General features: G+C 45.1%; 60 protein-coding genes and 1 pseudogene. 25 read left to right on the top strand and 36 right to left on the bottom strand.

Going from position 1 to position 44,641, the window contains the following annotated elements:
- The 3 genes from AAFP11_RS16440 to AAFP11_RS16430 all read right to left on the bottom strand — a co-directional run.
- Positions 1 to 92, bottom strand: a 92-nt coding sequence (locus AAFP11_RS16440; RefSeq protein WP_341738050.1) for a type II toxin-antitoxin system ParD family antitoxin, incomplete at its 3' end; no start/stop codon positions are given.
- A 253-nt stretch (positions 93 to 345) separates the two neighbouring features.
- Positions 346 to 678, bottom strand: a complete 333-nt coding sequence (locus tag AAFP11_RS16435; protein WP_341732430.1) for a type II toxin-antitoxin system PemK/MazF family toxin — start codon at positions 676 to 678, stop codon at positions 346 to 348.
- The gene (locus AAFP11_RS16430) at positions 663 to 857 is read right to left on the bottom strand and encodes a hypothetical protein (RefSeq protein WP_341738034.1); all 195 of its coding nucleotides are present in this window, start codon (positions 855 to 857) and stop codon (positions 663 to 665) included. Before AAFP11_RS16430 ends, AAFP11_RS16435 begins: the two co-directional genes overlap by 16 nt.
- A gap of 196 nt (positions 858 to 1,053) precedes the next feature.
- Here AAFP11_RS16430 and AAFP11_RS16425 point away from each other — a divergent pair, with 196 nt between their 5' ends.
- Positions 1,054 to 1,551, top strand: a complete 498-nt coding sequence (locus AAFP11_RS16425) for a hypothetical protein (protein WP_341738033.1) — start codon at positions 1,054 to 1,056, stop codon at positions 1,549 to 1,551.
- 261 nt (positions 1,552 to 1,812) lie between these two features.
- Here AAFP11_RS16425 and AAFP11_RS16420 read toward each other — a convergent pair whose 3' ends face one another.
- Both AAFP11_RS16420 and AAFP11_RS16415 read right to left on the bottom strand, forming a co-directional pair.
- Positions 1,813 to 1,962, bottom strand: coding sequence for a hypothetical protein (locus AAFP11_RS16420; protein ID WP_180274662.1), 150 nt, complete (start codon positions 1,960 to 1,962; stop codon positions 1,813 to 1,815).
- Positions 1,955 to 2,263 (bottom strand): hypothetical protein, encoded by a 309-nt coding sequence (locus AAFP11_RS16415; RefSeq protein ID WP_341738052.1) that lies wholly within the window; start codon positions 2,261 to 2,263, stop codon positions 1,955 to 1,957. Before AAFP11_RS16415 ends, AAFP11_RS16420 begins: the two co-directional genes overlap by 8 nt.
- Here AAFP11_RS16415 and AAFP11_RS16410 point away from each other — a divergent pair.
- A complete protein-coding gene (locus AAFP11_RS16410) occupies positions 2,169 to 2,612 on the top strand; it encodes an aspartyl protease (protein WP_341738032.1) in 444 nt (147 codons plus the stop codon). The two genes, AAFP11_RS16415 and AAFP11_RS16410, sit on opposite strands and share 95 nt — an antisense overlap.
- Here the strand turns inward: AAFP11_RS16410 and AAFP11_RS16405 are convergent.
- The 3 genes from AAFP11_RS16405 to AAFP11_RS16395 all read right to left on the bottom strand — a co-directional run bounded on the left by AAFP11_RS16405 (position 2,594) and on the right by AAFP11_RS16395 (position 3,969).
- Entirely contained in the window at positions 2,594 to 2,770 is a 177-nt protein-coding gene (locus AAFP11_RS16405) for a hypothetical protein (RefSeq protein WP_341738031.1), read from the bottom strand. The two genes, AAFP11_RS16410 and AAFP11_RS16405, sit on opposite strands and share 19 nt — an antisense overlap.
- A gap of 255 nt (positions 2,771 to 3,025) precedes the next feature.
- Positions 3,026 to 3,193: a hypothetical protein gene (locus AAFP11_RS16400; protein ID WP_341738030.1), complete on the bottom strand. Its 168-nt coding sequence runs from the start codon at positions 3,191 to 3,193 to the stop codon at positions 3,026 to 3,028.
- 521 nt (positions 3,194 to 3,714) lie between these two features.
- Entirely contained in the window at positions 3,715 to 3,969 is a 255-nt protein-coding gene (locus AAFP11_RS16395; RefSeq protein WP_341738029.1) for a type II toxin-antitoxin system ParD family antitoxin, read from the bottom strand.
- Between AAFP11_RS16395 and AAFP11_RS16390 the strand changes: the two genes are divergently transcribed.
- From AAFP11_RS16390 to AAFP11_RS16380, 3 genes are read left to right on the top strand one after another with little or no spacing between them, the layout of a single operon-like run.
- A complete protein-coding gene (locus AAFP11_RS16390; protein WP_341738028.1) occupies positions 3,968 to 4,234 on the top strand; it encodes a hypothetical protein in 267 nt (88 codons plus the stop codon). The genes AAFP11_RS16395 and AAFP11_RS16390 overlap by 2 nt on opposite strands.
- 30 nt (positions 4,235 to 4,264) lie before the next feature.
- Complete coding sequence (locus AAFP11_RS16385) at positions 4,265 to 4,633, top strand: GIY-YIG nuclease family protein (RefSeq protein WP_341738027.1); 369 nt, start codon at positions 4,265 to 4,267, stop codon at positions 4,631 to 4,633.
- Between the two features lie 4 nt (positions 4,634 to 4,637).
- The gene (locus AAFP11_RS16380; RefSeq protein ID WP_096831482.1) at positions 4,638 to 4,847 is read left to right on the top strand and encodes a hypothetical protein; all 210 of its coding nucleotides are present in this window, start codon (positions 4,638 to 4,640) and stop codon (positions 4,845 to 4,847) included.
- Positions 4,848 to 4,970: 123 nt separating this feature from the next.
- Here AAFP11_RS16380 and AAFP11_RS16375 read toward each other — a convergent pair whose 3' ends face one another.
- On the bottom strand, positions 4,971 to 5,351 hold the full coding sequence (locus tag AAFP11_RS16375) for an endonuclease domain-containing protein (RefSeq protein WP_341738026.1): 381 nt from the start codon (positions 5,349 to 5,351) through the stop codon (positions 4,971 to 4,973).
- Positions 5,352 to 5,611: 260 nt separating this feature from the next.
- Here AAFP11_RS16375 and AAFP11_RS16370 point away from each other — a divergent pair, with 260 nt between their 5' ends.
- The 3 genes from AAFP11_RS16370 to AAFP11_RS16360 all read left to right on the top strand — a co-directional run bounded on the left by AAFP11_RS16370 (position 5,612) and on the right by AAFP11_RS16360 (position 6,637).
- Positions 5,612 to 5,764, top strand: coding sequence for a hypothetical protein (locus AAFP11_RS16370; RefSeq protein WP_341738025.1), 153 nt, complete (start codon positions 5,612 to 5,614; stop codon positions 5,762 to 5,764).
- Between the two features lie 66 nt (positions 5,765 to 5,830).
- Entirely contained in the window at positions 5,831 to 6,238 is a 408-nt protein-coding gene (locus AAFP11_RS16365) for a hypothetical protein (protein WP_341738024.1), read from the top strand.
- Between the two features lie 21 nt (positions 6,239 to 6,259).
- Positions 6,260 to 6,637, top strand: coding sequence for a hypothetical protein (locus AAFP11_RS16360; protein WP_333103363.1), 378 nt, complete (start codon positions 6,260 to 6,262; stop codon positions 6,635 to 6,637).
- Positions 6,638 to 6,780: 143 nt separating this feature from the next.
- Here the strand turns inward: AAFP11_RS16360 and AAFP11_RS16355 are convergent, their stop codons facing one another.
- Together AAFP11_RS16355 and AAFP11_RS16350 are read right to left on the bottom strand one after the other, a co-directional pair.
- Complete coding sequence (locus AAFP11_RS16355; RefSeq protein ID WP_340526158.1) at positions 6,781 to 6,963, bottom strand: hypothetical protein; 183 nt, start codon at positions 6,961 to 6,963, stop codon at positions 6,781 to 6,783.
- A complete protein-coding gene (locus AAFP11_RS16350; RefSeq protein ID WP_341738023.1) occupies positions 6,960 to 7,304 on the bottom strand; it encodes a hypothetical protein in 345 nt (114 codons plus the stop codon). The genes AAFP11_RS16355 and AAFP11_RS16350 overlap by 4 nt, the downstream gene beginning before the upstream one ends.
- A 37-nt stretch (positions 7,305 to 7,341) precedes the next feature.
- Between AAFP11_RS16350 and AAFP11_RS16345 the strand changes: the two genes are divergently transcribed.
- A complete protein-coding gene (locus AAFP11_RS16345) occupies positions 7,342 to 7,476 on the top strand; it encodes a hypothetical protein (protein WP_341738022.1) in 135 nt (44 codons plus the stop codon).
- An 89-nt stretch (positions 7,477 to 7,565) separates the two neighbouring features.
- Here the strand turns inward: AAFP11_RS16345 and AAFP11_RS16340 are convergent, their stop codons facing one another.
- Both AAFP11_RS16340 and AAFP11_RS16335 read right to left on the bottom strand, forming a co-directional pair.
- On the bottom strand, positions 7,566 to 7,946 hold the full coding sequence (locus AAFP11_RS16340) for an endonuclease domain-containing protein (protein WP_341738021.1): 381 nt from the start codon (positions 7,944 to 7,946) through the stop codon (positions 7,566 to 7,568).
- Between the two features lie 85 nt (positions 7,947 to 8,031).
- Positions 8,032 to 8,286, bottom strand: coding sequence for a hypothetical protein (locus tag AAFP11_RS16335; protein WP_341738020.1), 255 nt, complete (start codon positions 8,284 to 8,286; stop codon positions 8,032 to 8,034).
- Between the two features lie 93 nt (positions 8,287 to 8,379).
- Here AAFP11_RS16335 and tumA point away from each other — a divergent pair, with 93 nt between their 5' ends.
- On the top strand, positions 8,380 to 8,610 hold the full coding sequence (gene tumA, locus AAFP11_RS16330; protein ID WP_341738019.1) for an antitoxin TumA: 231 nt from the start codon (positions 8,380 to 8,382) through the stop codon (positions 8,608 to 8,610).
- Here tumA and AAFP11_RS16325 read toward each other — a convergent pair.
- A complete protein-coding gene (locus AAFP11_RS16325) occupies positions 8,607 to 8,777 on the bottom strand; it encodes a type II toxin-antitoxin system ParD family antitoxin (protein WP_341738018.1) in 171 nt (56 codons plus the stop codon). The genes tumA and AAFP11_RS16325 overlap by 4 nt on opposite strands.
- 569 nt (positions 8,778 to 9,346) lie before the next feature.
- On the opposite strand from AAFP11_RS16325, the gene AAFP11_RS16320 reads away from it, so the two are divergent.
- Positions 9,347 to 9,676, top strand: coding sequence for a PEP-CTERM sorting domain-containing protein (locus tag AAFP11_RS16320; RefSeq protein ID WP_341738017.1), 330 nt, complete (start codon positions 9,347 to 9,349; stop codon positions 9,674 to 9,676).
- Between the two features lie 11 nt (positions 9,677 to 9,687).
- On the opposite strand, the gene AAFP11_RS16315 is transcribed toward AAFP11_RS16320, so the two are convergent.
- Positions 9,688 to 9,846, bottom strand: coding sequence for a hypothetical protein (locus tag AAFP11_RS16315; RefSeq protein ID WP_341738016.1), 159 nt, complete (start codon positions 9,844 to 9,846; stop codon positions 9,688 to 9,690).
- A 138-nt stretch (positions 9,847 to 9,984) separates the two neighbouring features.
- Between AAFP11_RS16315 and AAFP11_RS16310 the strand changes: the two genes are divergently transcribed.
- Entirely contained in the window at positions 9,985 to 10,659 is a 675-nt protein-coding gene (locus tag AAFP11_RS16310) for an SDR family oxidoreductase (protein WP_341738015.1), read from the top strand.
- Between the two features lie 105 nt (positions 10,660 to 10,764).
- Here the strand turns inward: AAFP11_RS16310 and AAFP11_RS16305 are convergent, their stop codons facing one another.
- Complete coding sequence (locus AAFP11_RS16305; RefSeq protein WP_341738014.1) at positions 10,765 to 11,244, bottom strand: hypothetical protein; 480 nt, start codon at positions 11,242 to 11,244, stop codon at positions 10,765 to 10,767.
- Between the two features lie 78 nt (positions 11,245 to 11,322).
- Here AAFP11_RS16305 and petN point away from each other — a divergent pair, with 78 nt between their 5' ends.
- A complete protein-coding gene (gene petN, locus AAFP11_RS16300; protein WP_071883976.1) occupies positions 11,323 to 11,412 on the top strand; it encodes a cytochrome b6-f complex subunit PetN in 90 nt (29 codons plus the stop codon).
- Between the two features lie 289 nt (positions 11,413 to 11,701).
- Here the strand turns inward: petN and AAFP11_RS16295 are convergent, their stop codons facing one another.
- A complete protein-coding gene (locus tag AAFP11_RS16295; protein ID WP_341738013.1) occupies positions 11,702 to 13,456 on the bottom strand; it encodes a serine/threonine-protein kinase in 1,755 nt (584 codons plus the stop codon).
- Between the two features lie 563 nt (positions 13,457 to 14,019).
- On the opposite strand from AAFP11_RS16295, the gene AAFP11_RS16290 reads away from it, so the two are divergent.
- The 3 genes from AAFP11_RS16290 (at position 14,020) to AAFP11_RS16280 (ending at position 16,383) form a co-directional block, all read left to right on the top strand.
- The gene (locus tag AAFP11_RS16290; protein WP_333271358.1) at positions 14,020 to 15,450 is read left to right on the top strand and encodes a form I ribulose bisphosphate carboxylase large subunit; all 1,431 of its coding nucleotides are present in this window, start codon (positions 14,020 to 14,022) and stop codon (positions 15,448 to 15,450) included.
- 137 nt (positions 15,451 to 15,587) lie between these two features.
- Positions 15,588 to 16,001 (top strand): chaperonin family protein RbcX, encoded by a 414-nt coding sequence (locus AAFP11_RS16285; protein ID WP_341738012.1) that lies wholly within the window; start codon positions 15,588 to 15,590, stop codon positions 15,999 to 16,001.
- Between the two features lie 46 nt (positions 16,002 to 16,047).
- The gene (locus AAFP11_RS16280) at positions 16,048 to 16,383 is read left to right on the top strand and encodes a ribulose bisphosphate carboxylase small subunit (RefSeq protein WP_340550038.1); all 336 of its coding nucleotides are present in this window, start codon (positions 16,048 to 16,050) and stop codon (positions 16,381 to 16,383) included.
- 129 nt (positions 16,384 to 16,512) lie between these two features.
- On the opposite strand, the gene AAFP11_RS16275 is transcribed toward AAFP11_RS16280, so the two are convergent.
- From AAFP11_RS16275 to AAFP11_RS16255, 5 genes are all read right to left on the bottom strand, one after another.
- Complete coding sequence (locus AAFP11_RS16275; protein WP_341738011.1) at positions 16,513 to 17,151, bottom strand: restriction endonuclease subunit R; 639 nt, start codon at positions 17,149 to 17,151, stop codon at positions 16,513 to 16,515.
- 113 nt (positions 17,152 to 17,264) lie between these two features.
- Positions 17,265 to 17,510 (bottom strand): hypothetical protein, encoded by a 246-nt coding sequence (locus tag AAFP11_RS16270; RefSeq protein WP_341738010.1) that lies wholly within the window; start codon positions 17,508 to 17,510, stop codon positions 17,265 to 17,267.
- A gap of 9 nt (positions 17,511 to 17,519) precedes the next feature.
- The gene (locus AAFP11_RS16265) at positions 17,520 to 18,740 is read right to left on the bottom strand and encodes a hypothetical protein (RefSeq protein WP_341738009.1); all 1,221 of its coding nucleotides are present in this window, start codon (positions 18,738 to 18,740) and stop codon (positions 17,520 to 17,522) included.
- Between the two features lie 341 nt (positions 18,741 to 19,081).
- On the bottom strand, positions 19,082 to 19,456 hold the full coding sequence (locus AAFP11_RS16260; RefSeq protein WP_340519102.1) for a hypothetical protein: 375 nt from the start codon (positions 19,454 to 19,456) through the stop codon (positions 19,082 to 19,084).
- 304 nt (positions 19,457 to 19,760) lie between these two features.
- Positions 19,761 to 19,970, bottom strand: coding sequence for a TatA/E family twin arginine-targeting protein translocase (locus AAFP11_RS16255; protein ID WP_341738008.1), 210 nt, complete (start codon positions 19,968 to 19,970; stop codon positions 19,761 to 19,763).
- Positions 19,971 to 20,102: 132 nt separating this feature from the next.
- On the opposite strand from AAFP11_RS16255, the gene AAFP11_RS16250 reads away from it, so the two are divergent.
- A complete protein-coding gene (locus AAFP11_RS16250) occupies positions 20,103 to 20,840 on the top strand; it encodes a phycocyanobilin:ferredoxin oxidoreductase (RefSeq protein ID WP_340519100.1) in 738 nt (245 codons plus the stop codon).
- 17 nt (positions 20,841 to 20,857) lie between these two features.
- Here AAFP11_RS16250 and AAFP11_RS16245 read toward each other — a convergent pair whose 3' ends face one another.
- Positions 20,858 to 21,754 (bottom strand): hypothetical protein, encoded by an 897-nt coding sequence (locus AAFP11_RS16245; RefSeq protein WP_340519099.1) that lies wholly within the window; start codon positions 21,752 to 21,754, stop codon positions 20,858 to 20,860.
- A 527-nt stretch (positions 21,755 to 22,281) separates the two neighbouring features.
- Here AAFP11_RS16245 and AAFP11_RS16240 point away from each other — a divergent pair.
- Positions 22,282 to 24,324: a DNA polymerase III subunit gamma/tau gene (locus tag AAFP11_RS16240; RefSeq protein ID WP_341738007.1), complete on the top strand. Its 2,043-nt coding sequence runs from the start codon at positions 22,282 to 22,284 to the stop codon at positions 24,322 to 24,324.
- A 133-nt stretch (positions 24,325 to 24,457) separates the two neighbouring features.
- Here AAFP11_RS16240 and clpX read toward each other — a convergent pair whose 3' ends face one another.
- From clpX to tig, 3 genes are all read right to left on the bottom strand, one after another.
- Complete coding sequence (clpX, locus tag AAFP11_RS16235; protein ID WP_340519097.1) at positions 24,458 to 25,804, bottom strand: ATP-dependent protease ATP-binding subunit ClpX; 1,347 nt, start codon at positions 25,802 to 25,804, stop codon at positions 24,458 to 24,460.
- A gap of 9 nt (positions 25,805 to 25,813) precedes the next feature.
- Positions 25,814 to 26,503, bottom strand: a complete 690-nt coding sequence (gene clpP, locus AAFP11_RS16230) for an ATP-dependent Clp endopeptidase proteolytic subunit ClpP (RefSeq protein ID WP_341738006.1) — start codon at positions 26,501 to 26,503, stop codon at positions 25,814 to 25,816.
- Positions 26,504 to 27,035: 532 nt separating this feature from the next.
- Positions 27,036 to 28,451: a trigger factor gene (tig, locus tag AAFP11_RS16225; protein ID WP_341738005.1), complete on the bottom strand. Its 1,416-nt coding sequence runs from the start codon at positions 28,449 to 28,451 to the stop codon at positions 27,036 to 27,038.
- Between the two features lie 494 nt (positions 28,452 to 28,945).
- Here tig and AAFP11_RS16220 point away from each other — a divergent pair, with 494 nt between their 5' ends.
- From AAFP11_RS16220 to AAFP11_RS16210, 3 genes are all read left to right on the top strand, one after another.
- On the top strand, positions 28,946 to 29,989 hold the full coding sequence (locus AAFP11_RS16220; protein ID WP_341738004.1) for an aspartate-semialdehyde dehydrogenase: 1,044 nt from the start codon (positions 28,946 to 28,948) through the stop codon (positions 29,987 to 29,989).
- A gap of 114 nt (positions 29,990 to 30,103) precedes the next feature.
- Positions 30,104 to 30,997 (top strand): 4-hydroxy-tetrahydrodipicolinate synthase, encoded by an 894-nt coding sequence (gene dapA, locus AAFP11_RS16215; protein ID WP_341738003.1) that lies wholly within the window; start codon positions 30,104 to 30,106, stop codon positions 30,995 to 30,997.
- A gap of 268 nt (positions 30,998 to 31,265) precedes the next feature.
- Positions 31,266 to 33,131, top strand: a complete 1,866-nt coding sequence (locus tag AAFP11_RS16210) for a ribonuclease J (RefSeq protein WP_341738002.1) — start codon at positions 31,266 to 31,268, stop codon at positions 33,129 to 33,131.
- A 193-nt stretch (positions 33,132 to 33,324) separates the two neighbouring features.
- On the opposite strand, the gene AAFP11_RS16205 is transcribed toward AAFP11_RS16210, so the two are convergent.
- From AAFP11_RS16205 to folK, 6 genes are all read right to left on the bottom strand, one after another.
- Positions 33,325 to 33,600: a MoaD/ThiS family protein gene (locus tag AAFP11_RS16205; RefSeq protein ID WP_341738001.1), complete on the bottom strand. Its 276-nt coding sequence runs from the start codon at positions 33,598 to 33,600 to the stop codon at positions 33,325 to 33,327.
- A 215-nt stretch (positions 33,601 to 33,815) separates the two neighbouring features.
- Positions 33,816 to 35,114: a threonine synthase gene (thrC, locus tag AAFP11_RS16200; RefSeq protein ID WP_341738000.1), complete on the bottom strand. Its 1,299-nt coding sequence runs from the start codon at positions 35,112 to 35,114 to the stop codon at positions 33,816 to 33,818.
- A gap of 86 nt (positions 35,115 to 35,200) precedes the next feature.
- Positions 35,201 to 35,428: a hypothetical protein gene (locus AAFP11_RS16195; RefSeq protein ID WP_341737999.1), complete on the bottom strand. Its 228-nt coding sequence runs from the start codon at positions 35,426 to 35,428 to the stop codon at positions 35,201 to 35,203.
- Positions 35,429 to 35,688: 260 nt separating this feature from the next.
- Positions 35,689 to 37,140 carry an FAD-binding domain-containing protein gene (locus tag AAFP11_RS16190; protein WP_341737998.1) on the bottom strand — a complete coding sequence of 484 codons (1,452 nt, stop codon included), beginning with the start codon at positions 37,138 to 37,140 and terminating at the stop codon, positions 35,689 to 35,691.
- 82 nt (positions 37,141 to 37,222) lie between these two features.
- Positions 37,223 to 37,771 (bottom strand): NUDIX hydrolase, encoded by a 549-nt coding sequence (locus AAFP11_RS16185; protein WP_341738049.1) that lies wholly within the window; start codon positions 37,769 to 37,771, stop codon positions 37,223 to 37,225.
- Positions 37,772 to 37,888: 117 nt separating this feature from the next.
- Positions 37,889 to 38,377, bottom strand: a complete 489-nt coding sequence (folK, locus tag AAFP11_RS16180) for a 2-amino-4-hydroxy-6-hydroxymethyldihydropteridine diphosphokinase (protein ID WP_341737997.1) — start codon at positions 38,375 to 38,377, stop codon at positions 37,889 to 37,891.
- A gap of 200 nt (positions 38,378 to 38,577) precedes the next feature.
- Between folK and AAFP11_RS16175 the strand changes: the two genes are divergently transcribed.
- The gene (locus AAFP11_RS16175; RefSeq protein WP_341737996.1) at positions 38,578 to 39,045 is read left to right on the top strand and encodes a hypothetical protein; all 468 of its coding nucleotides are present in this window, start codon (positions 38,578 to 38,580) and stop codon (positions 39,043 to 39,045) included.
- Between the two features lie 232 nt (positions 39,046 to 39,277).
- Positions 39,278 to 41,629: a PhoX family phosphatase gene (locus tag AAFP11_RS16170; protein ID WP_341737995.1), complete on the top strand. Its 2,352-nt coding sequence runs from the start codon at positions 39,278 to 39,280 to the stop codon at positions 41,627 to 41,629.
- A 431-nt stretch (positions 41,630 to 42,060) separates the two neighbouring features.
- On the opposite strand, the gene AAFP11_RS16165 is transcribed toward AAFP11_RS16170, so the two are convergent.
- The 4 genes from AAFP11_RS16165 to AAFP11_RS16150 form a co-directional block, all read right to left on the bottom strand.
- Positions 42,061 to 42,621, bottom strand: coding sequence for a Uma2 family endonuclease (locus tag AAFP11_RS16165; RefSeq protein ID WP_341737994.1), 561 nt, complete (start codon positions 42,619 to 42,621; stop codon positions 42,061 to 42,063).
- 105 nt (positions 42,622 to 42,726) lie between these two features.
- A complete protein-coding gene (locus AAFP11_RS16160; RefSeq protein ID WP_340524553.1) occupies positions 42,727 to 43,008 on the bottom strand; it encodes a CopG family antitoxin in 282 nt (93 codons plus the stop codon).
- Complete coding sequence (locus AAFP11_RS16155) at positions 42,977 to 43,261, bottom strand: BrnT family toxin (protein ID WP_341737993.1); 285 nt, start codon at positions 43,259 to 43,261, stop codon at positions 42,977 to 42,979. The genes AAFP11_RS16160 and AAFP11_RS16155 overlap by 32 nt, the downstream gene beginning before the upstream one ends.
- Before the next feature lie 68 nt (positions 43,262 to 43,329).
- Positions 43,330 to 43,509 (bottom strand): hypothetical protein, encoded by a 180-nt coding sequence (locus tag AAFP11_RS16150; protein WP_340542310.1) that lies wholly within the window; start codon positions 43,507 to 43,509, stop codon positions 43,330 to 43,332.
- A gap of 443 nt (positions 43,510 to 43,952) precedes the next feature.
- On the opposite strand from AAFP11_RS16150, the gene AAFP11_RS16145 reads away from it, so the two are divergent.
- Together AAFP11_RS16145 and AAFP11_RS16140 are read left to right on the top strand one after the other, a co-directional pair.
- Positions 43,953 to 44,333 (top strand): hypothetical protein, encoded by a 381-nt coding sequence (locus AAFP11_RS16145; protein WP_341737992.1) that lies wholly within the window; start codon positions 43,953 to 43,955, stop codon positions 44,331 to 44,333.
- Positions 44,330 to 44,641: pseudogene (locus tag AAFP11_RS16140) on the top strand (hypothetical protein); the annotation flags it as partial. The gene AAFP11_RS16145 and the pseudogene AAFP11_RS16140, both read left to right, overlap by 4 nt.

Raw genomic sequence — 44,641 nt, 5'->3', positions numbered from 1 at the left:
GCCAGAATCACTTCAGAAGCAGATGAGTACCTACCGTTTTTGACTGTTGACTGAACAAACTGCTCTAGTTCAGGAGTTAAGGATATATTCATGATGTTGAGTCACCTATTTGAGTCAACTACTACCCTCCATAATAACAAAAGTTATCAAATTTTGTTATTTAACATTTTTGGCTGCGGGAAGATGGCGCGATCGCCCTTCATCTATACCAGATGCCAAACCTGCGATCGCCCTTTTGGAATAAGTCAAAAAGTGCGATCGTCTTTTTGGTATGGAAAGGTCGATCGCACAACACAATCTAGTTAAACAGCATTTTGAGCAGAGGGAAAGCTTGACAATAGAGAATTACTGCTGAATAATTTCAACAATCTTAGCGATCGCCTCGTTTAACTTCTCAGTTTTAATCTGACCGGCTTTATAAAGTATAATTTCTCGATCTGCGGTAAACAAGCGATTAGGTCTAATGTTGCTAGTTTGGTTAAGTCCACCCTCACGAAAATCACTACTTTGAAGGGTGATAGCATAGCGATCGGCAATTCTCTGGCTAGTAATCTGACAAAGAATTAGATCGTCTCCTGCCAAAGTTGCTACTACTAGAGCGGGTCGGCGCTTGGCTTGTGTTAAATCGGAAAATGGGAATGGAACAACTACCACATCACCTTTTACAAATTCTGCCACGCTTCATCCTCTTCTAACTTTAACCAGTCTTTTTCTAAAGAAGATTCACTGAGCAGGCTTGCTTCTAACTTATCTTTATTGTATTTCAATTTGAGAAATTGCAGAAAAGTCCAAACTTCTTCTAAGATAAATTCTGGAATATTTTCTACTTCCTTAAGGAGTAATTCTTTAGCGTTCATCTCATTTACCTATAAAAACATACTAATTGATGTCATCCGTAACTCCTATCTATTATAGCATCGTTGAGATTAGCAGCTCATCGCACAGATTCCTCTGCCTTCTGTGGCTGAAAATCAGGAACTTTAGCCAATTATAGCAGGATCGCCTTACTTGTAAGCGCAGATAAGCGATCGCCCTTTTGGAATAAGTCAAAAAGTGCGATCGCTTTTTGGCTATTTTTGGCTATATGGAAAGGGCGATTGCTCTTTTGGGATGGAAAGGGCGATCGCTCTTTTGGGAATGGAAAAGTTGATCGCTTTTCTCGATCGAGGAAGTTCGCTTTTTGGTTCGAGGAGGGGCGATCGTTTTTCTAAGGAATGGAGCAAATTAATCGTAGAGAAACGGGTCAAAGCCTGTGTCCCTAGAACGTCAAAATATGATAAACTTAGTAAAAGCACTCGCCTTCAAGAGATCCAAGCCATGAAGCTTATTTCTTTGTCAGCACATTTTGATGGGCAATCTATTCAACTAGATGAACCCTATAAGCTTGAACCAAACATAAAACTAATTGTCACAGTCCTCCCGGAACAATTAGCAGAACGCGAAGCCTGGTTGTGGTTGTCAAGGCATCAACTAAACAATGCTTACAGTCAGGACGATGATTACCCGATCGATGCAATTAAAACACTAAATCCTGACTATGCAGGAAGCTGATGTTGTTCTCACCCCAATACCCCAAGCTGACGGGACAACTAAAAATCGTCCAGCCATTCTTCTGAGGGAACTCCCACCCTATAGAGATTTTTTAGTGTGTGGTGTTAGTACCCAACTAAATCAACAGGTTCCAGGTTTTGACGATATTATTTCCCCCTCTGACTCAGACTTTGCTACCAGCGGCGGTGCGGTCTCAATCGTTGATTCGGTTAGGTTTCCTTGCTGTATTGCCTCGCAATCAAATTATCGGTTCTATTGGAGCTATTTCATCAGAGCGACATCAACGCTTACTAAAAACTCTGAGTGATTATCTTGTGAATTAGGGAGAAGGGCTATCGCCCTTTTTTTCATGGAAAGGTCGATCGCTCTTTTTTTCATCGAAAGGTCGATCGCCCTTTTGGAATTAGTCAAAAAGTGCGATCGCTTTTTGGCTATTTTTGGCTATATGGAAAGGGCGATTCCCTACGGGATAGCTCCGCTTCACGGTCTTGTCGATGGACAGGGGCGATCGGTCTTTTGTAGGAAATACTTTTTCAGGCAAGCGATCGACTTTCACGAGCACTAAATGCCAAATGTGCGATAATTTAAGAGACAGAGAAGGAGGAGGCTCGATCGCAATGTACACAACTTCCGACAAATCAATGGGTAAAGTTTTAACAACACTGACCGTTACCAATCGTGCCGACCAGTCTGCTGCTGCACGAGGATTCATGAGTGCTGAGCAAATACGTTCCATCACCCTAGATAACGTTTTGGTAGACACGGGTGCAACTACATTATGCTTGCCAGCTTTTGCGATCGCACAACTGGGTCTTGAACTGCTTAAAGAAGTCGATGTCGCCACCGCCACAGGAATTAGCAAAGCCCGAATCTTTCAAGATGCCAAGATATCTTTATGTGGTCGAGAAGGCACTTTTGAATGTTTAGAATTACCAGGAGGCAGAGATGCTTTAATCGGCGTAATTCCCTTAGAAGCTCTGGGATTAGAACCGGACTTACGACACCAAACTTTAAAGGTTTTACCATCAGAATCAGTAGATACTTACTTGACAATTCTGTAGCTGTTATTCTCTCGTGTAGCGATCGCTTTTTGGGGATGGGAAGGGCGATCGCAGTTAGGGTAATTATTAGGATTTTCAACTATCAAACCTTCCCTAGCTGCTGCTGCATTCAACTCGTTATCAGCAGATACGAATGTGACATCGGATAATCGCAGCAATGATTTCAACACCTGTAATTGCAGCAATTAACACATCATTTGAATTATGCCGCCTAATATTTTATCCGATCGCCTCGATCGCATCAATCAACCCATTCAACTCCCCTGCCTTCATGTCCCCCCCTTCTTAAGATTGTTGAGCGATTTATTAATATTTATACAAACCACACTACAGGAGAAGAGGGTACAATAGATACAGAGCTTAGAGATTCACTGTTGCCAGGGAGAACCGGAAAATTCGCCCAAGTCCAAAGTTCAATTGTCGATCGGGCGCTGTCTCAAAACTCGAAAAGGGAAATTTCTCAGAAAATCCTGCCACAGTTTTTTTTCGGATGGAGTTGGATTTTTTCGCAGTTGTTTGGCGATGGGGATGAGTTTTGGGTTGTATGGTAGGTGGAAGTTTGAGTCGTTTAATAAAGGCATGGTTTTCCTGGTGCTCCTTATTAAGGGGGGGACTGGATGTTGGTTTAAATTTTGGGTTGAGTTGCTTAGTCTTGGATTGATCCCCCCTAGCCCCCCTTAAGAAGGGGGGGACATGATGTTGGTTGAAGTTTATGGTTGAGTTGTTTAGTCTTGGGTTGATCCCCCCTAGCCCCCCTTCTTAAGGGGGGGACAAGATGTTCATTGAAATTGTGGGGGGAAGGGGCGATATTTAGGGGATAGTTTCAGGATTAGTTTATCTCAAATCATGTCTACTTGACAACTAGGGATCTCGCTCTTTTGGAATAAGTCACAAAGTGCGATACTTCAAATTACAACCCACCAATCTCCCCTCCCTTCATGTCCCCCCCTTAAGAAGGGGGGCTAGGGGGGATCTGGCCTCAACAATCACGTTCAATTAAACCCAACAACCTCCCAAAAACCCTCTCAAAACTCTGCAACATCTTAACATTCATAAACCTGAAAACTTTCAATCTATCGCATTCGTATCCAACACATAGCGATTACCACTCATCGCGTAGATTCCTCTGCGTTGTTACTGCATCTCCCCGCCAAGTTAATCGCCCCACCAAATCCGAAAAATCATAGCTGGGTGTCTGCTTCCCGTCTGACGAAACCGGATTCAAAACAACTAAAATTTCCCGTTCTTTTAGCAATCGTAATCCAGCCAGAATCACTTCAGAAGCAGATGAGTACCTACCGTTTTTGACTGTTGACTGAACAAACTGCTCTAGTTCAGGAGTTAAGGATATATTCATGATGTTGAGTCACCTATTTGAGTCAACTACTACCCCCATAATAACAAAAATTATCCAATTTTGTTATTTAACATTTTTGGCTGCGGGAAGATGGCGCGATCGCCCTTCATCTATACCAGATGCCAAACCAGCGATCGCCCTTTTGGAATTAGTCAAAAAGTGCGATCGCTTTTTGGCTATTTTTGACTATATGGAAAGGGCGATTCCCTACGGGATAGCTCCGCTTCACGGTATGAGTGGATGGACAGGGGCGATCGTGCTGTAGGATGAAACAACTGCAAACTCTCCCACTGCTATGCCTGAATCCATCCAGCAAGAAGCCCAAGCCATACTAAATATTCTTGCATCCACTCCCTTTCAGGATTGTATTGCCCTTTCCAAAGAATTTCGCGAACTTCCGATGAGGGCTGGTATCTACGCTGTCAAACATCGCAGCCTTGGAATCCTCTACATTGGCAAAAGCAGAACACTGCGCGATCGTTTTCGCGGTGGCCACAAAGCTTTACTTTGGGCATTCATTGAAGAATTGAAAGCCACAGACATCCGAATTGCCTTTTACCAGCTAGATTTTACTCAATGGATTCAGCTATCATCAGAATTAGAAAGCCTCATCATTCAAGCTGTTAACCCACCCTATAACGTGAAAATTCCAGCGAGGGACTAATTCTATGCAAACTCAGCCTATTATCACCGAACATCTGTCACCGGAATTAGCACAAATCTTTCTAGAAGGATTACCCAAAACCATTCGTGAAGCACTATCCATGCGGGCTAAAACCATGAACTATCCAGTTTGGGCAGTAATTGAAATGGCGATCGCCGGTTATCTCGATGAAGAAGCTCTATCCTTTGTCGATTGCAAGCCCAAGATTGACTAGCGATTGTTTAGTGCGATCGCCCTTTTGGAATAAGTCAAAAAGTGCGATCGCCTCCACCCACCCATTCAACTCCCCTCCCTTCATGTCCCCCCCTTCTTAAGGGGGGTTAGGGGGGATCAGGCCTCAAAAATCACCCTCAATCAAACCCAACAACTCCCCACAAACCCCCTCAAAACTCTGCAACACCTCAACATTCGTAAACCTGACAACCTTCAATCCATACCCCTCTAAAATCCCGGTTCTTTCTGCATCATATAGTTTCCCTTGTTCCGTAAAATGACTCTCCCCATCAATCTCAATTACTAACAGTAAAGCCGCACAATAAAAATCTACAATAAAATTGTCGATGGGTCGCTGTCTCAAAACTCGAAAAGGGAAATTTCTCAGAAAATCTTGCCACAGTTTTTTTTCGGATGGAGTTGGATTTTTCCGCAGTTGTTTGGCGATGGGGATGAGTTTTGGGTTGTATGGTAGGTGGAAGTTTGAGTCGTTTAATAAAGGCATGGTTTTCCTGGTGCTCCTTATTAAGGGGGGACTGGATGTTGGTTGAAGTTTATGGTTGGGTCGTTTAGTCTCGGATTGATCCCCCCTAGCCCCCCTTCTTAAGGGGGGGACAAGATGTTGATTGAAATTCTAGGTTGAGTTGTTTAGTCTTGGAATGATCCCCCCTAGCCCCCCTTCTTAAGGGGGGGACTGGATGTTCATGGAAATTGTCGGTGATGGGGTGATATTTAGGGAATAGTTTCAGAATTAGTTTATCTCAAATGATGTCTACTCGACAACTAGGGCGATCGCCCTTTTGGAATAAGTCACAAAGGGCGATCGCCCCTTTGGCATTAGTTAAAAATGGTGCTCATTTTTTGGGGATATGGAAAGTAATCTCGCTTTTTGGGGCTGTGAGTGCGATCGTGCTGTAGGATGAAAAAACTGCCAAAATGATATAACCTTACAATTCCCAAAATCTATATTTTAAAAATCAGCCATTGACACAATCCGATCGACCCACCGACGCAAAAACACCCTGCATCATTAACGATCGCAAGCTCGATTACTTATTCAATGTCAACATAAAGCCAGACGCTCATAACTCAAAAAGAGCGGTACAAAATAGACAACAACTAAATCGCTTGGGATTTGATGAAGATTCAGAATCTCGTCAATTTATTCAAACTCATCTAGAACAAGCAGTCCAAGAAGAAAGTAATATTGTTGAGCGATTTATTAATATTTATACAAACCACACTACAGGAGAAGAGGGTACAATAGATACAGAGCTTAGAGATTCGCTGTTACCGGGCATAACCGGAAAATTCGCCCAAGTCCAAAGTTCATGGGAAGTCTTGCCCGATGGAACTCGCCGCTTTCTCAGTGCTATAATCTATGGAAAATAACTCAATATCTTAGGTAAGAAAATGGCAAAAATCAATTTACATGAGGGATTTGATGAACTAGCTTTTCTAGAATTATTTTGTGAAGAACCAAAAGATTCCCAACCCTCCGATGGCTATTGGTGTTATGAAGTGACAGATTCATTAGGTGTCACCCTCAAATTTGGAATGAATATCATTCAAAAATCAGTTCAAATTGAATTAAAGATAGCCGATGCCACTGTAGGTATTATGTGTTTTGAACTCGTGAACTTTATTGAAATTAATGATTATATTAACGGTAAATTAGAATTTTTAGTTGCTCCCAAAAATGAAGAATTCAAAACTTTAGTTCAAGTTGAACTGCGACCGAGAATTAAAGTTGATTGTTCAACTCTGAGCCTTTGCCCGATGGCTGCTTAGCCTTGATAAACTACAAGGTCGTGAAGCGGAGCTATCCCGTAGGGAATCGCCCTTTTGGAATTAGTCAAAAAGTGCGATCGCTTTCGGGAGATAGGAATGGCCATCGTTTTTGTGAAAAGGTTTTTGGGAAGAAACGCAATCGACTAATAATTATTCAGTAATTTATCTAACCGTGACAGCCGTTTGTGTCGGTTAACTTCTTCCAATCTGGCATTAATTTCTGCTAGTTCTAAATTGAACTGTTCCATTTCTAAATGAGTCCGACGCAGATTAGCCAAAAGTCTCTTAGCCGTTTCTGGATCGGGAATTCGCGGCTGCTTGCTCATGGTAAATTCCACTCTAACTTAACTTCTTCTAAACTTCGCTCCCACGCCGGAATCCTGGTTTGGGTACGGACTATGGCTCGATTCATCAACTCTAGCATATCTGGCGGCGCATCAGGTTGAGAGCGAGCAATATTTAGCCCCAATCTGGATAACTGCATATAAGAAGCCTCAGCATCTTCCAATACCGTCATTAATTCATCAAAAAATGGCAACGTCTGTTCTGTTTCGCCAAAAAGCTCAAATAAAGCTAATTCTGCGGCTGTCACTCCGTCAACAATACCCAAAGACTGTTGTTTAAGTCTATTCACTATTTCCGTAATATCGGGGGGAAACTTTGCCATAATTTACGTTAATTGAGATGCTCGGATTGATTTTATCATGTACGATCGCTTTCGCGGTGGTCACAAAGCTTTACTTTGGGCATTCATTGAAGGATTGAAAGCCACAGACATCCGCATCGCCTTTTACCAGCTAGATTTTACTCAATCAGTGCGATCGCCCTTTTGGAATTAGTCGAAAAGTGCGATCGCATCGGGCCACCCATTCAACTCCCCTCCCCTCATGTCCCCCCCTTCTTAAGGGGGGTTAGGGGGGATCAGGCCTCAAAAATCACCCTCAATCCAACCCAACAACTCCCCACAAACCCCTTCAAAACTCTGCAACACCTCAACATTCGTAAACCTAACAACTTTCAATCCATACCTCTCTAAAATCCCGGTTCTTTCTGCATCATATAGTTTCCCGTGTTCCGTAAAATGACTCTCGCCATCAATCTCAATTACTAACAGTAATGCCGCACAATAAAAATCTACGATAAAATTGTCGATGGGGCGCTGTCTCAGAACTCGCGAAGGGAAATTTATCAGAAAATTTTGCCACAGTTTTTTTTCGGATGGAGTTGGATTTTTTCGCAGTTGTTTGGCGATGGGGATGAGTTTTGGGTTGTATGGTAGGTGGAAGTTGGAGTCTTTTAATAAAGGCATGGTTTTCCTGGTGCTCCTTATTAAGGGGGGACTGGATGTTGGTTGAAGTTTATGGTTGGGTCGTTTAGTCTCGGATTGATCCCCCCTAGCCCCCCTTCTTAAGGGGGGGACTGGATGTTAGTTGAAATTCTAGGTTGAGTTGCTTAGTCTTGGATTGATCCCCCCTAGCCCCCCTTCTTAAGGGGGGGACTGGATGTGCATTGAAATTTTGGGGGAAGGGGCGATATTTAGGGAATAGTTTCAGAATTAGTTTATCCCCAATCATGTCTACTTGACAACTAGGGCGATCGCCTTTTTGGAATAAGTCAAAACGTGCGATCGCCCTTTCTGTTCTCATCAATCATCAAATCCCATTACGCAGATAGATTTGCTAAAATGTCAACAATTACAAATATCAGTACCAAAATAAATCCATTGCACAGGAAAGAAGCCCATGCGTAAACAGACCATTCAATATACATCACCCTTAGATGCCTTAGTTGCGGTTGCCAAGCGACTTAGCTTATATGAGAAGCAGCAAAAAATTGACTCAGAAGAATTTTTCAACCAATACAATCAGGGATTATTATCAGATGACGCCCTATTTATAGAATGGGCAAATGACTATCGAAATTACCTGGTTTTGCATCAGGAACTAGCGCAACGATTGAATTATGCTGCCTAATATTTTATCTGATTACCTCGATCGAGTCGAGCAAGCCATTCAACTGAGATACTGAGATAAGAGCATTGTAACCCAGCCAGAACGACTTCAGAAGCTGATGAGTACCTACCGTTTTTGACTGTTGATTGAACAAACTGTTCTAGTTCAGGAGTTAAGGATATATTCATGATGTTGAGTCACCTATTTGAGTCAACTACTACCCCCATAATAACAAAAGTTATCAAATTTTGTTATTCAACATTTTTGGCTGCGGGAAGATGGCGCGATCGCATCGGGCCACCCATTCAACTCCCCTCCCCTCATGTCCCCCCCTTCTTAAGGGGGGTTAGGGGGGATCAGGCCTCAAAAATCACCCTCAATCCAACCCAACAACTCCCCACAAACCCCCTCAAAACTCTGCAACACCTCAACATTCGTAAACCCTCAATCCATACCCCTCTAAAATCCCGCTTCTTTCTGCATCATATTGTTTGGCTTCCTGAGTTAACTTCTCCCGACTCAAATCTCCGATTTGTAAAGTTTTGTGAAGATTAGGCTACATTCTGCATAAAACTAGCGCCTCCTTCCAGATAGATAAGTGACGGTTGGTTTTTCAGTGCGACGGGCGATCGCCCTTTCCTCCTTTTTCTCAAGAAATGGCGATCGCCCTTGGCACATAAATCAATGGTAGGACACGGCAATACCTTGTAATTACACGGTTCCAAGGTAAATTAGAGATTGGAATACAGAGGTGCACATGAAAAAAATCAACAAAATGTTTCAACAAGCTCCCTTGAGCAAATTTGTTCAAAGTTCTCTGTCGCTGGCTGCTTTCACGATATTGGGATTTACCGCTATTAAACCTGTAAATGCCGCCAGTTTGCATACTGGTTTCGCTTCCTATACCATTACCGACGTAGCATTCCCGATTAAGTTAGAATCTAATCGGGATATATTCTCTTTTAAGATGCGGGGGATTGATGGTGCTGAAGCGGTTCCCGAACCTTCAGAAATTGCTGGTATAGTAACTTCCGCTGCTTTTTTGGTTGGCGTGTTGCTTAAACGCAAATCTAAATCATTAGGCTAATTTCACCGGAATTAGCTTAGGAAATTTTTTCTATAATTACTGCCAGAAACTATTCGTAAATTACTGTCGATGCGGGCTAAAACAATCAAGTATCCAGTTTGGGCAGTAATTGAAATCCCGATCGCCTTTTGGGAATCAGTCACAAAGGGCGATCGCATCGGGCCACCCATTCAACTCTCGTCCCTTCTTTTCCCGCCTTTTTTAAGGTATGCTTTATAGAACTCAGTTGAGATCTTGAGGTCGATCGCCCACAACAGTCGATCGCCCACAACAGTCGATCGCCCACAACAAATTAAAACAAAATTCCTATGACAGATCCACTCCACATTTTTTTAGCCGGTGCTAGCCAGGGTGTCGGTAAAGAAATTGCCAAATGTTTGACAGCACAAAATATTGAAGTAACTGCATTTTTGCGATCGCCCGAAACCAGCCCAGAATTAGCAGCAATGAGCATCAAAATCACTAGGGGCGATGCTTTAGACGCGGAGGCTGTGGATGCAGCCATGACTGGTAGCGCACCAATTGATGCCGTAATCAGCACCATCGGCGGCTTGCCAAAAGATGGAGAAAGAGCCGATTATTTAGGAAACAAAAACTTGATTGATGCGGCTGTCAAAGCTGGAGTAAAAAAGTTTATTTTAGTTTCTTCCATCGGTAGCGGTAACAGTGCCGGTGCTTTGCCACCCCAAGCTTTAGAAACCTTGGCCCCAGTGTTAATTGAGAAGGAAAAAGCTGAAAATCACTTGATAGCAAGTGGGATGATTTATACTGTGATTCGTCCGGGCGGACTGAAATCGGAACCTGCCACGGGCAATGGTGTTTTAACAGAAGATTGTCGAGTTGCTGGCACAATTCATCGCGCTGATGTAGCGCAGTTAGTTTGCCAATGCTTGGTGTCTGATGTTGCTAATAATCAGGTTTTGTCGGCTGTAGATAAACAAATGGTTTATGGTAGTCCAGAATTTGAAGTGTTAAGTCTGTAAGGGCGGGCCAGAAGCCCACCTCACCAAAAGATTAAACTCTTGTGGAACAGGCCGGAGAGCCTGTTCATAAAAATGGTGCAAGATGTGAGTAAAATTCGATCGCATTTAAGAATCAAAAGGCTTAATGTACGATCGCCCGATCGACCAATCTAACACAAAACCGGCGATCGCAAATAATACCACACTCTCAACACTCGCAACCACAAAGGGCAATAACTCCTGTACCACAGGCATTTTCCCCGCCTCAAAAAACCATCCCGCATCCAACTGTCCAAAAGCCCGCACCAGCCCAAAAGCCAAAACCACACCGGATTTTAGCTGCGGGTTAGTATCAGTGCGAAGGGCATAGCGGTAAGTGACGCCGAATAGAAAACCAGCCAAAAGGGCGATCAACCCTTTAAAAGCAAAATTGAGGTCGATCGCCCCTACCTCTAATCCCGCCAGAAAATCAAACCTAGGGACTAGAATCAAGCTATTGATCAGGGCGATCGCCCCAAAACCCCAAAACATCCCAAAAGCAGCAACAGCGCCTGCTTTCAAAGATTCCACCCGTTCAGCAGCACTAAAATTCGACAAATCCTTCACAGGCCCCTCATTTCAAAAATGGCTCAAATTGACTTATCATAAGGTTTGGAGTCATTTTGTACAGTTTGTTAAATAGCTATGGATATTTTGTCACTCGGTTGGGTTTCGGTGCTAGTTCTGTTCTCCTTCTCAATCTCAATGGTCATTTGGGGACGCAACGGTTTCTAAGGTTTCACAATAGCTTGCGGGGCAGGGGGGTGAATTCTTCCTTCTTCCTGATTCCTGAATTTCCCCCCTTGGGGGGGGCAGGGGGGGGTGACTTCTTCCTTCTTCCTGATTGCTTAATTTCCCCCCTTGGGGGGGCAGGGGGGGTGAATTCTTCCTTCTTCCTTCTTCCTGAATTTCCCCCCTTGGGGGGGCAGGGGGGGGTGACTTCTTCCTTCTTACTTCTTCCTGAATTTCCCCCCTTGGGGGGGCAGGGGGGGGTGACTTCTTCCTTCTTACTTCTTCCTTCGACTTACTTCCAACCCAACCACCTTAACAAAGGCACAACCAAATAATGACTAACTCCCAAACAAAGCCCGATCGCACTTCCCAACAAACCAAAAAACGCCACAGCCCCCCAAACTTGTAGCAAGCCCAGTGTAGCGTTAGACGACGCAAAACTCTCCAAGAAACTCCCAGGAAAAATACTCAAAGCATTCAGAAACAAAAACAATCCCGTAGAGCACACAGCCACCACCAAAGCGTGCACCAATTGGTGACTCCGCAAACCCATTCCCACAGTCAAAGAAGCGATCGCAAAAGCACCCAAAATAATCCCCTGCACCCCACTAGAAGCACTCGACTCCAACCAACACAAACCAGCTAACAAATAACCTTGAACACCCATCAATCCCGATAACCAATACTGTTTGTGTTGGCGAAAACTGCCCGCATCCGTCAACCCGATCGCAGTTCCCAATCCCGCAAATCCAAACAATAGCACCTCCGGCCCCACAGCGAAAGTCATATTAGGAATTAATTGATGCAAACCCTCATTCAAAAAGTTCGCAATTTCCGGGCCAATAGGCGAAGCATAACCCAAAACTAAACCGCCGATCGCCCCCGCACTTCCCCCAATCCCACCGAGCACCATTTCCCAGCCCGTATCCAGAGAAGCTACCACAATTTGGGCGATCGCCCCAAACACAAAACCAGTTAGGCTGACAGTTTTTTGCGCCCCCACCACTAATACTTGCCTACAGAATTTCAGCATAGCTTGACTGCTAGGGGCGATCGCCATTCGTCCCTGATGCCGAGTAGAAATCTGCCTCAAACGTTGGCGAACCTCCCCAGCCGTCGCCGGACGCTGCTGCACATCCGATCGCACCATATCATCCAACAAATTAGCAAAAGCCGGGGCGATCGGCGAAATATGCCGCCATCGCAACTCCCCAGTCATCGGATCTTCAATATCCGCCGGATACTTCCCCGTCAGCAAGTGAATACAAGTCCGCCCCAGGGCATAAAAATCCGTCGCCGGGCCCACACCGCCCCCAACAATTTGTTCCGGCGGGCTATACCCAGGAGAAATTAACCGCGTCGAACTTGGAGCATCTTTCCCCACCGGTGCGACACCACCCATTTGTTTAACACCGCCAAAGTCGATCGTCACCAACTGCAATCCACCCAAACCATTAGCCAGCAAAAGTTGTGACGATTGTGGCATCCGCAGCATCAAATTGCTCGGTTTAATATCGCGGTGAATAATCTGACATCTATGCAACTCCTCTAAAATTTCCACAGCTTGACTAAGCCAACTAAAAACCCATTCTGGCGGACAACCTTGGGGGTGCTCATCCAGAATATCTTCCAAAGTTTTACCGTGAATCTTTTCCATTACCAAACAAGGAAGCCTGCGCGCCGCAGCATTTCCCTCCCCTGCCAAGTTTTGCATTTGCACATGAAAATAACCCTCAGCCTCCACTCTGGGGACACCGGGATTGCGCAAAATTGCTAAAACCCAAGCTTCTTGCTCGAATAGTTTCACCGCTTTCGCCGAAGTTTCCAGCAATACTTTGAGCACGCGCTCGGTTTGAGATTCTGTATCCCAAACCGTGTAGATAGCGGCAAAACCGCCTTTACCCAAAACTTGTAGGGGCACATAGCGATTTTTCAGTCGCAGCGGCCCTCCGCAACTCTGACAAAAATTGTTGCCCCAAGTCTGAGGGTAGGGCTTTGGGCAATCTGGATTAATGCAGTGGACAGATTTTGAATGGGGGTGTGGCACAACCAGAGTAGAAATGGGGCTAAATATCCATTAAGACTTACGAGCAGCTATCCCAGCAACCGGGTTGACATTCCGGTTAAATTGCTGTAAGCAGGTTTTTGAATTTAAGAAACTTGGCATCCTGCAAGTCCTGTCCATATTATGTGCTATGGTTTGGATTTTTGACCGTGGAAGACAGTAGTTAGAGATTGGGAATTTGCGACTTGAGATTTTTTGAGCGTAGTTGAGTTCGATCGCGCGATCGAACTCAACTATCAACTATAATTTTAGGTATTTCTAACTAACTCCCCATTCCCTTTCTTTATTCTTTCTCTCCTAGATAACCAACCCTTTTTCCTGATTCCCTCTATCTTGTTCCCTCTCCCTTCTTTTGCGATCCCCAAGCATTATTCGTGATTTTTGTTTAATAAGAGATGTTACAAATAATTTCTTAATGTAAAGGTAAATAAACAATACTTATGATGATTAAAAGAATATTAAAATTTTAGAGCGCCACTTTCTTGATATATTTCTAAGAGCCTGCCATCAGGCCCCAAAATTAAGCGAATACTAGGAAGCGAGATATGGCTTACGCGCAAACCCAAACTCAATCCAAGGCTGGGTATAAAGCCGGAGTTCAAGACTATAAACTAACGTATTACACACCGGACTACACCCCGAAAGATACAGATATTTTGGCGGCTTTCCGTGTTACCCCACAACCAGGAGTTCCCCCAGAAGAAGCCGGCGCTGCTGTGGCTGCTGAATCTTCCACCGGTACCTGGACAACTGTGTGGACCGACCTCCTCACCGACCTCGATCGCTACAAAGGTCGTTGCTACGACATCGAGCCAGTCCCCGGCGAAGACAACCAATATATTTGCTTCATCGCTTATCCTTTGGATTTGTTTGAAGAAGGTTCCGTCACCAACTTGCTCACCTCTTTGGTTGGTAACGTGTTCGGTTTCAAAGCCCTGCGTGCTCTGCGGTTGGAAGACTTGCGGATTCCCATTGCTTACCTCAAAACCTTCCAAGGTCCTCCTCACGGTATCACCGTTGAGCGCGACAAATTGAACAAGTACGGCCGTCCTTTGCTCGGTTGTACAATTAAGCCCAAATTGGGTCTGTCTGCTAAGAACTACGGCCGTGCCGTTTACGAAGTTCTACGCGGTGGCTTGGACTTCACCAAAGACGACGAAAACATCAACTCCCAACCATTCATGCGTTGGCGCGATCGTTTCTTGTTCGTTCAAGAAGCTATTGAAAAAGCTCAAGCAGAAACCGGCGAAGTCAAGGGTCACTACCTCAACGTCACCGCCCCCACCTGCGAAGAAATGATGGAACGGGCTGAATTCGCCAAAGAAATCAAAACCCCCATCATCATGCACGACTACCTGACCGGTGGTTTCACTGCAAACACCACCTTGGCCAAATGGTGCCGTCGCAACGGAATCCTGTTGCACATTCACCGCGCCATGCACGCCGTTATCGACCGTCAAAAGAACCACGGTATCCACTTCCGCGTGCTTGCCAAGTGCTTGCGGATGTCCGGCGGCGACCACCTGCACTCCGGTACAGTTGTGGGCAAACTCGAAGGCGAAAAAGGCATCACCATGGGCTTCGTAGACTTGATGCGCGAAGACCACATCGAACAAGACCGCGCACGCGGTATCTACTTCACCCAAGATTGGGCCTCCATGCCTGGTGTCATGCCAGTTGCATCCGGTGGTATCCACATCTGGCATATGCCAGCCTTGGTTGAAATCTTCGGCGACGACTCCTGCTTGCAGTTCGGCGGCGGCACCTTGGGCCACCCTTGGGGTAATGCACCTGGTGCAACAGCTAACCGCGTTGCTTTGGAAGCTTGCGTCCAAGCACGTAACGAAGGCCGCAACTTGATGCGCGAAGGCGGAGACATCATTCGCGAAGCTTGCAAATGGAGCCCAGAATTGGCTGTTGCTTGCGAACTCTGGAAAGAAATCAAGTTTGAATTTGAGGCAATGGATACCGTTTGATGATTTTGGGTTGGAGATTTTAGGTTTTAGGTAGCAAACTTGCTGTTATGTCTTTATCTTGGAAGAAGATTTACAAGTAAGTTTGCATCCAAAATCTAAAATCCACAATCTAAAACTCTTAAGGGCTGGGGTCAAAAATGGATCTCAAACAAGTTGCGAAAGACACCGCTAAGGTGCTGGCAAGTTACCTAACCTATCAATCCGTGCGGATTGTGGTCGCTCAATTGAGCGAAACCAATCCTCCTCTAGCAATCTGGTTGAACGACTTTTCCACCAAGGGCAAAATCCAAGATGGAGAAGCATACATTCGAGAGTTGCTATTGGAAAATCAAGAATTAGGATTTCGGATCATGACTGTGCGAGAATATCTGGCTCACGATGTGACAGAATTTTTGCCTGAAATGGTTCGTACTGGCATTCAACAGTCAAATATGGAACACAGACGCCAGCATTTGGAGCGAATTACGCAGCTTAATTGGTCTGTGACTATCAGTAATCCTGAAACATCCTCCATAGATTCTGAACCGAATCTAGATAATTTGTCGAGTTAATCGATCGCACGAGTGCGAATCGAACACACACCTTAGAGATAGAAAAATGAAAACTTTACCTAAAGAGCGTCGTTACGAAACTCTGTCCTATTTGCCCCCGCTGACAGACGCACAAATTGCCAAGCAACTGCAATACATCTTGGATCAAGGCTACATTCCCGGCGTAGAATTCAACGAAACCTCCGCCGCTGAAATGCGCTATTGGACTCTTTGGAAGTTGCCTTTGTTCCACGCTCGCAGCGTCCAAGAAATCATGACAGAAATCAACGCTTGCCGTCAAGAAAACCCCACTTGCTACATCCGCGTCATGGGTTTTGACAACGTGAAGCAATGCCAAGTGCTCAGCTTCATCGTCCACAAGCCTAACACCAGAGGCTACTAAAAAGTTACCCCCTTTATGATTCGGCGATTGAAATCGCTTCTACACAAACGAAGTCCGCCTCCGCGGACTGAAGAAATAGAGGGGATTTAGTATAAGATTTGAGGTGGGGAAGGTTCCCTACCTCATTTTTTATAGCTTGCAAATAGCTTTTAAAACTTGCAGTAACAGAATTGACGATTCGGACTCCATCAGGTTTAGCAAAGGCAATAGCTGATAGGTTGGATTATTACCTCCCTGAATATTCACGAACTGATAGTGCATTCCATTTGTTGTCAAACCCCAGATTGTGTCTTGATATTTTAAATTTTGATAAGCATAGGTTAGCAATTGAGATAAACCCATCAATGCGTTGATTCCAGAATTTTTACTTTCAATAACTAAAACCCAAAAATATGTATCGCTTCTGATCGGTTTTATCCTGTTGACAGCCAAGATATCAAACCGTCCTTTAACGATTGTATCTTCATCTTCAATGCTAATTTCAGCGATGTCTTGTTCTAAACTAATTTTAATCGGGCGGCGGTAGAAGCCAGCCAATCGCATTAGGGGAAAGGTAGTCAGAGCTTTTACCAATCCTTCAGAAACTCGATCCGTTGAAATGTAGTCATCGAAGTCATCCCTAATTTGTATAAGTTCCTGCTGTTCGTGTTCTGTGATATCTTCAAGGGATAACAGAGAGGTAAATGAGTTAGTGTACTGTTTTTGAAAGCCAAACAGACGGTGTACTTCTGATAACGTTAGGTTTTTGGTATTAATAGTTGTCGTCATATTTTGATAGTTATTTAAGTTTTAGTTACAATTTTAACATAGTTGTAGGGTGCGTCGCCACCCTTAGATATTTGATTCCGATCGAAAATCTCATGGCGACGCACCCTACCTGATTAAAAACGATCGCAATCTATCCTCTCCATCACAATCCCATCAACTATTTCATAACCCCAATTAAAATGTCGATTTGCCAACTGCTCGGCCATGTCATATTCACCAAAATTGCAAAGTTCAACTAACATTTGATATCCCTCATCTTTCTCTCGCTGCAATCTTTCCACCCGCAGATTTTCTCTCTCTTCCTCCGAAGGATTTGGGCGCTCTTCCCCCAAGGGATTTATCTCGCTAATTCGTTTCATATTCGCCTCCTAAAAAGGAATTGATTCCACTATTTCACCATCTACTATTTCGTAGCCCCAATCTGGATTAGCAGCAATTTGTTTTTCAATTATACTGCGACCGAGAGGAGTATTGTAAGCTTTTTGCAAAGCTGAAATACTGGGAATTTCGGCAGGGATTGGCGATTCCATTTCTGCCAGTTTGGGCGGTTCGGGAATCGCCTCAGATGTCGATTGATTCAGGGCAAACTGCGGTGCGATCGCCCCTAATTTCCGCATCACGCTATCCTTGGTAATTTGCGGTTTTTCGTTGAAGGAAGAGGGCAGATATGGTGTGTCAACCCCCTGCTGTTTGGCTTGGAAAGCATCATCCGCAAGGCGATCGCACTTTCGCAAAAAACCCTCCCACAAATCCTTACCCAAAACCGGATTTCTCAAGTCACTGCGAGCCTTAGAAACAGCCGCTTCCAGCGGTTCACCTTTGTGAACATAATACTGAATTCTCTCCTCTTCAAAGGCCGGATAAGGCACTTCTGGTGCGATTTCCCAATCTCGCTTCACCTTCTGACTTTCTCCTAATGGAATGCCCGCGATAAATTCATCCCAAAAGGTTGACGCTAAGCCCTTGGTGATGCTATCAATAATTTTGAATGCCCATCCCGAAGGATTGCCAAAACCTAAGTTGCGTTCTTGAGCATAGGCTTCTAAAGCTCGTTGAAAGTTGTGCAGTTGTTCTTGGGAGTTCCAAGGGCCGCTGAATCGGTAATTCGGGGTAACAGCAACGGCTATTTGTTGGCGCGGTTGCCCGAAGAATTTGTCAGTTTTAATATTGGGATTAGATGCAGAATTATCAGCAACTATATCTACAGGATAATTGAGGCTTTTGGGGAGAGTTTGTGTTATAATGTCTTCAGGATTAGCTGTGAAATAAGTATTTAGTTTTGACTCGAATTCGTCAATGTCAGCCCAGAGTTCCAAGGTGTATATGTGGTAATTAATTGATTTTGCTTTGAGGAGCAAACGACTTTTGAGTTGATTTATGGCTAATTCTTGTTCTTCGCAATTTAACCCAGTGACTGCTTCAATCTCATCGCAATTAGTTGTTAGCCATTCTGATTTTTTTAGTTGAGATTGCCATTGAAATAATTGACATAGCAAAATACTAGCCGAGACACCGCCAGTAATCTTCGCTAACTTGGGATAATAGATTAGGGGATTTCCGAGATTTCCTAAAAATATGCCGATCTGCATTTTATATATTCTCGTTTAACTACTCATGGACTCAAAAACCGCAGAACCTAAGAAACCCGGTTTTTGGTGATTTTTGGGTGGTGTGATATCAAATCCTCTCTTCATCTGAATTATTCAGAACTCTATTCTCTCCCTCTGTGTCCTCTGTGTTCTCTGCGGTTAAATCATTCCGATGTAACCAGAAACAATATGACAAAGTAGGTTGGTAAAAACCCGGTTTCTCGCCACCCACAGAATCTCAGAAACCGGAAATCTCAGAAACCGGGTTTTTGGTGATTTTTGGGTGGTGTAACGAAGTAGGTTGGTAAAAACCCGGTTTCTCGCCACCCACTAATATAGCTTTAAAGTTTATAATCAAGAGGCTCACAAAACTCATTCACCCCTGTTTTAAACACATAAATAATCACCGCAGTTATCAAAATATCCGGGCAAACTTTCGCCGCCAACAAATCTCCAAAGGCTGCATTCAAACGTCCATTTATCAACTCTTCTTTAATCTCAGATTTGCAGATAGCAACGCGGCATCTTTTGGCTAATCCGTCTAGCCAATTTTCAGAAATATTCGGTTCTTGTCCGGCTTGAATTGCCAGAGATATCGCTGCATCTTCGATATTCCCCTCGCAATCTTCGATTTCATCTAGAGCCTTCAATGCTTGGGAATAGGCTGCTAATTCTGAGCGAAATAATGCAATTTCTTGGGAAGTAATAACGACCATATTATGTTACTATTTTCTCGGTTTAGTGGACTGTTTTAGGAGTTAAAGTCGATATTATAGCACTTTTTTTGGTATGAATTTGTATCATTCTTAGCAACGGGTTCTTTGGCCAGTTCCACAAGTAGTTAATTTTGTAATGGGGGGGCTTGATTAATCAGCGGGTTCCCGTGCCCACCCCACCACTAACAAATCCAGTCTCTGGTGGAATTTGTCCTGAAACATCAGTACAAATTTCCCCCAGAGGTAGGCAGCGAGAACTTTAGTCCTTAAATATCAGGACTAACATCCTTACTACCAAACTAATTTACACTTTCGGTTGACTCTGTTCCTCTTCCTCTTTTTCCTTCTCCTTCTCCTTGACGGGAGATTCATCCTCAGCTTGACTCACCCCTTCCTTAAAACTCCGCAAGGTTTTTCCCAAAGCATTGCCCAACTCAGGAATTTTCTTGGGACCGAAAATTAGAATAGCTACTACCGCAATAATGCCCATTTCGGGCAATCCTAGACCAAACATAGATTCATCTCCTGTAAAACTTGCTCGCTCGCCCGTCGATCTTACTGATATCCTTAAAAGTATCTACCTTTGTTCCTGCATCCTGCAACAGTTGAATAAAGTTTTGTTAAGCCGATCGCCCCATAAATCAGAATGTTAGAAATATCCAAGCCTTCTCTACGAGACCAACAACACTACCTCATCCGCGAACTAGCCGATCGGATAGAATCAGTATGGCGTCGGTACCTCGACCTGGAACCCTACCACCTGCCTGCTGAGTTGGGATATGTGGAAGGGCGTTTGGAAGGAGAAAAACTGATCATCGAAAACCGCTGCTATCAAACTCCCCAATTCCGTAAAATACACCTAGAACTCGCCAAAGTCGGTCCCTTGCTGGATATCCTGCACTGCGTGATGTTTCCCAGACCGAATTACGCTTTGCCCATGTTCGGTACGGACATCGTAGCAGGTAAAGGCCAAATTAGCGCTGCGATCGCCGACCTTTCTCCCCTCAATGCCGATCGCACTTTGTCCGAAACCTACCGCACTCCACTGCAAACTCTGCCCGTCAACCAGTTTTCCTGTCCCCGCCAAATTCCCGAATGGGGCGATATTTTTTCAGAATTTTGCCTATTTGTGCGCCCAGATTCCCCAGAAGAAGAAAGTCGATTTCTGGACATAGTTGAATCCTACATGGAAATTCACTGCAAACTGGCAGTAGCCTCAGAACCAGTTTCTGTCGCCGAAGCATCGAAAATTCTCGATGCTCAAATTTACTACTGCACCCAGCAGCAACAAAACGACAAAACCCGTCGCGTATTGGAAAAAGCTTTCGGTCAAGATTGGGCAGAACATTACATGACCGAGGTGCTTTTTGATTTCCCTAAATAGCTAAAATATGTTGACAATTACTTGCGGGAAGTCGGACGCTTAGTACCTGTTTTTGTAGAACTCTTCGATCCACTTTTACTTGCACTCTTACCTTTTGCCCCCTTAGCACCTGCTAACTGACTGTCATTGTCATTTGCAGGTCTGCCAGCGGCAGCTCTAGTAGTTCTGAAAGTGACATTCACTCCTTCATTCGACTGTTCCAGCACCAACATCGGCGTCGGTTTCGCCTTTTGGTCCCATTCAATGTGAACGATGCGACCTTGAATTGTGGGCTGCCAACTGTCGTGGTCGTCGGAAGGGCTCAGGTAAGTTTCCAAACAGTCAATAATTTGATTAATTGTCGCCGATGTTGCCTGAGTCGGGAGTTTCATCAACTTAATTTGAATCCGAAACAGCACTCGCTTTTCGATTTTTACCGCCGGATCGCCAGTTTCGTATTCGATATCAAACATCGAATCCACTTGTCTGCCACTGCCGGCATTCCCAGTTTTATCTCCTACACTACCCTGAGTTGGACGCAGAGCAATACTAATTTTTTCTTTGACTTTTACCTTAATTTGATTCACAATGGCAAAGTGAAAAACTTCTTCCGCCATCCGCATTCTCAGGTAGTCTAAATTAAAGTCTCGTGAGTGGATGAGGTCTGGATTTTTTTCCATTTTTGATAGGGTTTCCAGAGCCATTTTATATTTTTTCTGGAGTTCTCTATTTCTAAATTCCTCAAAAGTGAGCTTCTTGCTCAAACCATCCATTTTTATTTTGCTAAACACCGCTAAACCGACAAGTAATAACAACAGTAATCCCGATGCTCCCATCAAGATTTGATCGGAGGGTAAACCTCCTGGCTTAGCCTGTTTGGGCTTGGGAGAGGCTACTGCCAACCTTGGTTCTACAAGGATTATTTTGGTTGACATGGGCTTTTAAAGGGTAAAATTTGACGCTATATTTATAGAATGCCCCTGAGTGGAGATGACATTGCAACTCGCTGGTTCGAGCCACCTTGACTTCTTTCTACCACAATCTTTCTACAATTGGATTTCTACAACTCGAACGGGCACCCTCTAATTAATACTTTATCTTTAACTGCAAGCAGGTTAGCGAAATCTCGGAAAATTGCACCCTTGTACTGGCAAAAAGCGATGGTTAATAATTTGTTATGTATTATACCAGTACCACCAGAAAAAATGTTTTTTCAGCAGAGCACTTTCTCGAAAACATCAGTGAATTTACATAGATTAATAGTAATTCTCCGATCGCTCCTAAAAAATTTTGAGGAGCACAATCGATCGCCCGGACGATCGTAGCGCCCAAAAGACTTAGGTACTAATTGCTACGAGTTCTTCGTTCCACTCAGTTCGCCTCCAGAGAACTTGCTTTGAAAGTTGAGCTATGGTGCGATCGAACCACATCTCCCAAGTTAACATAACACCCATATTCGATCGTGACCTACGAACCCCTCCACCACAAATATCGCCCCCAGACTTTTGCCGAATTAGTAGGCCAAGAGGCGATCGCCCAAACCCTCACCAGCGCCATCCTCCAAGATCGCATAGCACCAGCATATCTATTCACAGGCCCCAGAGGCACCGGTAAAACCTCTAGTGCTCGAATTTTTGCCAAATCCCTCAACTGTATTTCTACGGGTGCCCCAACCCCCACACCATGCGGCAAATGCAACGTTTGCCAAGAAATAGCCAGAGGTTCCACACTAGACGTAATCGAAATTGATGCCGCCAGCAACACAGGAGTCGATAACATCCGGGATTTGATCGAACGCGCTCAATTTTCCCCCGTACAATGCCGCTATAAAGTATATGTAATTGACGAAGTTCATATGCTCAGCAACCAGGCATTTAACGCCTTATTAAAAACCCTAGAAGAACCACCAGACAATGTAGTATTCGTCCTCGCAACCACAGACCCTCAAAGAGTCTTACCAACAATTATTTCCCGCTGTCAAAGATTCGACTTTCGGCGCATAGCCCTCGATGCAATGACCGCCCACTTGCATAAAATTGCCAAATTAGAAAATATCAACATAGCCAACGACGCAGTATACATGGTTGCTCAACTCGCCCAAGGAGGACTGCGAGATGCCGAAAGTCTGCTAGACCAACTAAGTTTATTTCCCGGTGAAGTCACCGTCGAAAAAGTTTGGGATTTAGTCGGTGCAGTCCCAGAAAACGACTTAATGGAACTGCTAGAAGCTATTGAAAAAGACGATGCCACAGCCTTAGTAGACATGACCCGTCACCTGATGAATCGCGGTAGAGAACCGCTCATAGTTCTTCAGAATCTAGCCAGTTTTTACCGAGATTTGCTGATAGCAAAAGCAGCACCAAAACGCTCAGATTTAGTAGCTTTAACCTCAGCAACTTGGGATAAACTTGTCAATTTTGCGACTCATTGGGAGAGAGAGTTAATTTTAGCGGGTCAGAAACACTTGCAAACCCATGAACTGCAAATTAAAAATACCACTCAGCCGCGTTTATGGCTGGAAGTAACATTATTGGGATTATTACCTTCAGCAATTAGAACTCAGCCACAACCAGTAAATCAACCAGCACAAAATACTAATCCAGCACAAAATCACCCCCCCCAACCCCCCCTTGCTAAGGGGGGGAGTCAGATATCTAATATTGCAGAATCTGCAATGCCGAATGTGCAACATCCTCCGACGACTCCACCACCTATTGCTAATCCCACAGAAAACACATCCACCGCACCGATTAGAGAATCTATACCGACTGCTGAGGCCACAAATTCTGCACCAACTAATTCCGCTAGCGAAATCGATCTAAATCAAGTGTGGGAACAGGTACTGACTCGCGTGCGCCCCCACGGTACTCAATCTTTGCTTCGCCAACACGGACATCTGGTGAGTTTTAGCAATGATGCGGCGGTGATTAAAATTAATTCGCCACAGTTGCTCAAGATGGTTAAAGACAAAGTAGCTAATATTGAAGAAGCTTTTTTGCAAATTTTTAACCGTCGAGTCACGGTGCAATTGGGCTTAAAAAATTCCACTGAAACTAATGGTTTAGAACCCAAGAATTTCCCAAATTCTAACGGACGTATGGGGGGAAATTCTCGAAATTATACTCCGGTGGATGATGGGAATCAACAGGTACAAAAACCGGAAATTTTAGAGGATTTTTCCACGAATAGGGGAGAAGCACAAAAACACTCGCCAGCCCCTGAAAATACTAGCGCCAAGCTGTCAAATGTTGCTGAACCGGGGGGGCAGAGTAAGGGGTCGATCGCCTCTGGGAATGATTTAAATGCTCAAGCTGTGGCGGTGCGGGCAGATGCCCAAGATGTAGTCAATGCTGCTGGGGTGTGGGCTCAGATGTTTGATGGGGAAGTAGTGGATTTCTCGGATGGCTTGGAGGTTTGGGAGTCGGAAACTTTTACATGGGAATCTGAACCGGATTTACCTGCGTTGTCTTCTGAGTCAGACGAGGATGATTTAATCCCTTGGTAGTTGGGAATTGCGGATTGGGAATGGGGTATGGGGCATGAACAGGCTCTCCGGCCTGTTCCACCATAGATTAAGTTTATGGTGGAACAGGCCGGAAAGCCCGCCGATAAAAAGCTGATTGAGAATTTGAAAACTTTTAAGCCGACTCCGGCTTAGGTAGCGAAGAGGGCAGTATCAACAACTCAGCAGTCGATCGCTTCTCCACCATTTCCTTAGTAATCATACAGCGCGTCACATCCTTGCGCGACGGCAACTCATACATCACATCCAACATCAACTCTTCGACAATTCCTCTCAGTGCCCGCGCCCCAGTTTTGCGTCGGTATGCTTCCTGGGCGATCGCCCGCACAGCATCCGCCTTAAACTCCAACTGTACATTATCCATCTTTAGCAGCTTTTGATACTGCTTAACCAAAGCATTGCGCGGTTCCGTCAAAATCGCCATCAGCGTCTCCTCATCCAAAGGATCGACAACCGCCGCCACCGGTACCCGGCCAATAAACTCAGGAATCATCCCAAATTTCACCAAATCATCGGGTTCCAGTTGCTTGAGGACATCGGCGGCCCGCTTTTCCTTCGGCACAGCTTCTCCCGGCTGAATAAAACCCATGGACTTTTTGCCCGTTCTCTGCTCTACCACTTTATCCAAACCGACAAAAGCGCCACCGCAAATAAACATGATATTGCTGGTATCAATTTGGATGCAGTCTTGATAGGGATGCTTGCGCCCGCCTTGAGGTGGTACATTGGCGATCGTCCCTTCCAGCATTTTCAACAGCGCCTGCTGCACCCCTTCCCCCGACACATCCCGCGTAATCGAAGGATTTTCGCTCTTCCGGGCAATTTTGTCAATTTCATCAATATAAATGATGCCACGCTGCGCCTCTTCCACATCCATATCTGCCACTTGCAGCAAGCGCAACAAAATATTTTCCACATCTTCCCCAACGTAGCCCGCTTCCGTCAGCGTCGTGGCATCAGCCACTGCAAAGGGTACATCCAGCATATCTGCCAAAGTCTGAGCCAGCAGCGTTTTACCACAGCCCGTGGGCCCGATTAACAGAATATTTGACTTTTGCAGTTCTACTTCTTCCGGTGGGTGCTTGCCACTATTTTTGCTATGAATAAAACTGAGGCGCTTGTAGTGGTTATAAACTGCCACTGACAACACCTTTTTCGCCTCATCTTGGCCGATCACATTTTCATCGAGGTAATTTTTAATTTCCCTCGGCTTGGGAATTTGGCTCAGAGACAGGCTTTTCCCCGAAGTAGTGCGACGCTTTTGGCTGGTTTCCGGCTTCGGAGGTACTGCCGTCGCGGCCGGCACGGCAGTGGAGTCAAACAACTCCTCATCTAAAATTTCATTGCACAAGTCAACACATTCATCGCAGATATATACTGCTGGGCCTGCGATCAACTTGCGTACCTGCTCTTGAGACTTGCCACAAAAGGAACATTTTAGATGGGAGTCGTATTTAGACATAACAGCCTCTTAATTCAGTGCAGTGACATTCTCTCCCGCGGCCGGAAGGTTTTCCTTAGCTATGACTTTATCGACCAATCCGTAATCTTTGGCTTCTGCCGCTGACATGAAAAAGTCGCGATCGGTATCGGCCTCTAATTTATCGATCGGTTGACCTGTGTGGTGCGCTAACAGTTCATTCAGCTTACGCTTATGATAAAGGATTTCTTTGGCTTGAATCTCAATATCTACTGCTTGACCTTGGGCACCGCCCAGGGGCTGGTGAATCATAATTCTCGAACTGGGCAGAGACATCCGTTTGCCCGCCGCTCCCGCTGTCAACAGAAATGCACCCATACTTGCTGCTAAACCGTAACAAATTGTCACCACATCGGGGCGGATTTGTTGCATTGTGTCATAAATTGCCATGCCGGCAGTCACCGAACCACCGGGGGAATTTATGTACATTTGAATGTCTTTTTCTGGGTCTTCGGCGTCTAGAAACAGTAACTGAGCCACTATGGAGTCTGCCACTTCGTCAGTTACAGGGGTTCCTAAAAACACAATGCGCTCCCGCAGCAAGCGCGAGTAAATGTCAAAGGCTCGCTCGCCCATCCCCGACTGTTCGAGTACCATTGGCACTACGTTGCTGGGGTGGTCGCTGACCTCAAAATTGTTAGAGCTTGTAATTAGGTAGTTGGAAGATTGAGATACAACCATAAGACACCAGTCAAGGATTATAGACTATTTACGGCTGATGAAAGCTTGAAATTAAGCCGCCAGCTTTTAACTATTATGCCCTTTCTAGAGTGACATGGGGAAATTGGGAATTGGGAATTGGGAAATTGCCTAGCGCAGGGGGGTTCTCTCGCGCTAGGATGATGTTGCCTACAAGTGGCACTCTCGCTCCTAGATGGGGCGTTGTCCAGCCAAAGTTATGATGAATATTTAGCCGGACTCGATCGCGTCAGTAGCTCTAATTCCACCTAAAATCCTCTGCTAGACAAATCTAAGACAAGTCTAGACCTTTGCTTCTTACTTCACCGGGAGCATGGGATCGGTTATCCCTTGGTAAGCTTTGACGATTTAGCCAACCGTGATAAATTAATTGCTCTCTGTGAGATACCCGACTTCTTTAAGAAGTTGGGTATCTGGGAATTCGGTTTTTTTAGTTGAGCTTACTTATCAGTTAAATATCTACTCAAAAGTAGACTCTACCTGAATTTATACCTACTCCTTCTAGCTGCGAGTGCTAGTCTTCTCCTACCACTTCTACTTCAACAGTTGTGGATGCTTCTGAAGTTTCTTCATCATCTTCATCTTCATCTTCATCTACTACCGGAGTCAGAGAACCTTCTGGTAAGAGTTCGATTGTCCCCTTTTCTTCCAACCATTTGATGGTTTTTTGTTTGAGCAAATCTTCTCGGACAAATTGCTGCAACCTTTCGGGGTCAAAATCTCCTTTCGGAAACTGCTTTCTGACGCTAGCTACTTCTGCTGCTACTTCTGCTGGTTCTACAGACAAAGATTCCAGCTTGGCGATTTCTGCTAGAGCTAGAGACTGCTTGATGCGATGGATGGCTTCTGGACGGGAGCGTTCCCGCATCGGTCCCATGTTTTCTTCAGTAAACAGTTGGTTGATATCTATGCCGTAATTTTTCAATTGGGCTGCTTGTTGGTTCAGCAAGAAATCGACTTCGCGTTCTAGCATTGTTTCGGGAATTTCCACTTCTATTAGTTCCACTAGGGCTTCTAATATTGCTTTTTCTTTGTTCCCTGAAGTTTTGCGCTCTTGGTCTCCTTTAAAGCGAGTTTCTAGGGACTCGCGCAGTTCTGCCAAGGTTTCAAACTCGCTAACTTCTTGGGCGAAATCGTCGTCCAACTCCGGCAATTCTTTTTCCTTAAGTTCTTTGAGAGTAATCGTAAAGACTGCTGGTTTTCCGGCTAATTCTTCACTGCTATACTCGTCAGGAAACTGTACAGAAACTTCTCTGGTTTCTCCCGGATTCATGCCGATCATGCCTTGGATGAAACCAGGTACAAACTGATTTTCAGATAATTCTACTTGAAAGTCTTCGGCTTGACCGCCGGGAATTTCTGCGGGAGTTTCGCCGAATGGTGCGTCTGCAAATCTGCCGGAGAAATCAACTAAAGCCATATCTCCTAATTGAGCTGGTCTGCCTTCTATGGGGATTAAAGCAGCTTTGTCCGATCGATATTTTGCCAATACCTCATCTACTTGAGCCTCATCGTACTTAGCTTCTTCTGCTTGAAGTTGCAAGCCTGTGTACTCACCCATTTTGACTTCTGGCTCTACGTCAACCTTAGCTGAGAATGTCAGTGGCTGTTCCGGGTCAAACTTAGACAGTAACTCTTCAAACTCGGTGCTGAGTTCAAAAGTGCCAATGGCTGCAATTTTTTCTTGTTCCAGGGCTTTTTGTAGGGAGTCATTAATCAAGTTTTCTAAAGCCGTTGCCTTCAATCGAGTTTGACCTAGGCGCTGTAGCAAAACTTGGCGGGGAACTTTGCCTTTGCGGAACCCAGGAATGTTAATCTCGCGAGCAAATTGTTTAATTACTTGCTCGTAGGCTTGTTTTGACTTTTCTGATGGTACTTCGATTTCCAGACCAATTTGGCTAGCTGGAAGTTTTTCCTGGGTTACTTTCATCGGCTTCTTTGATATTTAACAATAGTGATATAAAATACATACAAATCTGACTTTGCCTGCATTTTAAGTTTGTACGCTTTTAATCGTACTGGCACAACTACAAACACCTATACCTGACGAGGCTGCCAATCATTGTTGTGCATAGGTTTTGCGGAGCAGAACACTTTGTGGAGGTTCAACACACTAATTGCCGAAGCACCATAGCACGTATCGCCTTCAGACGTCAATGCTACGCCACAAAAGCGTCTCAAAGTCAACAATAGGCTATTTGTTTGTGGTTATGGCCACAGGGCAGTTCATTCCTTGCTAAACTAGCGATGGCTACGATGCGATCGCAGCCGTGAGGCTGGAGTGGCAAGTCCGGTCAACTGCGCCCTTGCCATCCTAACCGATTCTGATGTCGCCTAAGATTAATTAAGTTTTATATTGAGTATTGCGGTTATTAAAATTCCAGATTTCGATCGCTTACAATCTAATTTGTGGAGGAAACTAATTTGTCTCAATCCTATCGAGTTGCCATTTTAGGAGCTACGGGTGCTGTCGGTGCGGAGTTGCTAGAACTCTTGCACAGTCGCAGTTTTCCGTTGGCAGACTTGAAGCTGCTGGCTTCGGAACGTTCTGCGGGTGCAAAACTGCCCTTTGGTAGCTCCATGCTATCGGTGGAGGCAGTATCCGATCGCTCCTTTGATAATGTAGATCTAGTGCTGGCTTCGGCTGGTGGGTCTACTTCCAAATTTTGGGCTCCGAAAGCAGTAGCAGCCGGAGCCGTGGTAATAGACAATTCCAGCGCTTTCCGTATGGATGCAACGGTACCGTTAGTGGTTCCCGAAGTTAATCCCGAAGCAGTGGCGTCTCACCGAGGTATAATTGCTAATCCCAACTGCACCACGATTTTGATGGCAGTGGCCGTTTGGCCTCTTCACCAAGTGAGACCAGTCAAGCGCATAGTGGTAGCTACTTACCAGTCTGCCAGCGGGGCAGGGGCCAGGGCAATGGAGGAAATGAAAGCTCAAGCCAGAGCAATTTTGGCCGGAGAAACACCCAAAACGGAGATATTTCCCTACCCCTTAGCATTTAATTTGTTTCCGCACAACACCGCGATTAACGAGTTGGGGTATTGTGAGGAAGAGATGAAAATGGTGAACGAAACTAGGAAAATATTTGGGACTGAAGACATCAAAATTTCTGCAACTTGTATTCGGGTTCCCGTACTCCGGGCCCATTCGGAAGCGATTAATCTAGAATTTGCAGAGCCTTTTAGTGCGATCGAGGCTAGAGACATTTTAAAGCAGGCAAAAGGGGTTAAGCTGGTAGAAGACTGGCAAGCGAATTATTTCCCGATGCCCGCAGAGGCTAGCGGTAAGGATGAGGTGTTGGTAGGCAGGATACGCCAAGATATTTCTCACCCCTGCGGGTTGGAAATGTGGCTAAGTGGCGATCAAATTCGCAAAGGGGCGGCTTTAAATGCAGTGCAGATAGCCGAGTTGCTCGCCACAAAAAAATTACTGCAAACCCAGCGGGCGGCGGTTTCTAAGTAGCGGGAACTATCCCCATAGGTAAGAGGTTTTGCAGCATCAGGGATTTTAGATTAACGTTTCATCTAAAATCAAAAATTTCAAATCAAAAATCACAAGTCTAAAATCGGAGAAAGTGTGGTAAAGTTTGGACGGGTTCTGACTGCAATGATTACGCCGTTTAAGGAAGACGGCAGCGTTAACTATGCGGTAGCAGAGCAGTTGGCGGTGTATTTAGCCGATCGCGGTACGGATAGCTTGGTACTGTGCGGAACTACGGGCGAATCTCCCACGATGACTTGGGATGAGGAGTACGAGTTATTTCAGGTGGTGCAGCAGGCAGTAGCAGGTAAAGCAAAAGTCATAGCAGGAGCGGGATCGAATTCAACTCGCGAGGCGATCGAAGCAACACAAAAAGCAGCTAAACTCGGTTTAGACGGTTGCTTGCAGGTGGTGCCCTATTACAACAAGCCACCACAAGAAGGTTTGTACAATCATTTTCGGGCGATCGCGCAATCTGCTCCAGAATTGCCTATAATGTTATATAACATCCCCGGTCGCACTGGCCAAAATATGTTGCCGGAAACAGTGGCTCAATTGGCAGAAATTCCGAACATTGTAGCAGTAAAAGAAGCAAGTGGCAACTTAGATCAAGCCAGCCAAATTAGACGCTTGACATCCCCTGAATTTGCCATCTATTCTGGAGATGATTCCCTAACATTGCCGATGCTGGCGGTAGGAGCATCTGGTGTAGTTAGCGTAGCCAGCCACCTGGTAGGAGAGCAACTACAACAGATGATCGAAGCTTTTGAGAAGGGCCAAGTTCAAGTCGCTACCCAGATTCACTTGCAACTATTTGACTTGTTTAAAGCTCTTTTTCTCACCACAAATCCGATTCCAGTCAAGACAGCTCTTAAACTTCAAGGCTGGGATGTAGGTTCCACCCGTCCGCCCCTGTGCGATCCGCCCGTTGAGGTGACTCAAAAATTAAAGGACGCACTGAGTCAGTTAGCACAGATATCAGCTAGCTAGAGAGGCGAGAACGAGTTTTCTGAAAACTAAATATTGGTTGTGATTAGTCATTAGTCCTTAGTAATTAGCTATGAGTTATTAGCTGAAAACTAAGAATTGGTGATTGAAGACCCAAGACAACTGACTGTACGGGAGAGTAAAACCCGCAGGAGATTTTTCCATAAATATCATGGAAAAAATATCCCACATCAACAAACAGCAGAAAAAAAACACAAGACAACAGACAACAGTCAACAGACAAATAACAAAAAACTAACAAAGGATACGCATGATCAAAAATACAACTGGACAGGCTCTAAAAGTTATTCCCCTCGGCGGGCTCCACGAAATCGGTAAAAATACTTGTGTATTCGAGTACGGAGATGAAATAATTCTTTTGGATGCAGGTTTAGCATTCCCGACAGATGGAATGCACGGGGTAAATATTGTCCTCCCAGACATGACTTACCTGCGGGAAAATAGCCACAAAATTAAAGGTATGATCGTGACTCACGGTCACGAAGACCACATCGGCGGTATCCCTTATCACCTCAAACAATTTGAAATTCCGGTGATTTACGGGCCGCGTTTGGCTATGGCTTTGCTAGCCGGAAAATTAGAAGAAGCCGGAGTTTCTCACCGCACAGAATTGAGGACAGTTAGACCACGCGACATGGTGAGAATTGGCAAGAATTTCTTAGTCGAATATATTCGCAACACTCACTCAATGGCCGACAGTTTCACAGTGGCGATTCACACCCCAGTGGGAATTTTGATCCACACTGGAGACTTTAAAATTGACCACACTCCTGTAGACGGCGAGCATTTTGACTTCCAAAAATTGGCGGAGTATGGCGAAAAAGGCGTGCTGTGCTTGATTAGCGATTCCACTAACTCGGAAGTTCCCGGTTTTACGGCTTCAGAACGTTCTGTTTATCCGAATTTAGACAGAATTATCGCTCAAGCGACGGGACGAGTAATGGTGACGACGTTTGCTTCTTCGGTACACCGATTGCAAATAGTTTTAGAACTAGCTAAGAAAAACAATCGGTATGTAGGAGTGGTAGGTCGATCGATGTTGAATGTCATCGCTCACTGCCGGAATCTAGGCTACATCAAATGCGAAGATAGTATCTTCAAACCCCTGAAAGAAATTCGCAATTTACCAGATGACAAGGTACTGATTTTAACCACAGGTTCCCAAGGCGAACCAATGGCGGCGATGACTCGGATTGCTAACGGGGAACATCACGAATTAAAAATCAGAAAGGGCGATACCATCATCTTCTCAGCGAACCCGATTCCGGGAAATACGATCGCAGTGGTAAATACGATCGACAAATTGATGATGCTGGGCGCAAATGTAGTTTACGGGCGCGACAAGGGAATTCACGTTTCGGGACACGGTTGTCAAGAAGACCAAAAGTTAATGATTAACATAACTCGTCCCAAATTCTTCTTACCCGTGCACGGGGAACACCGGATGTTGGTGCAGCACTCAAAAACAGCTCAAAGCATGGGCATTCCCGCTAGCAATATGGTGATTATTGACAACGGCGATGTTGTAGAATTGACCGAAAATTCGATGCGAGTGGGTGGTAAAGTGCCTTCAGGAATTGAATTGGTAGACTCTTCGCGATCGGGAGTAGTCAAAGCAAACGTCCTTAAGGAACGCCAACAGTTAGCCGGAGATGGGGCGGTAACAGTAGCGGCGGCTTTGAATTGGGAAGGCAAATTAGTGGCCAAGCCGGAAGTACACTTGAAAGGTGTAGTCACATCAGCCGATCGCGCCGAGGTGATCCGACTCATCACTCAAACGATTGAAACAATTTTGAGCGATCGTTGGTCAGAATTTGTCAAACCTGCTACGAATGCTGACTCACAAGTTGATGTGGACTGGGTAGGAGTGCAAACACAAATAGAAAAAGCAATTGCGCGAGTGCTGCGACGGGAATTGCAAAGCAATCCCATGCTGGTATTCCTGATGCAAATTCCTGAAGAAGCAGTGCGATCGGAAACTGTGCAAAAACAGCTTTCCATTGAAGCACCTAAACTAGCATCTTCAGTACCATCGCCAGTACCAGCCCCTGTAAATAAAGTAACAGGTCGTCGGCGTCCTCGGACTGCTGCAAAAGTAGCCTCCGTAGTTTCTTAGTTTGATAGAAACAGAAAGCCACAGGTTGTATCCTGTGGCTTTCTGTTTTGTTTCTATCAAATCCTTATATTAATTCCGGTTGTATCGGAATGATTTAACCGCGAAGGCGCGAAGGACGCGAAGGAAGAGAAGAGAGAGATGAATACCCGACTTGTTAAACAAATCGGGTATTCATCTCTTGGCGGTGAAAAAATCAACCCCCAGCAACTGCCGGCACAATACTCACTTCATCGCCATCTTTAAGAGCAGTTTCAGTACCTTCCAAAAACCGGATGTCTTCAGCATTGACGTAGAAATTCAAAAATCTACGAGGTGTTCCTTGTTCGTCGCACAGGCTTTTTTTGATGCCGGGACAATTTGTTTCGAGGGATTCAATCAGTTCAGAAATATTATCACCGCCGCATTCTATTGTGGCTTGATTGTTGGTGAATTTTTGCAGTGGTGTGGGAATTAAAACTTTAACAGTCATTTTTTTAGTCCTTAGTCAGTAGTCATTAGTCATTAGTCATTAGTTATCAGTCAGTAGTTATTAGTCAGTAGTTATTAGTCACAAGTCAGTTCTCGGTGGTTAACAATCAGTCGTCATTAGTCAACAGCTTGATAGCTAATGACCAATGACTAATGACTAATGACTACTGACTAATGACCAATGACCAATGACCAATGACTAATGACTAATGACTATTAAACCGAAACTTGCTGCCATTCTAGGCGTTCAAGTGTCCGAGCACGTTCTAGGGCACGCTCGAAGGCTTCTAGTTTTGGTTCGAGGGTGATGGGTTCGCCGATGTAGCCTTGGACAGCTTCTTGGGTTTTTAAGCCATTGCCGGTGATGTAGGCGACGGTGGTTTCATCGGGGTTGATTTTACCTGCTTCTACCAGTTTCTTCAAGACGGCGATGGTGGTGCCACCTGCGGTTTCGGTGAAGATGCCTTCGGTTTCGGCTAGCAGTTTCATGCCTTCGATGATTTCGGTGTCGCTGACGGATTCGATGTTGCCGCCTGTTTTGCGGGCGATGTCGAGGGCGTACATCCCGTCTGCTGGATTGCCGATCGCGATCGACTTAGCAATTGTATTCGGTTTCACCGGTTTAACAAAATCGCGGCCTTCGCGGAAGGCTTGGGCGATGGGGGAACAGCCGTCAGCTTGGGCACCGCTGAAGCGGACTTTCTTGCCTTCAACTAAGCCGACTTCGGTGAATTCGTTAAAGCCTTTGTAAATTTTGGTGAACAAAGAACCGGAAGCCAGGGGAGCAACTACGTGATCGGGCAATTGCCAGCCAAGCTGTTCGATCACTTCGTAGCCTAGGGTTTTCGAGCCTTCGGAATAGTAGGGGCGCAAGTTGATGTTGACAAATCCCCAGCCGTGTGTATTGGCTACTTCGCAGCAGAGGCGGTTAACTTGGTCGTAGTTGCCGTGAACTGCCATCACGGTTGGATTGTAAATTAGGGTGCCGAGAACTTTGCCTGCTTCTAAGTCGGAGGGGATGAAGACTACGCAGTCGAGTCCGGCGTGGGCTGCGATCGCCGCCGTAGAGTTAGCTAAATTACCAGTGCTGGCACAGGATACTGTTGTGAAACCTAATTCTCTCGCTCTACTGAGGGCAACGGACACCACTCTATCTTTGAAGCTAAGAGTGGGCATATTGACCGCATCATTTTTAATATAAAGATTTTTTAGACCCAGGCGACGAGCTAGGCGGTGCGATTTTAATAGAGGAGTCATGCCGGTGCCGACATCGATCACGTTATCTGTAGCGACGGGCAGAAATGCGCGGTAACGCCAAATCGAGTTTGGTCCGGCTTCGATGGTTTGTCTGGTAACGGTGCGGCGGATAGCATCGTAATCGTATTTGACTTCTAGCGGCCCGAAACAGCAATCGCAGACGTGTTTTGCTTGAAGTTCGTATTCTTCGCCGCATTCTTTGCACTTGAGGGCTGTGAAGGTTGCTGCTGTCGATTGGGTTCTGGTCGCCTGGGTCATAGCTAAACTCTCCAGTTTTGCAATGTTGTTAACTCTTTTCGCAGAATACCACGGTGAAATTAGTGCGTCAACCATACCCGATTTTTTTAGTCGGGATTGATTTTTGAGTGAGATGGTGGTTGTTTAACTTGCATCGTTGGGTGGGCTAGGTGCAAGACTCCACAAGGCTTATACTCGTTTTCTGCCTCTGCCTGGAAATCCGCAGCGGTGGGTTTTGCCTCTTGGTCGATCGAGTTCAAGGAGGATTTGACGAACAATTTGTTACAAAACTTAATATTGGTTATTGGTGTTAATTCCAATGCCCCATCCGCCATCCCCCCTTGGGGAGGTAGGGGGTGACAGGTGTAGGTTTTTTACAACGGGGTAATATGGAGATCTTTTGACACTTGGTCACACCAGGGCGATCGAACCAAACACGTGGAGGCGCAAACAACCTCAATGCTGAAGAATAAGCATCTTAAAGATTAGTCATGTATCGTCTCTCAACGAATGGCTCACCTGTCGATACCTCAAGGGATGGGATTAGCTACTTGGAGATTCGGTGGGGTCAGGACCAAATCTAACTGACTACTGACTAATCAACTATTTTTTGCTGTTTATAAAGTTCCTTAAACTTACGCTGCTGCTGATTATGATCTACGATGCGATCGGGATAAGGAAGAAATTTGCGTTCTAAGGGCAAAATATTTCCCGTTAGCAAAAGTTTCGTATCTACTCTGCGCAATTCAGGAACCCAGTGCCGAATATATTCACCTTCCCGGTCAAATTTTTGAGCTTGACTCGCGGGATTAAATATGCGTAAAGGCTTCGGGTCCATACCACTCGATGCACTCCACTGCCAGCCACCATTATTAGCAGAAAGGTCGCCATCTATCAATTTTTGCATAAAGTATTTTTCCCCCCACTGCCAGTTAATAATTAAATCTTTAGTGAGGAAACTAGCGACTATCATCCGGCACCGATTGTGCATCCAACCAGTCTGATTCAACTGCCGCATTGCCGCATCTACAATCGGATAGCCAGTTTTGCCTCTACACCAGGCTTGAAAAAGTTTTTCATCATTTTCCCAAGGAAAGTCTTTGAAGGGTTGACGGTAGGGCCCATCTGCTAATTCAGGAAAATTATACATTGCGTGTTGATAAAATTCTCGCCACGCTAATTCCTGTTGCCAAGTGCGGATATTTTTCTGCCCTTCTTCGTTGCGACAATTATCCATTAATCTCTGGGTAGCTTGCCAAACTGTGCGAATGCCGATGGCACCAAATTTGAGAGCAGGGCTGAGTTGGGATGTGCCATTAATTATGGGAAAATTACGTTGGTCTTGATATTCGTAAATTGCCAAATCACAAAATTCTTCCAATTTTTGTTGCGCTGGATTTTCTCCTGGTTCTATTAACAAGGGATTTTCCCAAATAAAGCCCAAGTCTCTGGCGCTAGGCAACATTTCCATTGCACCTGCTTGGCGTGCAATTTCTGTTTCTGCTGCGGTTAATCCTGTCATTTCTTCTAAAGAAATGATGGGCAGTGTCTCTACTGGTTGGGTTTTGGGTAGGCTGTTCCATTTTTTCCAAAATGGTGTATAAACAGTATATGGATTTCCCGTGCCTGTGCGAATTTCCTCTGGCGCGTGCAGTAGTTGATCCCAGAAATTTTTGACTTGAATTCCTGTTTGTGCTAGGGCATTAGATACTGCAAAATCACGTTTTTTTGCATAGGGTTCCACATCCCAGTTCCAAAATACTGCTTTGGCATTTATAGCTGTGGCTAATCTGGGGATGGCTTCACTAGGTTCATCTTGAATTATCAGTAATTGACTGCCCGATTCCGCGTAACTCTGCTGAAGTTTTTGCAAACATCCCATCATGTATGTGACTCTGGCTGGGGCTACGTCATCAAGATTGAGGAGTTGGCGATCTAGACAGAAGAGGCCTACTACTTTCGGGCTTTGTTGCCTTGCTGCTGCTAGTCCGATGTTATCACAAATACGCAAATCTCGGCGATGCCAAAATAAAATTAGATCAGACATTCGATTTTAGATTTTAGATTTTAGATTTTAGGTTTGAGAACAACCTCCACGGCTCAATCCGCGAGATTGTCAGCAAATCATTTTAATTTAAAAAAGGACGGGCTAAAAAGAAGCTAGAAATAGATTTTGCATCTATGGGTTCCCCAGATAAAATCGCTGTTTCTAATTCTTCAGGAGTGAATAAAACGGTTTCCATGTCTTCATCATCGTCTTGTGCTGGTGGCTTCTCCAGCTTTTCCAAATCTAGGGCTAAAAAAGCATAAATGATTTCATCTGAATAACCGGGGGCGAGCAAAAATTCCCCTAATTTTTGCCATTTACCCGCGCGATATCCTGTTTCTTCTTCGATTTCGCGTTTAATGGTTTCGGCGGGGTTTTCATTAACTTCTATAGTACCAGCGGGAAATTCTAAAATTCGCCCTTGAGCCGCAAAACGATATTGTCGCACCAAGACAAGTTTACCTTCGGGGGTTACTGGTACTGCTAGGGCTCCGCCTGGGTGACGAATACATTCCCATTCGCCTTCGGCACCGTTGGGAAGCCGGAGAGTGGCTACGTCAAAATTAAATTTGCGTCCTTGGTAAAACAGGCGTTGTTTCAGGACTTTGGGTAGTTCTCGATCGCTCGACATAAGCAACAAATGAATAATTTGAGAGTACACTGATTTATGACATCATATCAAATCCGGTTGCATGGGCCTGGGAAATTGGGAATTGAGAAGTAAGTGATAATTAGTTTTGTGTCTTTTCTAGACTATCATTTTTTCTATTCCCGAAGAATCTGCCGTTTGGACCATTTGTGCGATCGCACTTCCTGTCACCGGATGCACCCAATCCGGGGCAATTTCTGCCAAAGGCACTAATACAAATGCTCTTTTGGTCATTCGGGGGTGAGGCAGAATCAGCGTGGGAGTTTCTAGGACTAAATTATCATATAACAGCAAATCTAGGTCTAGGGTTCTGGGTCCCCATTTTTCTTGGCGAATTCGATTAAATTTTATTTCTATTTCTAATAAAGCTAATAGTAACTGTTCTGGTTCTAGGGTAACTTCTAGGATGGCACAGGCGTTGATGTAATCGGGTTGTGGTGGCCCGACCGGGGCTGTTTGATACCAGCTTGAATGAGATTTTACTTCTATTTCTGGGGTGTTGTTTAGAGTTTCGATCGCGCTTTTGAGAATTGTGAGGGAGTCCCCTAGGTTGCTACCGAGGGCGATGGCGCATTTTGTTGATTTCATTGGAATTTGAATTGGAATATTTTAACCGCAGAGAACACAGAGAACGCAGAGGGAGATAACAGAGATGAATAAGTCTGATGAAGAGTGGATTTGATATAAGTCTCGATGGTTCTGTAACAAATTGTTTTAATTTTGGCTTAATTTATGCTTAATCTTTGTTGATTATACTTGATAAGTATCAGTGTTTAATTTGCAAATTAATGAGTTTTTACCGTCTCCTTTTGTCTGCCTTGATTCTAGTCACTATTAATTTTACATCAACTACATCGATCGCCTTGGCTGAAACTAAGGAAAGCTATCTTACCGTAAATTCCGATGATAGTCAATCTTTTGCCAGTTTAGTACAGCAGGCGGAAGATTTAGCGAAAGAGTCGATCGCCCAAGAATTCCAAGAAAATCCCGGATTGACACAGGTGACGATTATAGTTACAGCGGATCGCAGCAGACGAATGGTTCCTGTTTTGCGATCGAGAGTATCTCGCAACCAGTGGCAGAAAGATTCCAGAATCGAACAGTGGACTAGATATTTTGCCGATGCTAAATACCTCTTGGGATTCAGAGAGGGCAATATTTCACCAGCCAATTCTGGACCATCGCAAACTATCAACGTACCAGCACCCAGCCGGCCGGCCTCCCGACAAAACGATCCAGGCTTTCGAGATGACTAATGGGGAATTGGGAATTGGGAATCGGGCATCGGGCATCGGGCATCGGACATCGGTAACAAATAACCAATCACCAATAACCCTTCGACTCCGCTCAGGGCGACGCAAATAACCAATAATTAACCAAAATATAATCTCACTTTAATTAACCTTCATGTTAACTTCCCTTAATTTAACAACGGTAAAATCTCATAGAGAATCACCAGATTAGGGATGTGGGGTTGAACAGGAATTTATGTCTAAAATAACTCGCCGACAACTGCTAATTTTTTTCGGTAGCAGTGCAGCTACTACTGTCCTTGCGCCTCAACTAACTGAAACACTATTCGGCATCAATTCCACCTCTGCCGAAGCTGCGTTCAGTCCGATATCTTTCACTCCATTAAGACTTCCTCACCCACTGCCAGTTTATCAAGAATTGTCGAGCTTTATGCCAACCGGCCTAAACGGACAAGGAACTGTGATGGCTGCTTCACAGGATACTAAATTAAGGAGTTACAGCGTTGTTGACGATGTAGTTGTGCCGCCAGAATACGAACGCTATGTGATTCTCCGCTGGGGCGATCGCGTTTTTCCCGATCTATCCGACTATTTCGGCTACAACAACGACTACACAGGCTTCGTAGGCCTTCGCGGCAGCAATGACGACGGCTATCTCTGGGTCAACCACGAGTATGTATCCTTCCCAATGTCAAAACAGGCACCGGAAACGCCGACAGATTTGGCATCATTTCCCGCAACCGATCGCGCCGTCATCGGTCTAGACTTATCTGTAAAAAATCGCGCGACCCTCGGCGAATTTTTATACAACATGGGTGGTTCCATCGTCCGCATCACCAAACAAGCCAACGGTCGATTTGGCGCGATCGCCCGCGACCCCCTCAACCGACGCATCCACGGACTTTCCGGCCTCGGAATCAACAGCCAGCGTTCCGACGCATACAAAAGCGTCACCTCCTGGGGAAGCAGACAAGGCGACGACAAATATCTTACAGGTACCGGCCCGGCGGCCACCCAAGTTTTCGCCCAAGTCAACAGCGACGGGCTGGGAAACCGGATCATCGGTACAGCCTACAACTGTTCCGGCGGCACAACCCCCTGGGGCACAATCCTCTCCGCCGAAGAAAACTTCCAAGGTAGCGAACTATTCTTCGTCGGAGTTCAGGAAAACATCAAACCCAACGGCAGCCAAACCGGTTACGCCAAGGGCACTACGGGTGAAGAATTCGGCTTAGTCGGTGAAAAATACGGCTGGATGGTAGAAGTCGATCTCCAAGACCCGAATTTCCGCCCCCGCAAACACACCGCTTTGGGCCGCTTCCGCCACGAAAACATCGCGATTCGCGCCGAAGCAGGCCGCAAATTAGTAGCATACATGGGAGACGATCGGCGCGGCGGACACACCTGGAAATTTGTCAGCAACGGTACTGTCACCAATCCCGCAGATAAAAACAACAGTCGCTTGTTTGAAGATGGCACTTTGTACGTCGCCCAATACAATCGCAACGGTGCGGGAAGATGGCTGCCGCTGACAATCAATGCCCAAACCAATCCAGTAAGTCCCAAAAAAATGGGCGAAGCCGAATTAGCAAGTTTTGGCAAAGCTCAAAGAGATGCAAATACTCGCTTACCCAAACGCGCCGGAATTGCTGGTCAAACCGAAGACGGCGGTTCTTTTGTAGTCGATACAACTAATGAAGCAACAGCACTTCCTGGCTACAGAAATAAAACTCTTGCGAATTTCTATACCAGCCAAGGTGCGATGTTAGTTGATGCTTTTTTAGCTGCTAATTTGATTGGTGGCACTCCGACAGCGCGGCCTGAAGATTTGGAAATTCATCCTACTACTAAGGAAGTTTTCATTTCCTATACTGACGGCGCACCTGGTAGCGATGGTTATCCAGATTCTCGGATTTTTACTGTTGCTAAATACGGTAGCGAACTCAATAGCACCCAGCAGTCGGGAGGAATTTACAAAATAATTGAAGATAGTTCCGACGGCGCGGGTTCGACATTCCGCTGGCAGCGTTTTGTTCAAGGTGGAGAAGCGGGTTCAGTCTCTGGGGCGGGATTTGCTAGTGTAGACAATTTGGTTTTTGACGATCAAGGTAATGTTTGGGGTGTGACTGATATGTCTACTTCCACGCACAACGGTTTTGATGTCGGGAGTGTTGGCAAGGCAAGTGCGATCGACCACAAGAAGACTGGAAATGTCTCGGATTTTACTGGGGTTTTCGGCAACAATTGGCTGTTTTATATTCCCACTTCCGGCCCGAATGCGGGAACTGTCATTCCGTTTGCTCAAGGGCCGAATCGGTGCGAAATGACGGGGCCGACTTTTGTGGGAGATACGCTGGTGATTTCGGTGCAGCATCCGGGGGAAGATTGCCCGATCGATGATGGTACTGTACTCAGCCGACAAATTGAAATGTTGGATTTGAACGGTGCTGTTTTCAATCAGACTCGGACTGTTGCTCGTGGTAGTTTGTGGCCGAGCAATATCTCGAATGATTCGCGTCGTTCGCCCATGCCTTCGGTGATTGGAATTCGCCGTTTGCGATCGACTACAACGGGTCAGTTTGTTTAAATAGGACTTACAATGGTGCCCAGAAACCGGGTTTTTGTCCAGGTATGTCGTCGGAGTCGGCAGATTTGGTAAAAACCCGGTTTCTTTGGTCGAGTGCGTAAATCCTGCTTAAGAAATTAGGAGACGGCTTGGCCTTAGTCCCTACCCAAAATAACATTGTAGGGACTAAGGCCAAGCCCATTGGTGTCAACTTAAGCTTGAAAGCCTTCCAAGTCCATTAGTCATCCCGCGAGTCCGACAGGGAATTAATTCCCTGTCTAATAGCTAAAGTCCTCTCAAAGAGGACTCAAGAGTTGAAAATTCTTCTCTTCAGTCCTCTTTGAGAGGACTTGCGCTTTGAGGCAGGGGTTTCAACCCCTGCCGGACTATTGGTTGTACCTTAAGTTGACACCAATGGGCACTGCCGTCTCCTCTATATCATTCCGATGCAACTAAGAAAATTGTACTTGGCGATATAAATCGGCGATCGCAATTTCTAGATTCACCGATTCAAGTTGCAAGGAATCGCCCAAACCATACTCAGAGAGAACCCATTGCCCTTGTTGATTGCGCCGAAACATCTCTACTCCTGGCTGTTCAACTTGCACCAAGACATACTCTTGCAGTGTTGAAAATTGGCGGTATTTCGCAAATTTAGTACCGCGATCTACTGCTTCGGTGGAAGGCGATAAAACTTCGATAATCAAGGAAGGAAATTGCACTAATTGTGGATCGTTATCGCGATCGTCACAAGTTACCACAACATCAGGATAAAAATACTTTCGCCCTGGTTCTCCCTGTAGTTTCACAGCTAAGATGTAAATCTCGTAGGGGAGATTCAGGCGATCGTCTAATAGCTTGAAGAAGTTGATGCAAATCCGATTATGATTGCGGGTTTCGCCTCCTATCGCGACAACTTCGCCATCCCAATATTCGTAGCGTTCTTCTTGGGTGGGTTCCCAAGCCAGGTATTCTTCTGGGCTCATCAATAGGCGATCGGGTAAGGCAACCATAATGCGATTGGGAATGAAGTATGTTTCTAGAATAGCTCGAAGAAAAGGGCGATCTGATTTTGGATTTTAGATTTTAGATTTTGGTTACAACTCATTGTTGTCCCTTCACGCTATTTCTTTGCTAAGTTTCTCCTGCACCCACAAATTTAAAAGCGTTTCTGGAGAAACACCTTGACGTTTAGCGATGGAACGAATTTGCTCTGATAAAGTTACTTCAACACGATAATATATGATCTCAGATTGAAGATTTACTGAAAACTCAGCAGCATCAGTTTCCTCCCAATAATCTGCCAGATCGCGATCGTCCCAAAACTCGCCTATTTGCTGATAAGATTCAGCTTCTGAGATAGCACTTTTACGTTTTCTGGTATTTTCTTCGTTCAGCATTTGTCATGTCCCGTGCAGATAAAATTAATGCTTGCCTATCTTCTTTATAAACAAAGAAAACAATCAAGTAGCGTCCGGCATCAGTTTGTCCCAAAGCAGCGTAAACATTTTCACCCTGACGATGCCCTTTTTCGACAAAGCGGAAAACTGCAAAGTTCTCAAAGACTTCTCTAACTTCTTGTGGGCTAACAGAATGTTTTCGAGCTAGTTTTTCAACGATATCCTCTAGCCAGATAAAGCCTCTGATTTCCACTTGATTTATATGTCCTTATCACTGCTCACTCCTAGTGTATCATAGAATGCAAGCAATGGTTGTATCCATTACACTGCATGGGCGATCGCATATTGCTTCAACACAGGCGGCACAGTGTAACTACTTCCTTGTTGTTCTATCCAGCAGCGCCGCGATAGAGATTGCAGCGCATTTACCAAATCTGACAGCGGGATTGTATCATTTTCAAGTAATTTTATGAGATCGACTGGCTGGCTTTCTTTCGCCAACAAGGAAATTACTTATTTTTCTAGTTCCGATAGGCGATCGAACTTAGGTTTTGTAATTTGTTTGGGAATGCCCAATAGGTTATGATATGTTTGTTTGCAGTTCAGTTTTTCTCCGGTAATACCAATTTTTTATGAGGCTGCATAGAATCCGATCCCCCCTAGCCAAGAGGGCGGGCACGGGGGCACCGCCCCTACTAAGGGGGGGACAAGATTCTTCTCAAAGTCCCCCTTCCCCCCTTGGGGGGGGCTAGGGGGGGGTGGGGATTTAGGGGGATCGGGATCTGATTGGAGAGTTTGAAAACACGCCCTAGCCCCCCTTAATAAGGGGGGGACAAGATTCTTCTCAAAGTCCCCCTTCCCCCCTTGGGGGGGGCTAGGGGGGGTGGGGATTTAGGGGGATCGAGATATATGCAACGACCCATTAAATTGGTATAAGGTTAAAGTTGATTTTTGATGAAGGTAGGCAATTAGAGATTGTGCAGGCAATTGAGCGGGTGAGAGACGGAATTCTCTGGAAACCTGGAAAAGCAATGTCTCATTTACTCAAAAGGATTAATTTAGGCCATTTAGGACCGAACGCGACCCTTGAAGAATATAATGGAGTTATCAGTTTTATTGTTAGGGATGCTAATGCTAAAGTTTATGTGTACGTCTACGGAAAAACGTTTTATCCCACAGTTACCAGCAGTGTAAATAACACCATATGGCTGGTAATGATGGGCTTGGATGGAGTTTTAGAAACGGCCTTTCCTCCAAAGGAACCGGAAAGCTACCTGGCTAATTCAATGTTTATTTATGTAGGTTTAATTAAGGATTTGTTATGAATATTTTGCTAAAAAACTATTGTGTAATGGTTGAATTTCCTGATGTGAGTGGGGCTGAACATTTAGAAATGTTGCAACTTAGAGATGAGTTGGCAAAAGTTGAATCTCAACTGAGTGAGGAAGAGAAGGGTTTATTAGCAAATGCCGATCGACGGTTAGTTGAACAAGCAAGGGAGTTTTATGAGGAGTTGTCGAGATTTGTGGATTTAACCCAGAAGCGCAAATTTGAGGAGATTACACCTCAGCGTTGGTGGTGGTATTTGGATGTTTTGGCATTGTTGCCGAATTTGAGGAAACAAGAGTTGACA

The organism is Microcoleus sp. CAWBG640 (assembly GCF_020883015.1).
GTDB classification, from domain to species: domain Bacteria; phylum Cyanobacteriota; class Cyanobacteriia; order Cyanobacteriales; family Microcoleaceae; genus Microcoleus; species Microcoleus anatoxicus.
The sequence above is the reverse complement of the archived record's forward strand: the minus strand, read 5'-3'. Positions and strand labels throughout refer to the sequence as shown.

Coding starts and splice junctions, on each gene's coding strand:
- AAFP11_RS16430 (WP_341738034.1), bottom strand. CDS start 857: ATGAACGCTAAAGAATTACTCCTTAAGGAAGTAGAAAATATTCCAGAA.
- AAFP11_RS16410 (WP_341738032.1), top strand. CDS start 2,169: ATGTACACAACTTCCGACAAATCAATGGGTAAAGTTTTAACAACACTG.
- AAFP11_RS16415 (WP_341738052.1), bottom strand. CDS start 2,263: ATGAATCCTCGTGCAGCAGCAGACTGGTCGGCACGATTGGTAACGGTC.
- AAFP11_RS16400 (WP_341738030.1), bottom strand. CDS start 3,193: ATGCCTTTATTAAACGACTCAAACTTCCACCTACCATACAACCCAAAA.
- AAFP11_RS16390 (WP_341738028.1), top strand. CDS start 3,968: ATGATGTTGAGTCACCTATTTGAGTCAACTACTACCCCCATAATAACA.
- AAFP11_RS16395 (WP_341738029.1), bottom strand. CDS start 3,969: ATGAATATATCCTTAACTCCTGAACTAGAGCAGTTTGTTCAGTCAACA.
- AAFP11_RS16385 (WP_341738027.1), top strand. CDS start 4,265: ATGCCTGAATCCATCCAGCAAGAAGCCCAAGCCATACTAAATATTCTT.
- AAFP11_RS16380 (WP_096831482.1), top strand. CDS start 4,638: ATGCAAACTCAGCCTATTATCACCGAACATCTGTCACCGGAATTAGCA.
- AAFP11_RS16375 (WP_341738026.1), bottom strand. CDS start 5,351: ATGCCTTTATTAAACGACTCAAACTTCCACCTACCATACAACCCAAAA.
- AAFP11_RS16370 (WP_341738025.1), top strand. CDS start 5,612: ATGATGTCTACTCGACAACTAGGGCGATCGCCCTTTTGGAATAAGTCA.
- AAFP11_RS16360 (WP_333103363.1), top strand. CDS start 6,260: ATGGCAAAAATCAATTTACATGAGGGATTTGATGAACTAGCTTTTCTA.
- AAFP11_RS16355 (WP_340526158.1), bottom strand. CDS start 6,963: ATGAGCAAGCAGCCGCGAATTCCCGATCCAGAAACGGCTAAGAGACTT.
- AAFP11_RS16350 (WP_341738023.1), bottom strand. CDS start 7,304: ATGGCAAAGTTTCCCCCCGATATTACGGAAATAGTGAATAGACTTAAA.
- AAFP11_RS16345 (WP_341738022.1), top strand. CDS start 7,342: ATGTACGATCGCTTTCGCGGTGGTCACAAAGCTTTACTTTGGGCATTC.
- AAFP11_RS16340 (WP_341738021.1), bottom strand. CDS start 7,946: ATGCCTTTATTAAAAGACTCCAACTTCCACCTACCATACAACCCAAAA.
- tumA (WP_341738019.1), top strand. CDS start 8,380: ATGCGTAAACAGACCATTCAATATACATCACCCTTAGATGCCTTAGTT.
- AAFP11_RS16325 (WP_341738018.1), bottom strand. CDS start 8,777: ATGAATATATCCTTAACTCCTGAACTAGAACAGTTTGTTCAATCAACA.
- AAFP11_RS16320 (WP_341738017.1), top strand. CDS start 9,347: ATGAAAAAAATCAACAAAATGTTTCAACAAGCTCCCTTGAGCAAATTT.
- AAFP11_RS16315 (WP_341738016.1), bottom strand. CDS start 9,846: ATGGGTGGCCCGATGCGATCGCCCTTTGTGACTGATTCCCAAAAGGCG.
- AAFP11_RS16310 (WP_341738015.1), top strand. CDS start 9,985: ATGACAGATCCACTCCACATTTTTTTAGCCGGTGCTAGCCAGGGTGTC.
- petN (WP_071883976.1), top strand. CDS start 11,323: ATGGATATTTTGTCACTCGGTTGGGTTTCGGTGCTAGTTCTGTTCTCC.
- AAFP11_RS16290 (WP_333271358.1), top strand. CDS start 14,020: ATGGCTTACGCGCAAACCCAAACTCAATCCAAGGCTGGGTATAAAGCC.
- AAFP11_RS16285 (WP_341738012.1), top strand. CDS start 15,588: ATGGATCTCAAACAAGTTGCGAAAGACACCGCTAAGGTGCTGGCAAGT.
- AAFP11_RS16280 (WP_340550038.1), top strand. CDS start 16,048: ATGAAAACTTTACCTAAAGAGCGTCGTTACGAAACTCTGTCCTATTTG.
- AAFP11_RS16275 (WP_341738011.1), bottom strand. CDS start 17,151: ATGACGACAACTATTAATACCAAAAACCTAACGTTATCAGAAGTACAC.
- AAFP11_RS16270 (WP_341738010.1), bottom strand. CDS start 17,510: ATGAAACGAATTAGCGAGATAAATCCCTTGGGGGAAGAGCGCCCAAAT.
- AAFP11_RS16265 (WP_341738009.1), bottom strand. CDS start 18,740: ATGCAGATCGGCATATTTTTAGGAAATCTCGGAAATCCCCTAATCTAT.
- AAFP11_RS16260 (WP_340519102.1), bottom strand. CDS start 19,456: ATGGTCGTTATTACTTCCCAAGAAATTGCATTATTTCGCTCAGAATTA.
- AAFP11_RS16255 (WP_341738008.1), bottom strand. CDS start 19,970: ATGTTTGGTCTAGGATTGCCCGAAATGGGCATTATTGCGGTAGTAGCT.
- AAFP11_RS16250 (WP_340519100.1), top strand. CDS start 20,103: ATGTTAGAAATATCCAAGCCTTCTCTACGAGACCAACAACACTACCTC.
- AAFP11_RS16245 (WP_340519099.1), bottom strand. CDS start 21,754: ATGTCAACCAAAATAATCCTTGTAGAACCAAGGTTGGCAGTAGCCTCT.
- clpX (WP_340519097.1), bottom strand. CDS start 25,804: ATGTCTAAATACGACTCCCATCTAAAATGTTCCTTTTGTGGCAAGTCT.
- clpP (WP_341738006.1), bottom strand. CDS start 26,503: ATGGTTGTATCTCAATCTTCCAACTACCTAATTACAAGCTCTAACAAT.
- tig (WP_341738005.1), bottom strand. CDS start 28,451: ATGAAAGTAACCCAGGAAAAACTTCCAGCTAGCCAAATTGGTCTGGAA.
- AAFP11_RS16210 (WP_341738002.1), top strand. CDS start 31,266: ATGATCAAAAATACAACTGGACAGGCTCTAAAAGTTATTCCCCTCGGC.
- AAFP11_RS16205 (WP_341738001.1), bottom strand. CDS start 33,600: ATGACTGTTAAAGTTTTAATTCCCACACCACTGCAAAAATTCACCAAC.
- thrC (WP_341738000.1), bottom strand. CDS start 35,114: ATGACCCAGGCGACCAGAACCCAATCGACAGCAGCAACCTTCACAGCC.
- AAFP11_RS16195 (WP_341737999.1), bottom strand. CDS start 35,428: ATGGCGGATGGGGCATTGGAATTAACACCAATAACCAATATTAAGTTT.
- AAFP11_RS16190 (WP_341737998.1), bottom strand. CDS start 37,140: ATGTCTGATCTAATTTTATTTTGGCATCGCCGAGATTTGCGTATTTGT.
- AAFP11_RS16185 (WP_341738049.1), bottom strand. CDS start 37,771: ATGTCGAGCGATCGAGAACTACCCAAAGTCCTGAAACAACGCCTGTTT.
- folK (WP_341737997.1), bottom strand. CDS start 38,377: ATGAAATCAACAAAATGCGCCATCGCCCTCGGTAGCAACCTAGGGGAC.
- AAFP11_RS16175 (WP_341737996.1), top strand. CDS start 38,578: ATGAGTTTTTACCGTCTCCTTTTGTCTGCCTTGATTCTAGTCACTATT.
- AAFP11_RS16170 (WP_341737995.1), top strand. CDS start 39,278: ATGTCTAAAATAACTCGCCGACAACTGCTAATTTTTTTCGGTAGCAGT.
- AAFP11_RS16165 (WP_341737994.1), bottom strand. CDS start 42,621: ATGGTTGCCTTACCCGATCGCCTATTGATGAGCCCAGAAGAATACCTG.
- AAFP11_RS16160 (WP_340524553.1), bottom strand. CDS start 43,008: ATGCTGAACGAAGAAAATACCAGAAAACGTAAAAGTGCTATCTCAGAA.